This is a genomic window from Pirellulales bacterium (assembly GCA_036499395.1).
Taxonomy (GTDB): domain Bacteria; phylum Planctomycetota; class Planctomycetia; order Pirellulales; family JACPPG01; genus JACPPG01.
Window position 1 is genome coordinate 1 of record DASYDW010000024.1, and the last position, 57671, is coordinate 57671.

Below are 57671 nucleotides of genomic sequence, written 5' to 3' on the forward strand. Positions count from 1 at the left end.
CCAGTGCGACGACATCCAGCTTGATCGGATGCGACGCGTCAAACCATTTGCCGACGATCCCTTCGCCGTGCAGCCCTTCGATGACGTTCTGGACGCGATAGCGCAGCGATTCGCCCACGCCACCGCCAGCGAGAAACAGGACCAGCCTTAGGCTGCTTCCCGACAGTTGGCTGAGCGGGCTTTCCATGACAGAAAGGATTTCACGATTCGCAACTTCGCTGGCAGTTCCCTGACGAAACTTTCGCCAACCACGCAGCGCCGTGTCGCGATATTTCTTGAATCGCTCGCGTCGTTCCGAGCCATGTGGCAAAAGCCAATCGCGCAGCCGGCGGATGCTCGCTCGTAATTCGAACGATCGTGGCGCCGGTGGTGGAGGCACGCGCCGCGACGAGAAATCGTGGGAGGATCGTTCGTTGTTTGTCGTCGGTTGCACTGCATCCCCCTCACAAATCGTCGCACCGCGTTCCGGCATCGGTCTGCGGCAACACTCGTTGCGTCGAGTGATTGCCACCGACTGGCTCGTCGCGGACTTCGACGGTCTGCCCACTAGTAACCGCCTGATTACCGCATGTTTGGGCGTTCGATCTTTGCCGCCAACTCGACGATCGTCGCCAGATTCATGGCGCGATTCAGGTGCTAGCAGTGCCTCTCGGCCAGCCAAACGCCGCAAGTTTGTAGCCCATCCTCGTTGACGAGGTCAACACGGGATTCGCACCGTGGTGCTAGCATCCTGAACGTCGGCAAGCCTTGGTGGCGATCGCTGCACGCTACATTGGCGCTACCGGTAATTGAACGCGTACCGACGGTTGCCAATTTTTATGTGAAGCATTACGTTTGGCTGACAGTTGCCGGTGGTCAGTTCGGGATGCCACGGCGGGTCGAGCGAATATTGCCCCAAGCGCCGAGCTTCCCGAATCATGAATCCCGCGTCACACGCCAAACGGAAGCAACCGCAATCTCCTCAACAACCCATGGCCGTTAACGTGCCGCATGAGGCTGCTCTCACGGGCACGCCACAGTTGGGCGTTACACAGTTCGACGCCCCCGCCGAGGTCGAAGCGACACGCGGATCGCAGACGCATTTGGAGTTCCTCCGCCACCTGCATGTCACGCTTATGCCCCGGCTGTACCTCGAGATTGGCATCCGGCACGGCAACAGCCTGGTGCTGGCGACAGGCAAAGCCGTGGGCGTGGATCCGGCACCCGAAATTGGCACGACCCTTGGACCACAGTTCACCGTTATCCAGGAAACAAGCGATCAATTCTTTGCCGGCCGCGCCGATGAGTTGCTGCAACAACCGATCGATCTGGCGTTTATCGACGGCCTGCACTTGTTCGAGTTTGCGCTGCGCGACTTTATCAATATCGAACGGCGCTCTCACGCCGCGACCGTCGTGGTGTTCGACGATGTGTTTCCCGCCCACCCCCGACAAGCACAGCGAGATCGTGCGACGCGCGTCTGGACCGGCGATATCTGGAAGATTGCCGGTTGTTTGCGGCAGTTCCGACCGGATCTGGTGCTGATTCCGCTCGATACCTGGCCCACCGGTATGTTGCTGGTGCTGGGCTTGGATCAGCACCGGAGCGAATTAACAGAGCACTACGACTCGATCGTCGACGAATTCGTCGCAAAGGCCGACGGTACCGTGCCGGCTGACGTGATTGACCGACAGGGGGCCTGGAATCCGGATGACCACCGCATCGCTGAGTTACTCACTCAGGTGCGCAACAATCGGCAAGCTGTTGAGCCTGCAAAGGCGATGCAAAGCGTGCTGCCGTCGTGGCGGTGAAGTTGCTGACGTAAAGACGGTCAGAAAGGTAATCGATGTCGCGCTACCGTTTGTCCGTGATCGTCGTCGCCTACAACATGGCGCGCGAGCTTCCTCGGACGATTCGTTCGTTATCGCCCCAGATGCAGCGGCGACTTTCCGCTGACGATTATGAAATACTGGTCGTCGACAACGGTTCTTCCCCGCCGTTCGACGAACGCACTTGCACGGGGTGGGGAGCAAATATCCGCACGCTGACGATCAGGAAACCGCGGATGTCGCCAGCCTCGGCCATCAACGAAGCCATTGCCCAGGCCCGGGGCGAGTTGATCGGCGTTATGATCGATGGCGCGCGGATGGCCACGCCAGGCCTGTTGGCCAACGCGCTTTCGGCGGCGAATCTGTGCGTACGCCCTGTGATTGCGTCGTTCGGTTTTCATCTCGGGCCCGAAGTGCAGATGCAAAGCGTTGCCAAAGGATACAACCAAAGCATTGAGGACGATCTGCTCGAGAGCGCTCACTGGTATGAGGACGGTTACCGACTATTCGATATCGGCGTATTCGCCGGGTCATCAGCGGCGGGCTGGTTTCAGCCGGTTTCGGAATCAAACGCGCTCTTTTTGCACGCGCCGTTATGGCGCGAGCTCCGAGGCTTCGACGAAGGGTTCGCCTCGGCCGGAGGCGGACTAGTGAATCTCGACACTTATGTCCGCGCTTGCGAGCTGCCTGCCAGCCAACTCATTGTCTTGCTGGGAGAAGGAACTTTTCACCAGGTGCATGGTGGCGTCGCCACGAACGCACGCGAGTCTCCCTGGCAAGTTTTTCATGACGAGTATGTGCGGTTGCGCGGCAAGAACTTCGCGCATCCTACGGCGCCGGCCTGGTATTTTGGCCAAATGCCGCCGCAAGCCCTGAAATCGGTCGAAACGTCGGCGCAAATCGCTGCCAACCGGCGTTAGCATCCCACGGCCGAGCTAGGCGCACGCTTTGGCACGATGCCCGTCGGCTTCGAGGTCCTCGTGCTCGTCCGGCAACCGAGACGTGAAACGCACGCGGTTCGTTTCGAAAACGCCGCGCACGAATTGATAGCCGGCGCGAAATCCGGGAATATGCCCAAGCCATCGCCGCAAAACGTTGCCGGGCAGCCCGGCCTCGACGCGCAACAGGCGTTCCTCGATGGCCGTGCTGTACTCAATTGAGCGCGTCAGGCGATCTTCTAACGCGGCAATACGTGCGATCTGATCAACCGCAACGCGATCGATTTCCTGCATGCGCCGCATGTGCATCTGCTGGGCGGCACTCAAATTGGATAGGACCTCGCGCAGGCTTCGCTCGCGAGCTCGCACCAAATCGGGGGAAGCATTCGCCTGCCCCGGGAGCGCATTGCACGCTGCATCCACGTTCGAGGCCGCCGCAGTGTTTAACGAGGCGCGCGAGCGACCGAGTAGTTCCTCGTACAGGGCCAGGGCTTCACCAGCGGCAGGATCATCGCCTTCACGACTGTGACGCAGATAGGGATTCACCGCGTCCGTCGCGTCATCGCCAAATGGCAACTGCAAATGGGCGCACAAGCGTCGCAGGTGCGCTGTCAGAACTAGCGCAGGCTCGTCGTACGGAAACCAGAAGACCTCACGCTCTTGCGAGATGTGCTGGAGCAGATGCCGATTGTACACCGTCCATAGCCGGAGTCCGGCGGCGATATCCAGTCCGTCGCGCACCGCGAGGCTCTGAGCCACCGCAAAGGGATGCCGAATCGTGGCCAGCAGCGCATACGCGGGCAAGTGCTGCGTCCAAGCCGGAAAGGTGATCGTCGTACGCGGATCCTTCCAGCCGTAAATCGGCCGCGTCGCGAATTGCGCCAGCGTGCGCTTGATCTGCTGATCGCACTCAGTGTTCCAGGTCAACTGGTCCGGAACGTTGCTCCAGCTTCCGCCGCTGTGCGCCAGAATTTGATCGTTGATGGCAACTACGTCGCGCGCTTCCCAGTGACCCGTCAAATTACTGGGCATCGGCTCGGTACAGAAATTCTCTCCCAGGTAAACGCCCAAACGGTGCAGGATGCGCGTAGCACAAGACGTACCACTGCGATGCATCCCCAACACAACGACACACTGATTCATCGACGCCGACTCCTGGCCGAGGCCTGTTCGATATCTGGCAAAAACGAACGGACCTGCTCAGACAGCCATGCGCGAGTGAATGCGAACGAATTCGGAACGAAAAACCGACGAACTGCGACGCCCCGTGCCGGAGAGAAATCGGGCCGCGAGGCACGATGTCCGGTCGTCGTCGAGGCGCGCCATGCGGATCGCGGCAAAATGCCGGTGCCGTCCGACGAGATGGCGCTCGCCAAGGTTCGATGTTCGCGTGAATACGTCACAGTAGCGCTCGGGCAAGGACGAGCTCCCATGAGCCCATCGTGGTACCGTGCCCCGGTCCGTCTCGGCCGCTTGCGCGAATGCGCTCACGTTCCCCGAACTGCCTTCTGACGTTCGCGCAAAGATAGCTCGACTTTGGATTTGGAAAAAGACCAGTAGCCGCGATCAAGACTATGCCATTCGGCATAGCGGGCCTATCGGAGTAGCGGTCACGGGATGATCGCGTGAAACCACGCGCGCTCACGCGGCTTGCGTCAGCGCTGCCTGGGTCGCTTGCTCGGTATAGGCGGCGATCACCTGCGCCGTTGGTCCTGCCAAGCGAATCGTGCCATGGTCGAGCCACAAGACGCGATCGCACAACTGCGCCAAAGAGGACATGTCGTGGCTTACGATCACCACGGCCCGGGCGCTTGCTATCAATGCTTTCATCCGCGCGCGGGCCTTGGCCTGGAATTCCATGTCGCCTGCGCTGAGCACTTCGTCGACGATCAAGATATCGGGTTCGATCGACGTTGAAATCGAAAATGCCAATCGCACCAGCATGCCGGCCGAGTAATAGCGCACCGGCACATCGAGAAAACGACCCAGTTCGCTGAACTCGGCAATCGGCTGCATCTTGGCGCGGATCGACTTCGGCGTTTCTCCCAGCAAATAGCCGCGATACTTGATGTTGTCCCAGCCCGTCGCGTCCATCTCGAATCCCAGCGCGATATCGAACAACGAGCTGACATGCCCCTTCACGGTGCGCGTGCCGGCCGTGGGAGGATAAACGCCGGCCATCAGCTTCAACATGGTACTTTTGCCGGCGCCGTTATGGCCGATGATGCCGACACGTTCTCCTTCGGCAATCGAGAGGTTGATATTGTTCAGCGCCTTGACCAGGAACTGCGACGACGCCTGGCGGCGAAACATGCCGCGCAGAAGATACTCCTTGAAGCTGATTCGCCCGTGCTGCCGCACGACGAATTGCAGGCTGACGTCTTGCAGCGAAATCAAGGTCATAGAAGTTCGGGCTCGTTTGTCAGTGCTGACAAGGAAGTACGTCGGAACATGTTCTTGGGAAGCGGCACAAAGCGAACTTCCGCGATTACAGGTAAAAGATCATCTTCCGTTCGAATCGCAGCAACAGCAGGCATGCCACTCCGGCAGCCACGGCCGCCGTTAATAATGCCGCGGCATACGCCGACACGGGGGGCAACTCGGCGTGAATCAACGGGGCGCGAATCAGCTCTAAATAGGCTGAGATCGGGTTGAACACCAGCACCCAGTTCAGGCCACGCTCACGCAATACGTTGGCCGGATACATGATCGGCGTAACATAGAACACGACTTGCAGCAGCACTTGAATCAGATGTTGAATGTCTTGAAACAACACGTTCAACACGCCCATGCACACGGCCAACGACCAGGCAAGGATAAAAAACAGCGCCAGCGTCGGCACTAGGCTGATGAGTACCGGAATATTCCCGAATCCGTTCAAGCACCAGGAAAGCCCCAGCACGACGACCAGCCCTGCCAGTAGGTGAATGCTCGCCCCCAGCGTCGTGCGCAACGGGTAAATCGCGAGCGGGGCCGGATGCTGCCGGATATACGACTCACCTTGCAGAAACGACTGACAGCCCTGCGTCATGACCGACGTTAAAAAGTTCCACGCCGTTAGCCCCGCCAGCAGATAGGGGGCGAACGTGCGAATTTCGACATTGAAAAGTTTGGCGAACACCGTGCATAGGACGACTGTCATCGACAGCGGAAGCAACAGCGACCAACCAAGCCCCAGTATCGAGTGCCGATAACAGCGCCGCAGGTCGACGCGCACCAGCGCCAGCCAGAAGTGCCGCAATCGCCAGATTTCTGTCACGTATCCTGTCACGTAAGAGGGTCTCCACCCGCGACGATGAGGGGCAACGATTAACGATTGATGTGCGCGCTCGTGGCAGGCTGCCAGCGCCAACGACTTGCGGTAATTTTTGCGATCGAAGACGGAACTCGCCTGCGAGATGTGACGGGTCAGGCGGCTTGCGAACAGATTTCAGATGTGCGCGACACTGTGACGAACTCCGCGTACGGTGGCAGGCTCTCGGTCGACAGGTCCGCGAGGCGTGGTAGCCGTGCATCCTTATCCGAAAGTATTGGCAGCGACAACGGCCAGTCGATCGCCAGTTGCGGATCGTTCCAGATCACACCCACTTCACATTCCGGTCGATACAGATCGCTGCATTTGTAAGCCACGAGCGCCGTCGCCGACATGACACAAAAACCGTGAGCAAAGCCGGGAGGAACGTATATCTGCCGCCCGTTTTCCAGTGACAGGTCGTATGCGACCCAGCGCCCGAAGGTTGGCGAACCAACGCGTACGTCCGCGACGACGTCATAGATTTGGCCGGCCAGGGCGTAAACCAACTTTCCCTGGCTGGCCGGATATTGCAGGTGCATGCCGCGCAACACACCGCGCCGCGACCAGGACAAATTGTCCTGAACCATCGCGCCCGGCAGTCCCAGCTCTTGATATCGATCCTGATTCCAGGTTTCGAGAAAGAAGCCTCGCGTATCACGAAACGTGCGAGGTTCGATCAACAGCACTCCGGGAAGGTCGGTCGATTGGGTTTTCATGCGTGCTAGCAAAGCGGGGTGAAGCGGCGCCACGGTGAAAGCGAAAGCGCGGCGTCTTTCTGACAAAACCTGCCAGCAGCGTCCAGAGCAATTTTCGGCGCGCTGCTGTGCTGGCAACGATGCGCCAAACTTCGAAGTCATGGCCGCCCAACGATCTTGTAATGTTTCTGATTTCGCTGATATAAAGTTGCCCCGCATTTAACTTTGCCGGCTCAGTCATCGCGCGCAACGTCGCGCAATAGCCGGCAAGGCATTGACCCGGTTAGCGAACCATGGACGGCCGGCCGGCCCGGCAGGATCAACACCGATGGCGACGGTTCTTGTCACAGGCGGCGCAGGCTTCATCGGCAGTTGCTTCGTTCGACAATGGTTGAGCGAAGACTCCGATCACGTCGTCAATCTCGATAAACTCACGTACGCCGGCAATCTCGACTCGCTCGAATCCGTGGCCAGCCATGCGCGACACACCTTTGTCGAGGGGGACATTAACGATCGCGAGTTAGTGACGCGACTGCTCGAAGAGCATCGCCCGCGGGCGATCGTGAATTTCGCCGCCGAGTCACACGTCGATCGTTCGATCGACGGTCCGGCCGAATTCGTGCAGACGAACGTCGTGGGCACGTTTCAACTATTGGATGCGGCGCGAACCTATTGGAATGCCTTGCCGCCTCGCGAGCGCACGCGATTTCGCTTCTTGCAGGTCTCGACCGACGAAGTCTACGGTTCGCTAGGGCGCACCGGGCAATTCACCGAGTCGACGCCCTATTCGCCGAATTCCCCCTACTCGGCCAGCAAGGCGGCCTGCGATCATTTCGTCCGCGCCTATCATCACACGTATGGGCTGCCGACGTTAATCACGAACTGCTCGAACAACTACGGACCGTATCAGTTTCCCGAGAAGCTGATCCCGCTCATGATCCTCAACGCCATCGAAGGCAAGGCGCTGCCGGTCTACGGCGACGGCCAACAGATTCGCGATTGGCTGTTTGTCGAGGATCATTGCCGGGCCATTCGCTGCGTGCTGGCGAAAGCGCCCCCTGGCGAAACCTATAACATCGGCGGCGATTGCGAACGGGCAAACCTGACGATCGTCGACGAAATCTGCACGCTCATCGATCGCTTGCTTCCCAAGCTACCGCACACACCTTGCCGGTCACTGATCACGCATGTGGCCGATCGCCCCGGACATGATCGCCGCTATGCGATCGACGCCACCAAGATTCGTCGCGACCTGGGGTGGCGGCCACAACAAGATTTCGAATCCGGACTGGCCCTGACCGTCGATTGGTATCTGGCCAATCGCACCTGGGTCGAACGTGTCACGAGTGGATCCTATCGTCGTCAACGCCTCGGTCTTCTTCGCGCGAGCGCCTGAAAATGCACACATCACGCTGCCCCAAAGGCATCATCCTGGCTGGCGGTTCGGGAACCCGGCTCTATCCGGTGACGATGGCCGTCAGCAAGCAATTGCTGCCCGTCTACGACAAGCCGATGATCTATTACCCGCTGTCGGTGCTGATGCTGGCCGGCATTCGCGAGGTTCTGCTGATCTCGACGCCCGAGGACATCGGCAATTTCGAACGGCTGCTGGGGGACGGCAGCCGGCTGGGTATCGACATTCGATATGCCGTGCAGCCCAAGCCCGAGGGATTGGCGCAGGCTTTTATCATCGGCCGTGAATTCATCGGCGATGATAACGTGTCGCTGGTCCTGGGCGATAACATTTTCTACGGTCACGGTTTCCAAAGCATGCTGGCCCGCGCCACGGGGCGCGCACATGGTGCGACGGTATTTGCGTACCAGGTGCGCGATCCGGAACGCTACGGCGTCGTGGAACTGGATGCAACGGGCAAGGCACTATCTCTGGAAGAGAAGCCAGCCCGGCCGCGCTCGAATATGGCAGTGACCGGTTTGTATTTCTACGACAACCAGGTCGTCGACATCGCGGCGCAGCTTAAACCGTCGGCGCGGGGAGAATTGGAAATCACGGACGTTAACCGCGCCTACCTGGCCGATCGGTCGCTGCACGTCGAGTGTTTCGGCCGCGGATTCGCCTGGCTCGACACCGGCACGCATGAATCGTTAATCCAGGCCGCGAACTTCATCGAAACCGTCGAGCAGCGGCAAGGGCTGAAAATCGCTTGCCTCGAAGAAGTCGCCCACTACATGGGCTTCATCACCGCCGAAGAGCTACTGGCCTTGGCACATCCGCTGAAGAACAGCTATGGCGACTATCTGCGCCACATCGCGGCCGAGTCCGAGAAAATTCGCCGCCGCCCGCCACTGCGCGTCGCGGGATAAATACCCGCAACATCAGCGCGGGCCTGCTAACTCGGTTACTAAGACCGCGGCGGTTGACGATCACCCGAGAGGTAATAGTCAGCGCAAATCGGGCACAGCGCATCGAACACTTGTTCCCTGGGGTGTTCGATCCAGGCGGGGATCCAGTCCCAGCGGTCCTGATCGACCGCGTGGCGGAAACGCCGACAGTTAACGCAATTGCGCAACTGGTTGCGCTCGTCGCGGTACGCGGATTCTTCGCAGTCAGGCGATACGTTGCTCGGGTCATGCGGGCGTTCGACGTGCAACGAGTTAACGATCAACAGCTCGCCGTTGCGGCTAAGCGGCAAGACGCGCATGTGAAACTGCCGGAACATTTCAGGGCTCGAGCATTCGTACGCGTGCTCCCAAGGCCTTCCGGCGCGGCGGCACTCGGCAAAAACGATCATATAAAACGGTAGTAGCACGCGCCCGATTGCCGAACTGATCGACGCTCCCAATTCCCAGCGCATTGAGACATCGGGCTCGCCGCCGTTATCTTGAGAGAACAGAAACCAGGCCGGGTTCATGTAGGCCAGTGTGTTGTCCGGCCACAATCCCATGATCGAACCGGCGTGGTGCTCGAGTGCTGCCGGATTAAAGTCCTCCAGCAGCGAGCGAAATTCGGGCGCGCAGCACAACATGCAAAGTTCCTGGTGAAGCCTCTCGGGTCGCGATATCCCCGCCGCGACGACTCAATTATGCCGCTCTCACCACGAATCTGACCAGACGAGGTGCTGATCGTTAATCGACCGCTTGCACCCGATCGTGGAATCCAATCCAGAACAGCAGGCAGGTCACTCCGGCCATCAGGGCGGGCCAGATCCAGATCTTGGACCAATCGTGCGCCTGCGCGGCGCGCCATTGAGCCCGCGTAATCACCCCTTCAGAGTTTGGATCAAGCTGGGCGAAAGCGGCCCGCAGGGCGGTGCCGGAATAGGTCACATCCAGGTTCGGATCGTCGACATTCGGACGCTCGATCCATTGATCGGGAATCTCGGCAACCTGCAGTTTCCCGTCGCCGTTCGTATCGTTGACCGCGGCAAAGTCCGGCCCGTGCTTCGAGGCTTCTTGTTTCTCGTCGAATAGCAGTCCGCGGACCGTGCTCTTCAGGTCGAGATACTTCCAGGCCGAGTCCTGCGACTCGGTAGCAGCCCAATTCGGCAACGAGGCCGCGGCAATCACCTGGCCGTCGCGCGAGGTGGCCTCGATTTTCAATTCCGGATACTGGTTCACGATCCAGCCGCTGACGTTCGAGCCGACGAACATTCCCAGCCCCAGCGTGATAAACGCAATCAGGCTCTGAGCGCTGGCACGCATGTCGCGCGGCGCCTTCTTATCGACGTAAATCTGGCTGGCCACGAAGAAGAAGTCATAGCAGATCCCGTGCAGCACCAGGCCCACGAGCAAGAGTGAAAAGTCGAGCGTCGAGAAGCACAGGTAGCGCACCACCCAGGCCCCCATGCCCACCAGCAGCATGTACTTCACGCCCAAACGGACGATGAACCAAGGCATAGCGGCCATGAAGAAGACTTCAGAAATCTGGCCGAGCGTTTGCAGCGCCGTCGGGGCGGGCCGATCTGTCTCGACGAGGAAGGTGTTGGCAAAGCCGTAGTAGAAAGCCAGCGGGATGCAGATCAAAAACGAACAGATTGCAAAAACGGTGAACGAGGGCTCCTTGAACAGCTTGATGGCCCCAAGCCCCAGGGCGTCACCGCCGGATGCCCCGCGAGGGGGCGTGTGCGGCAGCGCCAGGCAGAATACCCCTAAGACGACCGAAGCGCCGCCAGCCATTTTGAAGAATGCGCTGCTCTCTTCTCCCATCAATATTCCGACGATCAAACCAGCCGCGATCCAACCAAGGGTGCCAAAGACACGAATCCGCGGAAACTCTTTTTCCGGGTCGCCGATATTGGCCATCGAAATCGAATTCGTGAGTGCCAGGGTCGGCATATAGCACAGTGCGTAACCGACCATGATCTGAAACAGCGGTTGCACCCGCGTTTGATAGCTCGCGCCCACCAACAGGGCGCCACCCACAATATGCAGCGTCGCCAGGATGCGTTCCGTGGCAAAGAAACGGTCAGCGATGTAGCCGACGAACAGCGGCGCGAAAATCGCACCAATAGCCGTGGTGGAATAGATCAGCCCGATACTGGGCCCGTCGAACTGCAACGTTTTGCCCATGTACCCGCCGGCCGACACGGCCCAACTGCCCCACACGAAATACTGCAGGAACATCATCACAGACAGGCGACTGCGGGCGGACAGCATCGGACAGGGCTCCGGGAATTAACGATTCCAGTCGAGGGATCAACCAGGGTTAAAAACGGCGCAGAACTGACGTGCAATGGTTCGCTTACTGGTTCAGCTGCGCCGGGCCAAGTCGGCATTCTAGGCACCGGCCAGCCGGGAAGAAAGGTTTGGACCGAAATGCCGACGACGCCCGGAATGGTGCCGGATCCTATAATGTTGCGATGAAGGTACCGAAAGTACTCGCCGGAACTCTGATTGGCCTGCTCAGCACGTTGCTTCTTCTGCCCGCTATTTCCAGCGATGAGACGACGTTCATTATGGTGTGGGCGCTAGCGCCGGTCGTGATCGGTGCGGTCGTTGGCTTGTTGATCGACTTGGGCGACAAGCCTCGACACTCGCCGGATCGAACGAAAAGCTCGTAGCCCCAAACGGCTTGGGCGTCTCGCTCGGCTCGATCAATCATCAATTCCGACGGCAACGATTATTCCGTCAGCCGCCCGGCACGCGCCGCAAACTCGCTATGCGCGTTTGCCAAGGTTTCCCAAATCGAATCATCTGAACAGGCGCCGCCAGTTTTCCTGGTTCCCAGTGCTGGCACGGCCGATCTCTGCTATGTGCGTTTTCTCTCGCACGTGAGAGAAAGCTGGATGCACGAATTCCATGGAGGGTGTGCGATGCAAGTTCGGACGACTCGTTTTGCCAACGTTGAAGTTCACGCCGAGGATCTCATCCGCTTTCCGGAAGGGATGCTCGGACTGGACGATTGTCGCTCCTGGGTTTTGCTGGCCGACGCACAGAACGAAGCGATCGGTTGGCTACAGAGCACGACGCGCGCAAGCGTAGCGCTAGCCGTGGTGAGTCCGCGGCGGTTCGTGCCTGACTATCAGCTGCGCGTGTTCCGTCGCGAACTGGCGACACTGGACCTCGCTCGGCCGGAAGACGCCCAAGTGCTGACAATCATGTCCAAGAACGAGCGCGGCATCACGCTTAACCTGAAAGCGCCGATCCTGATGAATCTGGAAAAGCGCGTCGGTCGACAAGTGATCGCCAACGGCGAAATGCCGCTGCAATACGAGTTGACCGCGACTGCATTGCGAAAGACCGCCTAAGGAATGCGGAGTTGTCCGCGCTGCCTGGCGTACTGCTCGACCCGGTCGAGCCGCGGTACTGTCACCGCGCACCAACACGCCGGATTCGCTGACGATCGATAAACGCACAACGGGCAACTGACGCGGCGACCGCCGGCCGCGGGATCCCTGGGATTCCGCCTGGCTAGCGGACCGTCGGTTAGGCGCAGGGAAACAAAATAAGGACCTTTGCCGGACGACGACGCGAGAGCGGGCTGCCACCCCCGATCCGCGATCGATCGAGTCGAAGGAAGGAGCCACTGGTGTTAGTGCTGTCGAGACAACGCGACGAAAGCATCATGATCGGTGATAACATCGTGATCACCGTCGTTGATATACGCGGCGATAAAGTGCGGCTTGGGATCAGCGCCCCGACGGAAATCCCCGTACACCGGCAAGAGGTGTACGAGGCGATCCAGCGCGAGAACCTCCGCGCCAGCCAACTGGATCCGAAAGACGCGCGCGGCGTCGGCAAGACGAACAAGTCTCCCGATACGCCAACTCGCTAGTCGCTCGCGCTTCTCGCGCGAACGAGCCATCGAGCGCGGCGCTCGCCCGTCCTGACGGGCTAGCGCCGCGCTTGACTTCTTTCGCCGCCATTTCTGGCGGCATGGCCGAAATCGCGGCCTTCGGTCCGTTTCCCTACGGTAACTGTCCATTTGTTTTGGCCTTGTGCGATTTGTGCACAGGCAATGGTCTGGAATTCGCCCGCACGGCGCGTATAACGTACCTGCACGAATGTAGCGCGCCGTCGTCCAATCAGCATCGACGGCTGACCGCACCGCTAACGAAGAGCCGCATCAAAGAAACTGCAGGAGCCTCGGCTATGCGCCCTCGAAGTTATGGAGTGATCGCGATTCTTGCTGTTACCGCCTGGAGCGGACAGACCCTCGCCCACGCCGAGACTAAACCACGCCCGATCAGCGTTCGCGACCTGTTTCAGTTCAAGCGCCTGTCGGATCCGCAGATCAGCCCGGACGGCAAGCAGGTGGCCTACGTCGTGGGCACCGTCGATCTGGATGCCAATTCCAGCGCGTCGACGATCTGGCTAGCCCCCATCGCCAGCGGCACGCCACGGCAACTAACGACCACGACCAAGAAAGATCGCCATCCGCGGTTCAGCCCCGATGGGCGCAGCATACTTTTTGAGTCGAATCGCTCGGGCGACAGCCAGTTATGGATCATCGACCTGGCTGGTGGCGAAGCACGGCAGTTGACCACAATTGCAACCGAAGCTTCGACCGGCATCTTTTCTCCCGATGGTAAACAGATCGCCTTTGTCTCGGCCGTATACCCGGAATTCTCGGACAAGCCCTACGTCGAGAGTAACGCGGCTAACAAGAAACGAGCCGAGGAAAACGCCAAGAATCCCGTGAAGGCACGCACCTTCACGCGGCTTTTCTATCGTCATTGGGATTCCTGGGTCGAGGACAAACGACAGCATCTGTTCATCATGCCGGCAGCGGGAGGCGAGCCGCGCGACGTCACGCCTGGCGATCGCGACGCGTATCCGACGTCGTCGACATTTTCCTTAGGGGACGACTGCACATTCAGCCCCGACAACAAGTTCCTGGTCTATACGGCGCCGCCACTGCGCGACGAAGCGTGGAGCACGAATTACGACATCTGGCGCGTGCCCGTCGGCGGCGGGACGCCTGAGAATTTAACCGAGGCCAATCCGGCAGCCGACAGTTACCCACGCTATTCGCCAGATGGCAAGCAATTGGCCTATCGCGCACAAAAGGTGCCGGGCTTCGAGGCCGACCAATGGGAAATCGTGATCAAGAATGGTACTGCTCCGCCGCGAATCATCACGGATAAGATCGACTCCTCGGTCGATCAATTCCTGTGGGGAGCCGACGGCGCGGGCCTGTTCTTCCAAGCCGACCAGCGCGGGATGAGCACAATCTCGCGCGTAGCGTTGGCGGACGGCAAGGTTACGCCGTTTCTGGGCGGCCAGTCGTACGCCTCGTTGAGCCGTTCGACGGATGGCAAGTCGCTGGCCTGTACGGCGGCCTCGATGCGGCAGCCACCGGAAATCTTGGCGGTCGATCCGCGCGGTGAAAAGAAAGACATCAGCCACGCCAATGGCGAGTTGCTCGCGCAACTTGATTTGCCCAAGGCGGAAAGTGTCGAAGTTCTAGGCGCCGGCGGCACCCCGATGCAGATGTGGATTCTGAAACCGCCCGGTTTCGATCCCAAGAAGAAATGGCCGTTGGTGTACCTGGTTCACGGCGGCCCTCAAGGCGCCTGGGAGGATACCTGGAGCTTTCGCTGGAATCCCGAAGTCTGGGCTGCGCAGGGGTATGTGATCGCGCTGCCGAATCCGCGTGGCAGCACCGGCTTTGGCCAGCAGTACACCAACGAGATCAGCGGCGACTGGGGAGGAAAATGCTTTGACGATTTGATGGCGGGCGTTGCCTACCTCGAGAAGCAGCCCTACATCGACACCGATCGCATGGCGTCGGCCGGAGCGTCGTTTGGCGGCTACATGATGAATTGGTTTGCCGGCCACACCGATAAGTTCAAGACGCTCATCACGCATTGCGGCGTTTTCAATTTCGACGCAATGTACTCCACCACCGACGAACTGTGGTTCGACGAGTTCGAGCATGGCGGCGCTCCGTGGAAGAACCGCGAGTCGTACGAGAAATTTTCGCCGCATCGATTTGCGCAGAATTTCAAGACGCCGATGCTCGTCATCCACAACGATCTCGACTTCCGCGTGCCGATCAGCGAAGGGCATCAATTATTCACGACGCTGCAGCGATTAGGCGTGCCATCCAAGATGATCAACTTCCCCGACGAAGGGCATTGGGTCCTAAAGCCAGCCAACAGCCTGTACTGGCACGAACAGATCTTCGCCTGGTTGAAACAATACGTGGCACCGGGGCCGCAGTAGCGGCGTTTGCTGTCTGGCGGCCGTCGCGATTGGTATACTTTCAAGCGTGGCGTATTCGGCGTGGCGGACGGTTTCCTGTTTCTTTCGGGCATTCAGGAGGTCCTACGATGGCGACAACTCTGGCAGCAAGCGCGGTTGATACTGCGCACGTGAGCAACCGCCGCAAGGTGCAATTCCGTTCGCACGACGAAGTGCTGGCCGACTGCGAGCGACTGGCCGCCGGCGGCTATCAGCAATTGGGAAATTGGTCGCTCGGCAAGATCGCCAGTCATCTGGCCGCAGCGATGGCTACTGCCTTGGATGGATTCCCCGGTCGCGTGTCATGGCCCATGCGCACCGTGGCGCGACTCGTCTTTAAGAACAAGGCCATCGCCGGTCCGATGCGGCCCGGCTTCAAGATGCCGCAGAAGTATGCCGTCGTTTTGATGCCGGACACGGCGAATGACGCCGCAGGGATCGATGCGCTGCGCACGGTCGTGCGCCGCTGGAAGAACGACCCGCAACGTCGCCCGCATGGCTTCTTCGGAAAACTAACGCCCGAGGAATGGGACAAGCTGATGCTGAACCATTCGGCCATGCACATGAGCTTTCTGCTGCCGAAATAGTCCATGCCGGCAGGTGAAGCGACTCGCAGCCTTCGCCTTCAATCGACGCGACGCAATCGCGAGAAGTAAGCGCTGCGCCGTGCAACGCCAGCGGCAAGCATCGTAAAAAGTGTTCCGATCAGCAGCGACACGATGGGCGGGACGATCGGATAACTGCCACCACCGGTGCGTGGTGGATCGTTCGCTGGCCTGGCGGGCGTCCCATCGACCGCAACCCGGTCGGGCACGTCGCGAATCACGGCCGAACGGGGGCCGATCGTCGTCCATTTGCCAATCCGAATGTTGGGCATGACCAGTGAGCCCACCTGAAAACAGGCCCCTTCGCCGACACACACCGTTCCGGCAAGGTCGACTCCCGGACCTAAGCACACGAAGTCTTGGATGACGCAATCGTGCGATACCGTGACGTTCGCCCCGATCAGCACGTGACTTCCAATAGTCACGCTCGGCTGAACGACGGCCCCCTCCAAGATCACGGTGCCGGGACCAAGGACACTCGAAGGATGGATGAAAGCCTGCGGATGGACGATCGTCGCCCACGAGATGTCGAGCAGTTCTACGGCACGCTTGCGCTCGAGTGGATCCGTTAGTCCCAATACGCCCGGAAGCCCGGCAGATTCTGCATCGCCGAGCGGCCCAACGATCGGCACGCCCAAGATAGAATTGCCGACGCGCGATTTCTGATCGTCATAAGCGGCACGGACCTGCAGGCCTGCTCGCGTGGCGGCGGCAATCACCGCTTTGGCATCCGCGCCGACACCGATCAGAACGATTTCGCGCATTGGCATCCTCGATCGGCCGCGCATGCAACCGCTGCAATCCCAACGTAATTTTAGTCCGTCGCCGCACGAAAGAAGGTGCGGCCGCCGAATTCCCGCAAAAACGGCGATCATGACGTGCTGCTCGAAGTCAGCAGTCTATCGAGCCCTGAAAATCGCGGCAACGCATATAGGTGCGACAAATCGACGCCTATCCCCCGCTATGTAGGGAGGCGATCACGGCACCGTCGGGCGGCATGCGACTGGAATGAAATGCATTCCCTCTCTTAATCACACCTCCCCATGCATCAGCAATGTCTTCCACCGGCTCCGAGTTACATGACGCGAGGCGCATTCATAACCGATCAGCATATCGGCACTTTGAGCAACTACAGTCGGTGCGATCTTTTCAATCGAACCTGGGACACATCAACGGTGCAACATGCGAATGGCGACCGATCGACCCTCGCTGGGACTTATTTTATGTAGTCTTCGGCGATCCGGCGCTCGAGTTGTTAACGCCAGCAGTCCGGAAAACTGATCTTGGTACTTTGCAAGTCGCCGCGCTGCACTCCTGCATGGAGCCGGCCACGCGTCGACGTCACTTTCACATGCCGGACTAGATCAAATCGGCGTAGGGGAAATGCTCGGGCGCGAGCGGATCAACTTCTTGCGCGACATCGTCTCCCGGAGGTCGCTTCGTGAGCTGGTGAGGTAGGGCCATCCTCGGTGCTGTTGGTGACAATCCGCAAATGGCATTCAGCGCGATCGATATCCGGTCTTCTATGGCATCTGTGAGCGGCAGCACGGAATGCCTGAGCCACGACGGGAACAGGATCAAAAGGCCCGTGTGTGGTGCGACCGTGATGGGCGTCGATGGTGCGTAGACGTCCTTGGAATCGTGGAAAACCAAGTTCCCTTCCCGCCCATTCAACTGCGGAACTTGCGGGTAGTACACCGCGCTCCAGTGAAATGGCAGATGGTTGTGGCCGGGATCCTTATCACGGTCACTACTGCGCAAGATATTGGCCCAGCCCGCCAGTTGCAGAACATGGTCCGCTCCCGCCGTCACGGCCGTGATGATCCCCACGAAGGCATTTCGCAGAGCAACAACGGCCGGATGGTCGATGGCTAGAAAGTTTCCCTGGGTCTGCTCGCTCTGAACGCGCGGCCCGATAATGTTGCAGCCCGTGTCATGCAAGGCATAGACAATCTTTACGAGTTGCCGATTGTTCACGTCGGAGAGCGTCGTCGTCACGATTCGCGTTGGGAACAACTCTCCTACTCGCAGTTCATTGGGCATCGAACGTCAGCCTCCGGAAGAGCGACCTTGTGGTGATTCTTTTCCAGAGCTTTGCACAGCGATGTTAGGAATCGATGAGCGATGCCACGAAACTCTCTGTCTGATAGATCAGCGGACTTTCGCTACATTAGGGCAATCGGACCACGATGACGCCTGAAAGCCACTGACTCGCAAGATGATGACTTCGACGACGTCCGCCAGAGAAAGTTACGGCGGATCATTTCCCCAAGCCGATCCGCCGCCCTTTGTCGTGGAAGAATTGCCAGGCAACATATCGCTGCTCGTCGTCGGTTCGGGACCGCCACTCGTGCTGTTCCCCGGTCTGTCGCGTGACTCAAGACCACTGACGACACAAATGGCAGCACGTCGTGCCCGGGCCTACCGAGGGTTGGCACGCATAACGGGACGAACAGTCTATCTCGTACATCGTCCTCGGGATTTGCCGCCCGGACTGACGATGCCTAATCTCGCGACGATGCATACCAATGCGTTGCGCAGTCGTTTTGCCGAGTCGGTTGATATCATGGGCGTATCGACAGGCGGAGCGATTGCCCTGCAGCTTGCCGTCGACCATCCAAAGGTTGTCCGCCGTCTCATCGTCGCCTGCGCCGCGAGCTCTCTTGGCGACTGGGGGCGCCAGCAGCTCGCTTTGTACGGCAGCTTGATCGAGCAGGGGAAAAGTGGTGCCCGGGTTCTCGCTCCGATATTAGCCCGATCACTGTTTCGCTGGCCGATGGTTTTGGCAATCTGGCTCGACGAATGGCTGGAGCGTAATCTCGATCCTGCTGATATGCTGGCCACGATTCATGCCGAGTGCGGCTTTGACGTGAATAACCGCCTTGCAGAGATCACAGCGCCGACGCTGGTTATCGGTGGTGAGAATGATGGCGCGTTCTCGCCCGACCAGTTTCGAGCAACGGCGCGAGGGATCCCCGGTGCCCAACTCGTACTCTACCCAAGGCGAGGACATATCAGCGCCATGTTCGATCCGCGTTTCGGCCACGACATCGCAAAGTTCTTGCAAGGCAATGCCAACTTCGTCTCACTCAGACTCGAGTAATCAAAACTAAACGACTATTTCGGGCGCTCCTTTTCGATCGGCCCAATTTCGGAGCTTCGCAGCTATGTCTCGATTGGCGTCACGTGCGGCCGCGGTTTTCCCTGCCGGCTCAAATGGTGAGTTCAACTTGCCGCCGGAGCTGGCGATTGTCATTCGCCGCGGCCAGGGCTGTGAGTTGTGGGACGATCAGGATCGGCACTTCTATGACTTTTCGTTGGGATGGGGTTCGGCGCTGGTGGGTCATGCCCGGCCTGAAGTGGTCGACGCGGTGCAGCAGCGCGCTCCGCTGGGAGCGAACTTTGCCTACGTGACCGAAGAGTCTTTGCTGTTGGCCGAAGAGCTGGTGCGGCTGAGTCCGGCCTGTGACTCTGTGCGGTTCTGTGCCTCGGGTACCGAGGCCACGATGTATTGCCAGCGGCTGGCCCGGGCCTTCACGAAGCGGCCGATGATCCTCAAATTCGAGGGAGCCTATCACGGCGCCAACGAAGTAGGCGTGACAAGCCTGTTTCCCACCGCGGCTTCCAACTTTCCGCATCCCGATCCCACCAGTGCGGGCATCGCGCCGCTGGTCGCCGACAGCGTACTGGTCGCGCCGTTCAACGACCTCGAGCAGACCGCGCGAATCGTTACCGCATCGGCCCATCGCTTGGCGGCAATCATCGTCGAGCCATTGCAGCGGTGCGTTCCGCCACGGCCAGGGTTTCTGGCGGGACTGCGACAACTGTGCAATCAACATCAAGCGTTATTGATCTTCGACGAGGTCGTTACCGGTTTTCGAATGGCCTATGGCGGCGCGCAGGAGTATTACGGCGTCGTGCCGGACCTGGTGGGTTATGGCAAGGCGCTGGGGGGCGGCTATCCGATTGGCGCCTTCGGCGGGCGGCGCGATGTTATGGACCTAGTGCGCGAAGATCGTCTTGGTCGCGACGACTATGTGTGGATGGCGTCGACACTCGGCGGCAATCCGATTTCCGCCACGGCCGCGCGGGCGGCCCTGTCTGTTCTACGGCAAGAGGGAGTCTATCCCCGCCTGCACGCGCTGGGGCGTTATCTCCGCGAACAGATTTTGGCCGTCCTCCAGCGTCACGACATCGAGGCCCAAACGATCGGCGACGGCCCCTTGGCACAAATGATCTTCTCGAACTGGCCGGTCACCGACTATCGCTCTTCGCAGCAGGGGGACCGGGCCCGAGGCCGCAAGGTCATGCTCGAGCTTTTCCGCCAAGGGATCTTTATCAACCCCATGGGCACCAAGCTCTACCTATCCCTCGCGCACAACGAACAGATTTGCGACATCTTCTGTAAACGACTGGACGCGGCACTGAAGGTTACTGCCTGATCCAGTAGACGGCAGGTGCGTATTTCCGTCCGAAGCGAGCCTTGCTGGGGGCCCGGCCGCCCGCCGTTCAACGGACCGAGGCGCTCGGCGCCGAAGATGGTTACAGCGAAGAGGTTTAGGAAATGAGGCTGTTGGGACTCGAACCCAAGACCTACGGATTAAAAGTCCGTTGCTCTACCGACTGAGCTACAGCCTCGAAAGATCGCAAATATCCGACTGGATTGACGTGGTTCGGGTTCGTGGCTCGAGAGCCCGAATACACGTTTGTACACCGGGCACCCTTCTTCGGGGAGTACCCGTCGCCACGGTCGGCAGCAAACAGTCTAAAGCAAAACGCCGCAGCGGCAAGCCGCGGCCGCGCGACCCATTTCTCCCGCACGCACGACGCCAACGGACTATCATAAAGCGGGGCCACGCAAAAGAATCTGAGTGATTCCGGCCCCGGAAAATCGCGCCGGCAATTCCAAACCACGGGCAAGCGTGATGGGGCAATGACGTCAAACCCGCACAAGCCGGGCAACCTTTTGCCGTTGCAACCGCTGGGCAACAGTTGTCCGCTGTATCTCTGCTATTCGGTCGGGGGCGAGTGCCTGCAATATCAGGCGCTGGTGCGCAATCTCGGGGTGGCGCAGCCCGTGTACGGTTTTCAACCGCGCGAGGCATCTAGCCAGCCCAAACGTTACGAGCACCTGCAAGAAATTGCCGCCGACTGTGTGGAGGATTTATGCCACCATCAGCCGGATGGGCCCTATTGCCTCGGCGGCTTTTCGTTCGGCGGCCTTGTCGCCTACGAGATGGCGCGGCTGTTGCGAGACCGAGGACAGGAGGTGGCGCTACTTGCGATCATCGACGTTGGGCCTGCCTGGCATCCACCGCAAACGCTCAGAGAATTGCTTCTTGCCACGCCGGCCGCGATTTGGAATTTTCCCCGTTGGCTGATCGGCATGTTGACCGACTGGCGCGGCTTCCCCTTGCGTCGCAAGGTTCGCCAACGGATACGGCGCATTCGGAAGCTACTCACCGCCCGGATGGTGTGGGACAGCCGTTCCGCGGTCCGCCCCGCGACCGAGGATTTTTTCGAAGTCGACAAGCTCAACGAACGCAGCCGTCGATTGATTCCCATACTCTTCGATGCTTACCTGCGCTATCAACCGGGAGTGTATGGCGGACGAGTGTCACTGTTTCGTGCCCGCACCTGGCCTTTAATCCAACTTCCGCGGCACGATTTGGGCTGGGGGCGTTATGCCTCGGGCCGAGTCGACGTCGAGGTGATACCCGGCGGGCATTCGAGCATCCTCACCGAGCCCTACGTCATGGCACTGGCGACAGCCCTGCGGCGGAAGCTTGAAATGATGTCGCGCCCAGCTCAGCCAACGCACGACTACATCACTTCAGATCGGGACGCGACTCATTAGCTAATCGCGCCGTTCCAGACGGCGGCAGAATGATGGTCGCCGACCAACGACGGCGCTACCGCTGGCAGCGGACCTTCAACTCGGAAAATCGCTCGGGCGCAGGTCGCGCCGGCGGAATACCCCAAAGCGAGCGTCCATAAACAGCCGCGAGGGCCGATAACCGTAAGCGCGCAGGTTCTCGGAGACGTCGAAAATCATTTCCAGGGAATACTCCTCGAGGAACGGCTCCAGCCGCTGGCCGAGTTCGTCGTATTCGGTGTTACGCAGCACGACCCAATCCGGATGGATCGCGAAGATCATTCCCAACTGGTCCAATTCGCGCTCACGCCGCAGTTCGACAACCTGCGGGGCAACCAGCCCCGGCCAATCGATCATCCGCATGCCGCTGAAGTAGCCGATATAACCCAGCGGTTCCAGGTAGACCGATTCGTCGGGCCGGCCGTGCTCACGTAACCACATGCCGATTTCAAAACGGTTTCCCATTTCGATTTCGGTTTGCCGAATGCGCGTATGAATGGCGTTCCAGCCGCACATCACGACCTGGCCGGCAATGAATGCCACGAGGACCGTCGCAGCGACCGGATGCAGCCGGCTGGCGGTTGGCCGTTCCGCGCGGCGCAGCGCCGCGTCCGACAATGTGACGATCCCCCGGCACAGCGCGACCATGCTCAGCAGTGCGGCGGGCGGAATGTACCAGGGCCAGACATAAATCATCATCATCGTGAAGTACAGCGTGACGAGCAAGAACGAGAACGAAGCAGCCCGCCCCAATCGATCTTTGACCGGAAACAGCCAATACATGACGCTGAAGAGTCCGGCGGAGCGCGAAAGCAAGTTCAGCAGCCACGCCGCGAATCGATCGTTGAACGACAGGCACTCGAACCAGCCGTAAATCGGCTGATACGTCAAGTCGATGATGTCGTTAAAGCGCAAGAAGAAATTCTCCAGCGCATAGATCGCAAACGTCGCCGGGCCAATTTCGACACGACTTTTCGCGATCACGGTATGGGGAACCGGCGTGCCGTAATACCACCACGCTCCGGCGAACCACGGCAGATAGACAACCGCGCAAACCAGGCCGCTTTTGCACAGCGACTTCAGCAGTTCGTACCGTGATTCGGATCGGTAGGTTAGGTCCGCGATCGCCAGCGCCCCGATGTAAATGCAGCCGTCCGGACGGCTCCACATCAGCCCTGCCCAGTACAGTCCGCGCGCCAGCCAAGGCTGAGGGTCATCCTGCAACAGCAGAGAAACGGCGCCGGCGAGAAACAGCAACATGAAGGCTGTTTCCATGCCGTTGGCCGTGAACGAAACCGCCTTGAGATCAAAGATATACAGCAGCGCAAATGCTCCGGCGCAGACCAGCGGATGCGCCGGGGTTTCGTGCCACAGCCGCCGGACGACCAACGCAACCCCGCCGGCGAACGCCGCGATACACATCAATCGGTAGAGCCAGATCGTAAATACGAACGACGACTGGCCAGTGACGAAGCTCGCGAGAGCCAACAGCAACACGTTAATCGGCGAGGTAAACCCGTGGATGCGCTCGCCCGGATGGAAAACGAGCCCCTCGCCGCGCAGGAAGTTCTCGCTGTGCCGCAGCGTGATGAACGAATCTTCCCAGATCGGGTCGGCATAAACCGAAAAGGCCAGCGGCACGATACACGCCGCCAAGGCTAAGGCAACGAGCCACTGACGCGGCACGGCGCGGACAGCAGCCGGACTATCTTCCGATACGGACCGCTCTCGGGCGGACGTTATACTACCATCATCGACGGCAAAGCGGTGCCCGCACCGGCCACATTCGATGGTTCGCCCATGCACCGGATCCTCGCCGGCGTGCGTAGGCTTCTTGCAATTCGGGCAGGTGACATTCATCCCGTCACGCTAACCGGCGGCCCGATTGTGTGCAATTGCCGTTCGAGTGACAGGATCGTATGGCCGTCTCATCGACCTCAGCGCGGCGCATCAATCCGGCAACGCGCATTCGCGGAAAAATTCATTCGCCTAAGAGAAAGTTCACGAGCGGTTCCGATTGATACAGCTCCTGGCCGCCATGCCCTAGCCCCTCGAGAACGACAATGGTTGCCGTGCCGCCGAGTTCACGGTACCGGCGGGCCAGTTCCGTCGAGTTGTCGCTCATGGGGACCAGTGTGTCTCGGTCGCCGTGGATGTGCAGAATCTTCACGCCCGCTTTGGAGAGCGGTGCCAGATTATCGATCGGGTTGAATTCTGCCGTTCGACTTTCCAGTTCTGCGAGTGTCAGATCGTACCCCAGTCCCTTGGCCGGAAAATTGATCGTATTCGCCAGGCCGGGCCAACTGCGAAAATCCGTGGCCGGACAGATTCCGACGATCCGTTCGACACACGTCGGATTGCGAAACGCCCAGCCGTAGGCGATCAATCCGCCGTGACTCTGCCCCATGATTCGCGCCCGCGGCGATAGGCCGTGTTCGGCAACTAGTTGCTTATAAAATTCTTGACAGACGTTGGCCGCGGCGGGACTCGCGCACGAGGGCCCGACATCTACCCCCGCGATATGAAACCCCGCGGCCAGCGCCCGCTCGGCATAATTGCGATGCTGCAAATTGCCAAACCCGTCGTTGATTCCCAGCCAGAATGGAAATTCCCACAGCCAACGCTTCTGCGCGTCAGTCTTTCCCGTGGGCTTGACCAGGTAGGCGATGCGATCGCCCACGCGAAGCTCAACCAATTCACCGCCGCGGTAGGTGCCCGCGATCTTGGTCGGAATCGTCATCACGGCGCGCTGCGCCTCGGTCAGCGGCGTGGTATTCGGTTCCTGGGCAGCGGCAAATGCGCAATAGCACAACCAGCAAGTCGAAACTGTCACCGCGGCAAGGACGCGTTGCATGCCGAATCGTCGTTCGAATTCCATTCCCTGCCGTTCCATCATCGGCCCAAGCGGTGCCACCGTCTTCGCCAGGCAGCAAAGCCTATGAGCCCGACTGCGGCCAGCAATAATGTGGAAGGTTCAGGAACATATTGGACGACGCCGTAAAACGGGATGCCAATCGGGTCGGTCTTTTGGACAGACCAGTCGTTCCAGGCTCCCGGGTTGTGATAGTTCGGATAATACATGGCGACCCAGAACTCCGTACCGAAGGCATTGTTCGGCTCACCAGGATCCCAATTCGTGTATGTGATCGGCGAGCCATCGACCCACACGTAGTTGGCCGCCGGATCGGTCGGATTGGTCTGCTGCGTCGGATCATAGAGGCCGATCCATAAGATGTGCTGAAATCCGCTATAAGCACCAAAAGTGCTGAGAACGAAATCCTGCGTTTCCTGGCTATCGATCGTGGCCAGATGCCCGCCGAGCGCGACCGCCTCGGCTTCGGAGTCAGCCCATGTGGCGTTGGAGAGCAACTGAAAGCGATGCCCTGATGCCGGATCGGTGATGATCGGACTGATGGGTAAAACGGCTGCCGACGCCACCGCCACTCGCCATACTGTTAAAAAAACAACGACGACGACTGCCCCTCTCATCGTTTCTTGTACTCCCTAGGTGCGCGGAACTCGTTAAACAAGGATCATTATAACTACACGTTCGATCGGTATCCTGTTCTGGACACCGACGGCAAAGGATACGTTCGTCGCGCAAATCGGTACCGAACAAGCCAACTTCCGAGAATTCCCGCCATGACTATGAGCGAAAGTGCCTCCGGCTCCGGCACACTCAACGCAGCGCTGCTGGATTGAAAGCCGCTGCCGGTTTGCAGGAATTGCGACGAAATCAGGGCTATGTCCTGACCGTTCACGATGCCGTCACGATTGGCGTCAACCGCTAAACCGGCCCCTGAATGCAGCCAGTTACTTGCAACCAGTGCGAGATCTTCCGCATTCACGATCCCGTCCATGTTCACGTCTCCGTCGGCATGAACACCCACTGCATGCGGCGCGAGCACCGACATTGCCGGCTGATCGGACTGATTCGCCGCGCCCAGATCCTTCGGCTCGAGCGTGAAACTGTAGTTTCCCCACCACGGCCCGGCGGCCCACCACGTCCAGCCGAGCCAAGCGCTGCTGTTGGCTTGCATGTAGTTCAACATATTGTTGATCGCCTGGTTGCCGATCTGGCCGGCGCCCATCGTCGAATTCGCCGCAGCGAACTCTCCCAGAAACCCGCGCAGATGATTAGCTTCGAGCCATTGTGTGAAATCGGTCAATCGCTCGACGCCGATATTCGGATCGTTATTGGCGATCGTTGACGATGTGCCCGAGCCGTCGCTGTCCAGATACTGATGGACCTCGATTGCGAAGTTATTGCCCGGATCCTTGATGTTCAACATCGCGGTAGCGTTGGGGGTGCCATACCAGTTCTGGTCCCAACTGCTGGCACCGGTCCAGGCGTTGCCGGGCACCAGTACCATGTTGCTCGCGCCGGTCGAGCGAATGGCCGCGATCGCGCTATTAGCGGCCGTGACCCACTGCTCGGTGGGCATCGAGTTGGGCTCGTTCATCAGGCCAAACGCGACGTGCGAATTGTTCTTGTAGTCGGCGGCCAGTCGCGACCACAGGTCGTCGAACTCCGAGTCGGGAACGGCGCTGCCGATCAGCCCCTGTGCCGAACCCTGCGAGTTGTTGGGATCCGGGTAGTATCGGCCGTAATTGTGCGGGTCGAGAATGACCGTCGCGCCATGACTCGTGGCGTACTGCACAACGCTGTTCAGCCGTGCGAACTCGGCGCTGTTAAACGGTGCATCGGGCGTCGGCTGCAAACGCTCCCAGCGAAACGGCAGCCGAATCGTGTTCATCCCCTCGCTCAGGAAATAATCGATTTCCTGATCCGTGGGATACGTGTAATCGGTGCCGACCGTGCCCGTATGGCCGGGCGTGGGCGTGGCGCCGAACTCGGCGCCGGACAGATTTACGCCCGTGTACAGAATCTGGGCCTTGCCGGTCGCGGCCACCGAGTGCCAAGCCGTGACCGCGGCCACGAACGTCAGTAAAAAGTGCTTAAAAACAAAGTACGACTTGCGAAATCCGCCATGTTCGATAGGTTGCATCTCACGTTGCCTAAATCTAGACCCTGGCGGCCATGATAATTGGCCGGTACAGCGAAGTCGCGATTTTTTTCGCGGCAAAATTACTGGCCGCAGACCAACGACTCCCCGCGAACAACTTCCCAAATATCTCGAAACTACCGGCGACTGTTTCGCTGACAGAAACTGCGAATTCGAAGGATTTTCATGAGTGCCTACGAGGACGGAAAGAGTTCTGGCAAACACTGGGCCAACCATGCCGGGAGCATTGACGGCGAGCTGCGCAATCTGCAAGCCTTACGCGAAGGAAAATCGGCCGCCGACTGGCAAGCCTGGTTTCTCAATCAAGAAGCCGAACGCCCGGCCTTCCAGCGGTTGGTCAAAATCTTGCTTCCTGAAACCTCGGGCACGCCGCGCGAGATCAGTGGTTTCTGGCAAACGGCGGTCACGTTCAAAGCGACATTGGCCCCCAGCCTGTTGCGCGACGGCGCATTCGTACAGGGCTTCGCCGACGGCGCCTTGCAAGTCTGGGAAAGGGCAGGCGCGGCCGGCGAGCGCGGGTCAGAATCCCCCGACGAAGATTGGCTCGACGAGCACGGCGGGCCGACCACCGACAACGATACCTGAAGCGCAGCCACCTGTTTCACAGGCATGAGAACGGCAGGTGCCGGCAGGTGCCTAATTAACGCTATACCGTGAAATTCGCATCACTTGCTGCACGGCCAGGCGCCTACTTTGTTGGTGGGGGCCGGAATCTCTTCAACCATTCCTCGATATCGTCGGCCAGGTCGTTGTGATTCTGCTCGCGTGCCAGGCGGATCGCCGATTCGGCCGCTTTGATGGCGTCGTCGCGGCGCCCCACCTTGGAATAGGCATCGACCAGGTTAACGAACGTTCCCGGATCGGGATCCAGTTGCGTGCCTTGCTCCAGATGGGGAATGGCCTCCTCGAATTGCCCGGCCGCGGCCAATAGCGCCCCAAGGTTGCAGTGCGCCGCGCCGAACGCAGGTTTAAGACGCAGCGTTTCCTCGTACTGCTCCAGCGCTTCGGCGTATAGCCGATCCTCCTGCAGCATCAACCCGAGGTTATAGCGCGTTTGAGGATAGTCGGGCCGAATCTTCATCGCCTCGCGATAATACTTGATCGCCTCGTCCGGTTGCCCCATGTCCTGGTAAGCATGAGCCCAGTTGTAATACAGCTTGTGCGAATCGGGAATGATCTTGTAGTTCAAGATCAGCCCGTCGCGATACAACTCCGAGGCGTGCGCGAAATGCGGAATGGCATCTTGCGGACGGTTCGCCTTGGCAAGCGTTACGCCCAAGTTGATCAACATAAAAAAGTCGTCGGGCTGCCGAGCCACGTTGTCCTCGAGCAGCAGAATCTCATCGGCATACATCGTCAGACGTGCGCTGCCGACCAGCATGAACACCACGGCCAAGACCGCGCAGCCGGCCAGCGTCATGACCAGCGGCCGGCGCGTTTCAACAACCGCGCCATCATTCGCCGCGTTGCGTCCCGTCAAACGGCGCGCTAGCGCATATCCGCCGGCTACGAACAAAGGCACGATCGCGGCCAGGGGAACGTACATCCGCCGTTCGGCCACGATCTCGCCGACCAGCGGTACGACGAGCGTCGGCGACAAGGCGGCCCACACCGTGGCGGCAACAAATCCGGCACTCGTGCGACGCCAAACCAGGTACAAGGTCCCCAGCCCCAACAGCGCCACCGGCAGCACCCACGGCCAGGCAATTTGCAGCGTTTCCTTGTACGGAATCTCGTAGTGCAACAACAGCGGCCAGGGCCAGAACGTCAATTTCAAATACAGCAGCAAGACCTCGGCCTGCGTGTACCACCAGATGTAGGCCGGCAGCCCCAGATGAAAACCGGCGCTCGGCGTGCGCGGCCCGTTGTGGTTGATCAATACCAGTGGCAACCACTCGAGCGCTAACCCGATGTATAACGGCCACGACCGTCGCAGCGATTGCCAGAACGATCCGGCAATAAATGTCCGCTCGTACAATAACGCCACGGCCGGCAGCGAAGCCATCATCTCCTTGCTCAGCGCTCCGAACTGGCAAAAGATTGCCGCCAACACCAGCCAGCCAGCGCGAGCCAGCTTGCTTTGGCCCGTCCAATAACGCAACGACGCGTACATCGTCACCAGGTAGCACAGCCCCATTTGCGACTCAGTGCGCTGCGTGATGTAGGCAATGCTCTCGGTATTGAGCGGATGCAACGCCCAGATCAGGGCCGACAGGAACCCCAGTATCCCGGCCACGCCGTCAAAGCGTCCTCGGAAAAAATCGAGCCGCAGCGTCCGCCGTACCAGTGCCCACAGAATGAGCGCCGCTACGAAATGGATCGCAATGTTCGTCACTCGATAGCCGGCCGGATCCAATCCGCTCAAATGACGATTGATGGCCAGCGTGAAATTCACGAGCGGCCGCGCCGCGACCGGCGTTTCTGGCGAGGGACGCAAAGGGCTCGCTTCGCCCGAGAAATTCCAGATCGGCCACAACTGCCGGATCGATGGATTCTCGTCCAACGTCGTGTAATCGTCGTAGATCAAAGGCGAGTGGACCACGCGCCCATAAACTGCCCAGATCGACGCGGCCAAAACCAACGCGCCGATTAGGCCGGCGAGCGCGCTCCCGAGCGCAGACTTCCAATCGAGATCCGACTGCGGCGCTCGTGCGCTCGGCTGATTAATCGTTGGTTCCGCGGTCGTCATCTCGTCGAGCGTCAATCAGGAGTTATGAATTCGTAGCGAGGCGCTTCCCGATGACCGCACGACGGCCGGGACAACCCTCATAAGCGTTGAAAGTGTACAAGTTTAGGCCAGAAATCCGCCGCGAGGTGAAGTCGCCCCGCACAGTAACCAGATCCGCGGTTACTTCTCCTTATACAGGCGCAACAGGCGGGATTCGATCGATTTTCGCGATCATACGAGCGCCTTCAACCCCGGTCTACGACAGCACTATTTCCCTGTCTTACCTCGGCTGCCGACGGATTACCGACCAGGGCGTGACTCGGCCCATACCAAGGCTATGATAAGGTAGTCCGGAACAGGAGCCGACAGCGTCCGCGGCTCGAGCACGTCTCTTCGGGGGCGGCAGCGCTTCTGTACCTGCGCGGGGGGAGTTCGCGAAGGGATTCCACCTCGAAGCGCGACGCATCTTTCGATCTTCAATCTTACGTAGCGCGTAACACCAGGCGGCGACGGCGCGGCCGTGGCAGCGGGAGAGCGGCACCACATGCGAGTCGCGGTGATCGGAGCCGGCCCGGCGGGCATAACGGCCGCCATGCGCCTGGCTCAAGGAGGCGCCCAGGTTGCGGTCTATGAGGCCGGCGACCTCATCGGCGGACTGGCGCGCTCCTTCGACTTGTGGGGGCAACGCGTCGACCTGGGGCCGCATCGTTTCTTCAGCATGGACGCGCGCGTCAATCGGCTATGGCTCGACGTCGTCGGCCGCGACTACCGCATGGTCGACCGGCTGACCCGCATCCATTATCGCGGCCGGTTTTTCCATTATCCTCTGCGCCCGGTCAACGCCTTGACAAACATGGGCGTCGTTAACGCCGGGCAATGCTTAATCAGCTACCTCCGCGAGCGTATCGCCCCCACCTGCGACCCCGAGCGCGACCGCTCGTTCGAGTCCTGGGTCGTCAACCGGTTCGGGCGGCGCTTGTTCAACATGTTCTTCAAGTCCTACAGCGAAAAGCTGTGGGGCATTTCGTGCCAGCAGTTGGACGCCGATTTCGCCGCGCAGCGGATCAAGAAGTTTTCGCTCGGCGAGGCCATCAAGAGCGCTCTCTTGCCACGTAAGCAGAGCGCGCATCACACGCTCGTCGACCGTTTCGCGTATCCCACGGCCGGAACCGGCTCGGTCTACGAACGGATGGCCGAACGCGTCCGTTCGCTGGGGGGCGAGATTCATCTGGGCTCGCCCGTGCGGCGCGTCGTGCATGAGGATCGTCACGTGCGCGGTGTGGAGCAGGTCGACGGTCGGCTCGATACATGCGATCACGTGATTTCGACCATGCCGCTGACGCTGCTGGTGCGCGGCTTGGGCGATATTCCCGACGATGTCCGCACTTCGATCGAAAGCCTGAAGTTTCGCAACACGGTGCTTGTCTATCTGCACGTCGACGCGGTAGACCTGTTCCCGGATCAGTGGGTCTACATCCATTCCGACAATTTGAAGATGGGGCGGTTAACCAATTTTCGCAATTGGGTCCCCGAACTCTACGGCGAGCACAATACGACGATTCTGGCCGCCGAGTACTGGTGCTACGAGCAGGATGCGTTGTGGACCCAGCCGGACGAGAAGATCATCGCCGATGCCGAAGCCGAGCTGCGCACCACCGGCTTGATGGCCGATGCGAAAGTGTTGGCTGGGCACGTGGTGCGCATTCCGCGCTGCTATCCCGTCTACGCCCGCGGCTATCGCGAGCATGTCGAGCGCGTCGTCTCGTACTTGCAGACCTTTTCCGGCATCACGCCCATCGGCCGGTACGGATCGTTCAAGTACAACAGCCAGGATCACAGCATCCTGATGGGCGTACTGGCTGCCGAAAATCTGCTCGAAAATCGTCGTCACGACCTGTGGGCCGTGAACACCGACTACGCAAGTTATCAGGAAGACGCGCTCATCACCGAAACCGGTCTGGTCGCGGAAGCGGATCACGCGTGATCTTCACGGCCTTGATAGGGCCAATCCGGTTGCCGTGAGCAACCACCCATCGGTAGCTCATTTGTCCTGCCACCCGTTCCCGCGCGGCCTCGACTTGCCAGGCGCCGGCGGTCGACTTATGATCCTCTTGCAACTTTTTTTGGGCCGTGGCCGCGCTCATTGCGCAGCTTTTGGACCAGGAAAGGTGGCGCCCCGCCTTCGGCTTGTCCCCCCCTCTGACCACGACGCAGCGAGAACTTGATGTCCGCTACCTCCTCTTCGCCTGGGCGTCTGACCACGGTTCAATGGCTGATCTGCGTCATCGCCTCGATCGGCTTTGCCTTCGACATTTATGAACTGTTGATGCTGCCGTTGATCTTGCGGCCGGCTCTGCAGGAGATGGGTATCACGCCCGGAAGTGAAGCTTTCGCCCATTGGCGAGGCATGTTGTTCTTTGTGCCCGCTTTCGTCGGGGGTGTATTCGGCTTGTTGGGGGGCTACCTCACGGATCGATTGGGCCGGCGTGCCGTGCTGACGTGGAGCATTCTGCTGTACGCCTTCTCAGCATTTGCCGCCGGCTTTGCCACGTCGATGCCGATGCTGCTTTTCTTCCGCTGCACGACCTTCGTCGGTGTGTGCGTGGAATTCGTGGCGGCCGTCGCCTGGCTGGCCGAGCTTTTTCCTGAACCTAAGCAACGCGAACGAGTGCTGGGCTACACGCAGTTCTTTTCGTCGATCGGCGGGTTGCTCGTCGCCGGGGCCAACTCGTTGGCCATCGAGTATTCAGGAAACCTGCCCGCCATCGCCATGCCTGAGTTTCTGACCTCGCTCCTGGGCAGTATCGACCCCAAGCATCAGCACGAGGCATGGCGCTATACGTTGATGTCCGGCTTGATCCCGGCGATACCACTGATCGTGATCCGGCCATTCTTGCCCGAAAGCCCGATTTGGGCACAAAAGCGTGCCGCCGGCACGCTGAAGCGCCCCAACATCGCCGAACTTTTCTCGCCGGCGCTGCGGCATACGACGATCGTCACCACGCTGATGTTCGCCTGCAGCTATGGGGCCGCCTTCGGCGCCATCCAACAGATTCCACAGATCGTGCCTGGCCTGCCTGACGTTCAACAGAAAACCGAAGGAAAGAAAAAACCCGAGCAGGCAAAGATCGAGCAAGCCACGGCTGCCGATGTTACCAAGGTGCAAGAGGTCGGCGGCCTCGTCGGGCGATTTGTACTGGCCGTACTGGCTGTGCGCATCGTCAGTCGCCGAACGCTGATCCGCTTGTTCCAGGTGCCCGGGCTGATCGTCATGCCGCTGGTGTTTGCTGTAGCCGGCGTGCAGAGCTTGCAACTGCTCTACGTCGGCATTTTCGTTGCTGGATTCCTTACCGTGGCGCAGTTCAGCTTTTGGGGTAATTACTTGCCGCGCGTCTATCCGGTGCATTTGCGCGGCACAGGCGAAAGCTTCGCCGCCAACATCGGCGGCCGCATGATCGGCACTTCGTTCGCCTGGATCACTAGCACGCTCGCCACAACTTCGCTCATCCCCGGAAGTTCGGACCCGACGAAAATGGCGTACACGGCCGCCGCCGTTGGCTTTAGCGTCTACGCAGTCGGCTTGATCGCATCCTTTTGGCTGCCCGAGCCTCCGGCGGAAGACATGGCCGACTGAGCTGGCTGGCCGACTGGGCCGGCCGGCCGATCGGCGATCGCACTATCCCCGCACGCGAATATCGATCCGCGTCGAAAAGACCTCACCTGGCGCCAGTACGCGCAGGCCAGTCTCCGCGTCATGCTCGGCCAACTCGTAGGCGTCCGGCACGCAGGTATACGGCTCGATGCAAATTGCCTGACGATGCGGCGGATTGTAAACGACACATTCGCGACACTGCTCGTCGAAGGTCATCTCCAGCGTGCGGTGATTGTGCGGATCGGCAATGGTCGTCACGGCGCGGCCGGCCGTGAAGGTCAGATCCGTAAAAACGTCGTCCAACCGAGTTTCGGCGAATTGCAGCCCTTGCGCCAGCCCGTGCGGGCCGGTGGCGGGCAACTTCCGCCCGGTGGGCAGCATTTTCGACAGCTCCCAATATTGCGCCGCGGGCACGGTCACGACGCAGTCGTCGGCCGCTCCCTTGGCCCCCAGCGGCACGCGGAAATAAGGATGCGTGCCGAATCCAAATGGCAAGGGAGCATCGCCCGTGTTCTCGATCCTCACCTCGCTGGTCAGCGCGTGGCCGACTAATTCGTAAACGACCGCGATCCGAAAATCGGCCGGCCAATGCGCGAGTATTTCCGGACCATCGGTCGAGGCCTGAAACTCTCCGACGGCCATCGTGCCAGTCTGCTCGACGAGCCGCCACGGCCGATCGATCACGAAGCCGTGAATCGTATTGCCGATGCCGTCGCCGGCTTCGAGTGGGAACGAGCGCCCTTCGAACGTGAAGCTGGTACCGCGCAAACGCCCGGGAAAGGGAAACAAGATCGGGATGCCACTGTGCGATCCCTTGCCGCCTCCGGCTACGAAGTCGGCGGCGGTCCATAGAACCTCGTTCGCCTCGCCCCCCACCACAGGTTGATAGCTGAAGCAGTTGAAGCCGCGCTGCGGGGCGATTTTTGCCGTGGCGCCCGTGGTGGCGTCGTGCAGCGTGATGATGTCAGACATGAGGGCATCCTTGTTGTCAGTCACTCAGTATGTATGTGCGTCAAAATCGAATCGTGTTCAGGCCCGGGTGGCAGGTTGCGGCGTAAATACGGGCCGGCGGCGCCGACATCGCCGAGAACTTGTCATTTCTCGCCCGCTGCCGCGTGCCAACCATCGCCACGACAACAAGCACTAATAGTGCCATCGCGCTAATCAAATTGCGCCGTTCGGTCTCGCCGAAGGCGACACTCGCCAACCGGTGCATCAGCACGATCGCGCCGACTAGCGAGACGCCAAACAACAGCGTGCCCAGGCTATCGCCCCCCAGCAGATTGTCTCGCGCACGGTCAGGCAGCTCGAGCAAGACGTAAAGCCCCACGAACAATTGCGACACCGTGGGCACGAGCGCCAGCCGGCCTCCCCAGGTGGCCATCCGCTCGACATCCGGGGCCGTCTGATGCCGGCGCGACAGGCGCAGTGCGAAACCTATGATGCCCACCCCCACCACGGCAAACGAGGCGAGCATGTGATGAACGAACTGCGAAAACACTTCGGCATCGAGCATGGCGTGGCGAAAAACGAGCGCCTCGTCCGCCGGGGCCGGCCGGGTGGAATAGACGCCGATCACCGTGAAGAGCAGCGGAAAATGATAGAGCAGGTTCGTCGCGGCGAATATTCCCATGACGCGACGCGCTCGCATGCGTCCGCGCGTCGCGGGTGTTTGTGCAGGCCACCATTTCAGATACAGCGCAACGCACAGGTAGTAGACCCCCAGTTCCGGCGCCGCCCACCAGAAACGCCCGGCCGGCAGCCGGCTGGCCGTCCCATAAAAGGGCTCCCACGCCGTGAGCCAAACCAACAGCAGCGTCACGCCCCCCAAAGCCAACGCCGCCGTTAGCCAGATGAGCGATTGTCGCAAGAGATAGCGCCCCAGTTCGCCGGCCAGCGGGTCCGACCTGCGGGCTTCGCGCGCGTCCAGCCAGACGCAGACCAATGGGGCGGCCCCGGCCAGGTTCGCGGCCAGCAGGTGGAATGCCAGCACCAGGACCAGCAGAATTTGCAGCAACGTCACGCCTCCGGCCGTGAATATGAGCCGCCTGTACGTCTGCAAACACGAGCGATGGCCAGCAAAACAGAATCGCGCGTTCACAGCGACCCGACATTCTAGGCCCCGCCCCCCGCAGGCACCAGCCGCGCGATCCAGGCATCGCGTTCTCGATCTAAACACCACGCCCGCACGACGGCCACCGCATTGACACCCTCGCGGCGCTCGCACTACGATTCGTGTGAGCCACACGTTCGGGCGATTAGCTCAGTTGGTTAGAGCGCCACGCTTACACCGTGGATGTCGGGGGTTCGAGTCCCTCATCGCCCACTTTGCCCCTCGGTCGCCATGCGCACCGGGTGGAACGCCCTGGAATTCTCGGGCGTTTTGCGGTTCGCCGGAATCGCCGTCGCGGCCCGTTCCACTGCTTTCCAACGTGTGCGCATGCGCTTTGCGCAGCGCACCGGCCCCAAGGGCCAGGTCGTAATCACGCTTTGTGACCTGGCCGTAATGCTCTCGGAATACGCGTTCACTATGCCCAAGCCACGCGTTGACGACGTGGTCGGGGTTTCCTTGAGCACGCAGCTCCGTGGCTCGCGTAGATCGCAGTGACTTCGCCGGCTGCTTCCACTCTTCGACTCCGGAACGCGCCAGAACCTTGAAGAATTGCGTCCAGCAGTTCGTTGTTGACGTCGTACAGCGAGTAATGATCCTGTCGGTCGGTGCCGGGTTGCGATCGCGGCGCAACAAATCCAATTCGTTGAGCAGTTCCTTAAAGAGCGGCGGCCTGCGCTCGCCTTTGCCAGCGCCATGGATCTCGCGCTTGGGATCGCGAATGACAACGATTCGATCAGACCAAAGCACGTCCTCCCATTTAAGGCTGAATATCTCCGAGGGACCGCGAAGCCCTAGGTAGCGAAACAAACAAAAGAACACTCGCCACTCACGATCGCGCAGAGCTTCGAGGATCTTGCCTGTCAGATGCTCGTCGATCGTAGCTTTTTTGCTAGGATCGCCGTCGACCTTTTTCGGAATGTCCCGGCCAAGAAACGGATTGTCGATTACGACGGCCGCCTCTTGCGCCTTCTTCCAGAACTGCCGTCCGTAACCGCAAAGGCGGTTCACATATGGTTCGGCATATCCCTTGCGCCCGGAACCACGCCGCTGTTCTGCATCGCGAAGAAGGTAACGACGTAGCTCAAGCACGTCTTCTTTACAAACGTCGGCCATCCGCTTTCGCGCGCCGAAATATGACGCCAAAATTGCAGCCGCGTCGCGATATTTGCGGACGCTTTTGGTCGGCGCCTTACGCACAAGCCTTACCAAAAACCTTCCGAGCGTCGATGGCTCGCGTGGATTGACGAGGCCAACAACTGCGAGCTTCGCGTGAAGATCGTCGGGCAATCCTCGGAGACGCATCTCGTATTTTGCATCGAGGCCACCTCCCCGGGCGGAAACTTCAATTGCCGTCACAAGATCGCAAAACGCGCGTGCGGAGCTTTTGGTGATATTTCGCTTGCCGAGGCTGATAGTACGACGGTTAGCGCCAGACGCACCGCCTCGAAGCGTTACGACCCAGCTACCGTTGCGTCGAGTAGATATCGCGGCCATCGGCGTTCGCCTCCTTCCTGCCGTCTTCAATCAACGCGAGGATGTCTGAACGTTTGTAGCGAACACAGGCGCCGACGTAGTGCCGTGCGAGCTTGCCGCGTCTGAAGAGGTTGTAAACGTGCCGATCGCTGCAATTGAGAAGCTTCGCGGCTTCGGTCTGCGTCAGCAGTTCGGGAAGCGGAGACGTGGGAAGACCTACCATTGGTCCGATCCTCCATTGCGGGGGACGGAATGGTCGATAGAATTGCGCATGAAATTTCTCCAAGCGCGAGCCGGCACTTTCGCGGGTGCTCCGGCTCGTTCGCTTTTTATGATGTTGGCAGGCGGAGTTAGGATGCGACGCGGGAGGTCGATCGCTTCTCGCGTCGGGCGCGAACCTGCTTACGATCAGCTTCAACGCGATCAGACACGAGCTTGAGAAAGCGTTTGACCGCTTTCTCGCTAGTGCTGATCCGCGTGCCAACGCGCTCGACCTCGAGGCGAATGCCGCGAAGGCCATATTCCTGCCAATTCCAAAGCGTGGTTGCTGTGGGCTCGTTAGGTACGACTTGCGCTGCCTGCGACAGCGTGATGCGAACCTCGCCCTTAGGGAGGGGCATGACGGAAACTCCTGACAGAGATAGTTGGTGCGCGGCCCACATCCTTGTGAGCGCGGGCGTTCGTTTTTCTTCGAGCCGGGTGTCCGATATTTCCCGGCGCGTCGCCATTCCTCGCGACGCAGAGGCGCCAACTTTTTTGCAGAGGGGGACGTTGTTTCTCCTCGTCCCCACCAGGAGCTGTCTCTTTCAGCACCCTCACAATTACCAAGAGTAATAAGAATTTTCAAGTCCCTTTGCATGCATGGAAAAAAGACGGCGTGCCGCGCGTTTTCACCGGGGCCGGTTCCGTCATAAGCAACGCGGCACGCCGCTCGTCGCAGAACTCTCAACCTGATTTGCGGAACGCATCGATGACGCGCATCTTGTCGACCGCTTTTTTCACTACGCCTTGGCCGCGAACGTAATGCGCAACTGTCGTACGAATTGAATTATGCCCTAGCGCCATCTGCGCAGCGCCAGGATTGATTTCGAAAAGGTTCGTCGCGAACGTTCGTCGCAACCCGTGAAGTCCGAAGGCCCGTTCCTGGGGGATGCCAGCCGCGTGCCGAAGCCTTTCGAATCGAGTGTGGAAGTACGAAAGATGATGCGGCCAGGGAAAAAGATTTTCGCGGTGTGTTCGTATTCTCTCGAGGTGCGCCGTAACGACCTCGGGCAACTCAATCGCGAGCTTCTTTTTCCTTTTCATTTTTGACGGGAAAAGCAGACCACGGCTCGAATCCCAGTCGGCCATTTTTTGTCCGAGAAGCGAACCTCTTCGTAACCCCGTATATAGAGCCGTCACAATGAGGGCTTGCCACCAGGCCGACGACTCGATGCCAGGGACGCGGGGGCCGTAGAACGAGACCGCAGCATGATAGACAGCGACGATGTCCGCCTCGTCGACAACTTGTGGATCCGGCTCAGGAAGGCTCGGAGGCCTGATAAAGGGCGCTGGACCCGCAAGAATGCCTGCCGCGTCCCGATTGCGAAAGGTTGGAGGCTCCGCTTTGCCGAGGATGCTGTTAACTGTCTTTACATGCTTGGCCACCGTCGTTGGCGAGAATTTCCCTCGCTGAAGCGCAGTTAAGAACTTCGCAAGAGTGGTCGCTTCGATGGACCTGAGGGGTGGATCGCCGGTGATCACGATCCAGTAATCGATTGACTTGCGGTATCCCTCGACGGTTTTAGGATCGACGCTGTGAAGCCGAACCGGGAGGTACCAGTCGCGATAGAAACTGCTTAGCGTAGGCTCAGCGCTCGATCGAGCCAAAGTCCGTCCGGTCTGCCTCGCCCAGTTCGTTGCCACCTCGCCGCGCCGGAGGTGCCCTTCGAGATCTTCGAACATTCGTTGCGTACCGGCGATCGACAGCACGATTTCGGCGATGGCCATGTTCGCCTTAGATCGCAATGCCTCATATAGATCCCGATGCGTCGACATCCAGTCGTTGACGGCCGCACAGCTATAGCCAAGCTCGTCGGCTATGGCTGCGGTGGTTTTGCCGTCGGCACTCAGCACGGCGACGCGGCAGAGCAGCTTCCGCACGCGCTCGGTAGGACCACTCGATCGGACGATTTGCCTTCCCGGTGGCATCACGTGGATGGTTTCGCCGGCCTTGCGAACAAGATACCTCGCCCGAAGGCCTTCCTCCTCTCGTACCGCTCGATGTTCAGCGCCTGCGCGCCTAGCCGTCAGGCCACAAATCCAGCATGCCGAATCGTGGTAGCACCCCTTCGGTTTTCGATGCCATTCCCAAGGTTCCGGGCGACTTTTCTCAGGCGCCATGCTGCAACCTCCCGCGAAGAGATTCGCGCAAGCAGAAGTCCCGGCCCGTACACTCGCCGTGAGGCGGTGATCAGACCGCCTTGCGGGCCTTGAGCGACCGAAATCGCCTTGGCTGACGCGCAAGCGTAACGGGCCGGGACTCTTGATTCTGATCATGAGTTTCACGCTGATCATGTTGGCGGTTGATCGACCGCCGAGGACTTTCACGGCCCGTATCGTACATCGCGGGGGGCGATGCTTGCAACTCGGAGGGACTTCCGGAATTGCCTCAAACGCCGCGACGACGTCAGAATCGGCCCATGATCCCGCAATCGAAGGTCGAGGAAGTGCGAGCCCTGCTGCGGGCGAGAAACCTTTCGAGGCGCCGCATCGCGATCATCACCGGCGTGGGCCGCTCGACGATTTCGGCAATCGCCAGCGGCAAGAGGCCGGATTTTGTCGTGGCGGAGCGCGTCCAGATTTGCGACTTCGGCCCGGTAGTGTGGTGCACGGGCTGTGGCCATAACGTCGAGCTCGTCGACGGCGAGTGCCTATTGTGCGTGCGCCAAGGAAATCCCAGGCGTTACCTGCCGAGCCGCAACGGTCGGCCGAGACGCGCCGAAAGCGGCACGCGGCATCGGATATTTCCCCGGAAATGACTCGCCTCAAAACTGGGGCGTGCCGGGGATCTTGTCTACAGCGTTGACGATTCTCTCGCCCTGCAATTGCCAACGCTCTACCCCGTTCGCGATGCGGTTTAGGATGCCGCCACCGGATCCGAGGGCCTGCGCAGCGACGGCGCCGTTAAAAGTACCGCTGACGCTTCGCTCCAACGATCCTCCAAAATCGGGAATCGAGAGCGCGCCTAACGCTTGCCGTGCTTTTTCTTTGCGCCCCGCGGCTGCTTCGGCCAACAACCTCTCTCGCTCGGCATCGGCGTCGGCGATTCGTTTCTTGACGTCCTCGCGATTGATCCCAACGGACGCCTGCGCCGCAACGGCCGCGGCCGCCGCGATCGCGGCGGAAACAATGCTCCTAAGGTTCGGCATTTGAATGGGCGGAGCTTCCGTTTTCTGCGCGGGCGGTTCCGGCGCCGGCGCGCTGCCATCGACTGGCACGCCGTCGATCTTGGTGACGCGCGTCGGAGAGTATTGTCGTTTCGGGCCAGGCGGCGGCGCCTTATACGGCTGATCGCGGAAGATGCCGCTCATGATCTTGCCGCCGATCCATGCGGCACCCCGAAGCGGGCTGACCGGACCGCCGACGATATTTCCGCCGCGGCTGTTTTTGCGATCGTCATTGATGAGGCCGAAGAACTGCCCAGCACTCTTCAACTGACCGACGGCGCGTCGGATCCTCGCGTCGATTTCGCCAATCACATAGAACACGTTCCAAAGAGCCTTTCCGATGACCTTGCTGGCGTCTTCGAACGCTCCTTGCATGGCAGCCGCGGCCGCAGTCATCGTAGACTTGATTTCATCCGCGACTGCCGCGAACATGCCGCGCAGGCCCTCCCACGCCACGGCGAACTTCTCGGCCACGCGCTCAAAGGCCTCTGAGAAAGACTGCTGCGATTGTTGCCAAAGGTCGTCGAGTACTGCCGTTCCTCGCAGCCATTCGCCCTTGAGGGTCGCCCAGAGAATCTGGGCCCCAAGCTTTAAATCACCAGCGGAAAGTGCATCGGAAATGCCGCTGAAGGTTTCAACCGCGGTATCTTTCAAACGCCCGAACGCCTCGGTCAAAGCACTGATCGCGGTCGCTCCCACGCCGCGCGTATAGATCAGATAGCCGGCGAGTCCCGCGATCGCCGCGGCCGCCAGGCCGACGGGCGACAGAAGTGCCGTGACGGCTCCTACCATCACCGTGAAGCCGGCCGCGGCGATACCAAGCACGGTGCCGACACCGGCGAGCCCCGTACCGGCAACGGTTAACGCAGCTCCCACGGCTGCGACCGTCTTCCCCACGCGGAAAGCGCTAGCGATCAGCTCCTTATTGCCCCGGACCCATTCGGCAACATTCTTCGTTATGTCGAGCGTGCGGTTCGCCATCTCGACCAAGATCGGCGCCACGGTGGCACCAATGGTATTGGTGATGCCGCGCAGCACGGCTCGCAGATCGACGAGAGCGATGCGATACGCTTCGGCCGCTGCCGCGTCTTCATCGCGCAATACCGCGCCGAGCTCGCGTGCGCGCACCATCAGCTTTTGCATCTCCTCGGCGCCGCCGACTTTCTCGATAACCTTGGCCCAGGCCTCGGCGTCTGTCCCCAACGCCTGCATCGAAGTGCCCGCCCGCTCGGCGGCGTAGGCCAGCGCTGACATGCTCTCGATCGAGACGTCGAGCTTCTTGGCCATCGTGGCCGTTTCGGTCGTGAAGTCCTTGAAGAGCTTCGCGGCCGCGGTGAGGGGAGCGGTAATCAGGGCACCGAGGGCCCCCACCTTCGCTCCCACCGTGGCGATTGCGGCTCCGAGGCTCTTGAGCGTGTTGCCGGCGCTTCTCGCAGCGGCCGTGAAGCCCGCATCCTTGGCCTGCAGCTCGTAATAGGCGGTTCCGGCTTTGATTTGCCGCTGCTGGCCACCACCAGGTTTGTTGAAGCGGCGTGCGCCCATGGCTTTCGGCTTTCACGTATGAGTGCAAAAAAGCAGATCCGCCGGCGGGGCCGATTTGAAAATCTCAAAAGACAAATCGGAGCCCGCCGGCGGGGGCAAATGTTGGTAGCGACGACGGCCTAAGAGTTGTCGTCGGGATTGGCGAAAGTGCCGGCTCGCTGATCTTGAGCCGAGAGGCCGAAGTCGAAATAGCAACGCCAACTTAATCCGAGCGTGTCAAAATTCGTGTTGGCGTTCTCGATCGTCGGCGACGACTGCCCGTTCAAGAAAGTCACCTCGAATGGGGCAATGTCCGAAGGCGAGCCGAATAAGTACCAGGCGTCGTCATTCGCATTTACGCCGGGGGTGGCTTCGTCGAGCCAAGGGCTGGTCTCAGGCGAAAGCAGGCCCTCCCACGGATTGCCGGTGCCGTACACATCCGTTTGGGCACTGTCATTGGGAACACGGACCTCAGTCGAGCGCGTCAACTGGCGCGCGAGTGCCATATTCGTTGGAGCGACGAGCAAGGTCGCCGGCGTAATCATCACCGGCTGCTGGTTGGTATCGAGTTGGATCGTCATCAGACGCCACGCCGCCTGCAACGAATCGATATTAAGCGCCGCGTTGTTGCCCTTGAGATAATTCCTGTTGGCGAGCGAAAAGTAGTTGCTCGGATTGCTCAGCAGCAACACGAAGAATTCACGCTCGACCGCCAATGCGCATTGGCGTCCCAGAATCCGCGGAATACTGCCCAACGCCCCTAGGTCGTCGTTGATGATGTCCTGCCGCGTTGCGGTAAGAATGGCGCCCTCGGTTTTTAGTTGCGTGCTGTACGCCTGCTCGTCCATCGAGACGTTGTCCAGCTCGCCGCCAGGTCCAATCACCTTGACGACGCCCTTGCCCGTCAAGCGATAGCGAACCGACTGTTTGAAATCCTTGTTGGAGCCGGCGAACGCGATCTTCTGCCAGACCGTTGTCACGGCCTGGTAGGCTTGCAGCAGCACCTTGTTTTGCGCGTTGCCGAGAATGCCGGGCAACGAATACGTCGAGAAGCCGCCGACTGATGCCTGAAGAAGGCCGTTCGCTTGAAAAGAGGCTTGGATGAACTCCTCCTCAGCGCGATCCGGCACCCTTTTCCCCGCGGCCCTAATGACTGCTCGCATTACGGTGTGCATCGAGGCGCCGCGTCCCTCACGGCTCATCGCCATATTCATGACGCGATCGCTGTAAAAGCGACCGAGAAACTTCTCTTTGACGCCCATGCCCAGCGAAAGCGACGCCTCGAGGACCTCGGGGCTATCTGCTCCGACGTTCGTTGGCGCCGGAATATGCGCAGCCGGCGCTAAAGAGCGGCTTCCGCGTATCAGAGGCAGCATTTCCTTTTCAAACTCATCAATCGATAGTTCGCCAGCGATCGCAGAGGCGCGCAACTCTCGCACTTTGGCGTGGTTTTCATTCCAGCCCCCGTCGCGCTCACAAATCGAATCGATGCGCGCCAAGCGCTCGCGCTCCAACTGCCGCACAGCCTCAGCGCCTTGAAAACGTTCGTCGTTGTGTTTCGCCACGTTCGTTGCCCCTGTTGCTTGGATTTGGTCGACACCGGCGCCTGGATCGCCGCCGATAGGTGTGAAAGAGATCTCTTTGAGGACGCCGCCGCGGACCACGGTGAGGCCCTCGTCGCCGGCGACCAGAGTGCGGCCGTTAATCGCGATCGATTCGCCCGGGCGCAGAAATTCCAAAGGCCCGTAGGTTGCGCCCACTGAGCACGACAGCGGGACGCGCGCCTTGTAAAGCCGGATGACTTGCGCGCCGGCTTCCTCTTCGCGCAGAACCTCGCCGGCTAGGCCAATGTTTTTGCCGTTGTTCGTTGGTTGACCGAATCCCGCCACGCTGCGCAGCAGGTTCTGATGATCTGCCAGTAACGGGACCACGGCCGAGCAATCGAAGTCATCGAGATCAATGACCACGTCGCCCCAACCCGCCGGCCGCATGATGCCGCCGGAATAGGCGATGAGACGGCAGGCCGCGTTGCCCGGATCGTCGCCGGCGGCGCTCTTCAGCAGCCGTACGGAGCCACCCGAGAAGCGCATGAACTCCGCCGCGGCCTCGATCGACGCCGGCCGCGGTCTGCGACGGCGCGCGGGTCGACGCGTCGGCGCCTTGCGCGTACGCTTTGCCATGAATGCCCCAAATATTTCCGCGGAAATAAATCCGCCGAGGCGCCTACGCCTGGTAGAAGGCGGCGCCGAGTTTCTTTTTGATGGCGAGCATGATGCCCAGCCGCATTTGCGGGTCGTATTGGCCCACCAGGTTGACGAGCAGTTCCTCGTACGTGACCTCATCGAGGCCGGAGAAGAGGTTCTCGCCGGCGAGTTCGGCGAGCTGCTGCTGCCGCTCCCAATGCGAGAACTTCGCGGCATGCCGTGACATGGGCTGCCAGCGCCGGAAGAATTCCAAATGGTTCCGGATGGCCGCGACGGCACTGGCATCCCATCGCCGGCCTTCACTCGTCGCTTGGGGACGCGCCCATTTGTGCTTTGCGGCGTAGTCGCAATCGGCCAAGTCGAAGGCATAACCAAGGCCGTCCGCTAGCAGGAACACCAGGCCAACGTCACTGACGGGCCAGCGTTCGGGCTTAGGATGGCCCTCGAATGCGCACATCTGCTCAATCGAGTGGCGAGCTTCATGCTCGTTCGTCGACATCAGCGCGGCGCTCGGGGCCGCGCCCAGTTCTCTCGGAAGTGCTGCTCTCATGCGTACGATCGTCCCGCGCGGCGCGGCCGATTCCGAGTTGGCCAAGCGCATTAGTGCGCACGATTTCCTCGGACGTAGTAAACGCGGCGCCGCACGAACGACAGATGCGCGCGCGCATCACGTAAATGCTCGGGGACGTCGTGCGCGCAACACGCGAGCGACTGCAACCACATTCAGGACAAGGGATTGCCACGTGTGCGCGCCCTCGAAAGAAAGTGTGTTGCGTTGCCCTTTTGGTTGCTGCGCAGGCGCGCGATTCTCTCGGGCAGGTAGGACCCAAATCGCCGGGGTGGGTCACATTTGATACAGCGGGGCGCGCCGGGAAAGAACTCAATCCCGCGGTTGAGCACGTATCCGGCTTCGAGTGCCGGCCACCAAAAGGCCAGACCTCCGCATCGATCGCACGGAGACGGCCACTCTGCCCAGTCGAAGGAATCATTCATCGTAGAATTCCTCCCTCTCGGAACGGCCAGGGCAAACCTCGCCTGACGAACTCTGCCTTCGAAATTCCGATAAATGCCCGCCGTGGAATCGTCCTGGGACGCCGAATGGCCGTGGAGACCCACTTCTCGACGAGGCTTACGCCGAGGCCTTCGTGCCCAGCGCATGCGTGCTCGACGACGTGATCGACCACAGCCGGGGCAAGGAGCGGGTCAGGAATATGGCCGATGATGTGGGCACGCAGCGTCTCGCGTTGCCTGGCCGCCGGCACGCCCGCCGCCAGGTCGTCGAAGGATTGGCCGAGAACGTCGCCAATCGCGAGAGGCGAGCTCGCACGCTCCTTAGGACCAGGGGAGGACGAGGAAGAGGAGCTAGATATATATCTAGCTCTAGGACTAGGACGCATGTCGCGTGCCGACTCTTTCGTAGGACTTCGCGGCTCTGCACTCGGCGACGTTGAAAGCTGTTTCTCGTTAACGACTTGAGTGGTCGACTCTTTCTTTTCGACTCTCGCAAGCGGTACCGGAACCGAACAATTCGGGTCGCGCTGCCCATGAACCGCTTCCGACGCCGCAACCGGTCCCGCTTCCGATCTCGCAACCGGCGCCGCATCCGAACAATTCGATTCCTCGTTGCCGTCGTCGAGAGGCAACGCTTCTTGCGTGTCGTCGCTAAAGGTGTGAAGGCCGTTCTCGGTCGCGATCGGGTCTAACAACTCGAGCATCCACTGTTGCCGACAGGCGCCGGGGCGCCTGCCACGCTGGGGAGGCCGCTCAATTACCCGTAATAAGCGAGCCTGGCGCAAGGCATCGAAAGCGCGTATAGCCGCCGCTCGAGAGATGCCGAGCTCGTTGGCTATGGCCGTGGGGCTGCTCGCAATGCGCGTCGGAAGCGATTTTGCGTTCGTCCTCTGGGCGTCATCCTTCAGAAGCCGCCAGAGGCGCGGCGCTGTTTGCCGAGCAAGGCGGCGAATTGCAAGCCGCTCTGCCAAGCTCCATTCGTACGTCGACGGCGAGTGTTTTAAGCGCTCCGCGCCTCCCCGTTCGAGCTTCCTTGCCGGCTGCATTTAGGAGCCCTCCGGGGCCAGGAGGGCAAACAGGACGGTGCGGTCCTTCGTCGAAAGAACATTCCAGCGGTCACGGAGAAGGCGCTCTGCGCGGAAAAGTTCGCTGTCTGTATGCGCTTTGCGCAGCGCTTCTGCATCGCCAACGTCGAGAACAAGCGTTTCACCCGAGGAAATCGCGAAACGCGACGAATGGTTCGAGTCCCTCATCGCCCATTGGAAATCCGCGGTGCCCCACCGTTCATCCCCCGCTCTTCGGCCCCATTCTGGAATGCGCCGTGATGGCCGCTTTTTCAGCCGCTCACAAAATGTAGCGGGTCGACGTCATCACGACCTCGAGCGCGATGCTAAGCACGGCGAACCAGGCCCATAGCCCTAGCTCGGTCGCGGGGCGCTCCGATTTGCGGAATACCTGGTAGAGCAATAGCGCGCCGAACTGGTAACGCGGCTCGACCAGCGAGATCGGGGCCAGGCTCAGGAACCAGAATACGTACACCATCCAGGCCGACGGCCGGCTGAATCCACGCGCCACAATCGCAAGTGACGTCGCCACCAGGATCAGGGCCAGCACTACCCGTCGAGAATAGCTCCCCAGCAACTGTCCCAGCAGTTGATTGCGCAATTGCCAATCGACGGTGTTCCAAGGATGGGTCGGGCTGTAGGCAAACGCGACCGCGGCTGACACAGCAACGATCGCCAGCAGAATCGTCGGATGCCGACGTCCCCAGCGCATCACTTTGACACAATGCATTAGAAAAATGGGCCAGAACATAATTCCCACCAGGACGACCGAGCACAGCAAATTCCCGGCCGAAATGGTGAACGGATGATTCGCGGGGTCGTCGAGCCCGACCCGTTCCTGGAACAAGACAAACAAGGCGAACAGGCCAATACCAACAAGCCATAACCAGCAGCGGCGCAAATGGCCAATCACCAGATCGCTTGTGACTTGCGTCCCGTGGATTTCGAAATACGAGAATCCGCATAAGAAGAAGATAAACACCACGTTTGTTTGTCGCACAAAAAGCGACAACAACATAAATACTCCGGACACGACGTACCGCCGACGCAAAGACGCCCAAAGGGCGCACATGTTGACCAGCAGGGAGAACACGTCGGTGTACATCAGGCAGTTGAAGGGAAACACGACGGGCAACAGATACGTCTGAGCCGCGCGTATCATCGCATTCTGCGATGTCGTCAACTCTCGAAGCACCGCGTAGACCATCAGCACATAAGCAATCGAACAGATAAAGCAATAGAATCGCAGCGTGGCAGGCGACGTGTCGTTGCCCAGATACGCAAGCGCCGCGAGCACGGCCTGAAAACCCGGCAACATCGCCGCGGCCGGGTAGGCCATGCCGGGCCAACGAAACAGTTGCAGCGTTCCACGGCAGAACAATTCGACTTGCCCGAGCACTTGCGATTCATCGAGGATCAACTGATCCTGCAACTGCCAGGCGCGATACATTCCCCAGATCGCAATGATGCTGGTGGAAGCGACGAGCGTAGAAGCGACGAGAGTTGTCGCCCTGGGTCTAGTGGTGACGGCCGCGACTGCTGACGGATTTTCAGACAATAACGAATTTGGATCAACTCGGCCTTGCCCTGCCGACATGATGCCCTCGCTAGTCACGCCGCGCTCGTACATTTCACACTTTGCACGAAGGGCGGCGGCCAACTCTTAGTTCCGCTTATGATGATGCCATATATGCATAGGTCTCGCTAATGTATTTAATGAAAAAGTAATGATCGACGGGCCAACGGCCGCTGACGTTCATCGCAAGCCCCCCGAACAATGGATCCTCGCGCGAAAAGCGGACATCACATTGCCTGCGCAGGCTCTGGTGGGCATTGATGCGATTCGATTCCGATGTGCGCCTGGCAGCTTTTAGCCGGGCAGTCGATCCTGTGCCGCATGGCCCAACGAGGCGGACTGGTCCCTACGGTCGTACGCAGGAATTCTGTCCGCAGCATCGAACCGCGATGCCGCGCATTTCGTCAGCGACGCGCAGGGATGATCAGACGCACGGCCAACCCGCCGCGCGCGGTGAATAGGAAGCACGCTCGCGACAGCAGCCAGCTATTCCGCCGCGCAAAGATGCCGCGCACGCACCAAAAGCGACTCAGAAGCTACCTGTCGTTCGAAGACTTCGTAGACGTGCCCGCGAAAGCGATATCCGGCCAGTTCCAACTGCTCGATATCGCTCCAGGGAATCGTGCGCAGCGCGTTCACCGTGTATTCACACTTGCACCAGAAGTGCGTACCGACGCACGCACCATCGGTGTAGCGATAGACACAAGCCGCCTCGGTCAGTACGCCATCCTCGACGAAGCCCGCCAGGCGTTCGCCATCGCGCGGGCCGCCCAGGAATTCGAACTCGATTCGCATGCGTACATGCCTCGCACGATCGTCAGCCGTTCAGCTTGACCGTGACGGTTTTCAGCTCGGTGTAATGTTCGAGCGCGGCTTCACCGTTTTCACGTCCCTGGCCCGATTGTTTGAATCCGCCGAACGGCGTCGTCGTATCCACAACGTGGTAGCAGTTCACCCACACAGTGCCTGCCTTCACGCGCTTGGCGTATAGATGGGCCTTGTCGATATCCTTGGTCCAGATCGCCGCGGCCAAACCGTAATTCGTACGGTTCGCCCGTTCGGTGACTTCCTTGAAACTCTTGAACGGCAGGACGCTGACCACTGGTCCGAAGATTTCGTCGCGTGCGATCGCCATTTCGTCCGAGACGCCATCAAAGATCGTCGGCTCGACGAAGAAGCCTTGCTCTCCGCGGCGCTGTCCGCCGGTGACAAGCTTGGCTCCCTGCTTCTTGCCCAGGTCGACATAGCCGAGGATCTTGTCCATCTGCTCCTGCGAGACCTGTGGGCCTTGCTCAGTGGCCGCATCCAGTGGATCGCCGACCTTGCGTTGCTTCGCCTTGGCGGCCAGCCGCTCGACGAATTCGCTGTGAATCTTCTCCTCGACGAACAGTCGGCTGCCAGCCGTGCAGCATTGACCGCCATGGAAATAGATGGCGTGGAACGCGCCGGCCACGGCTTCGTCCAGGTCGGCGTCGGCAAAGATGACGTTGGGGCTCTTGCCCCCCAGTTCGAACGTGACACGCTTCAGCGTATCAGCGGCGGCCTTTTGGATAATCTTGGCCGTATCGACATGGCCGGTGAAGGCAATCTTGTCTACGTCGGGGTGCGTGACCAACGCCGCGCCGGCGGTATCGCCGAAACCATTGATCAGGTTGATGACGCCCGCCGGGAAGCCGGCCTCGATCGCCAGCTCACCAATGCGTAGCGCGGTAAGCGGAGTCTGCTCGGCCGGTTTCATCACGATCGTGTTGCCGCAAGCCAACGCCGGCCCCCATTTCCACGACAACATCAGCAGCGGGAAATTCCACGGAATGATTTGTCCGACGACGCCGACCGGCTGTCGCAAGGTGTAAGACAGGAAGCTACCGCGAACCGGCACGGTGCGTCCTTCAAGCTTGTCGGCCCAACCGCCGTAATAACGCAGCGTGTTAGCGACGCCGACCATGTCCCCCTTAGAGTCATTGATCGTCTTGCCCGAGTTCAGAGCTTCGAGCGACGCCAACTCACTGGCATTTTCTTCGACCAGATCCGCGAGCCTTAGCAGCAGGCGACCACGATCGGCAGCGTCCATCGTGCTCCAGGGACCATCCTCCAAGGCACGTCGAGCTGCCTTCACAGCGCGATCAATATCCTTGGCCGTGCCGGCCGCCACTTCGGCAATGGCTTCACCGGTGGCTGGGTTCAATGTCTCGAACGAGCCCCCATCGGCCGGTGCGACCCACTGATTATCGATCAGCAACTTGGTCTGCAATTTGGTGGGCGTCTTCTTCGCGGGGGCGGTGGCCGTCGACATGGTCGAGCTCCTCGGAGGGTGACGAAAGGCTGCGTGCCGAGAGGGGGGAGGGCGTATTCTCCGCCAACTCTGGAACCGCTATATCTGAACGGATATAACGGTGGCTCGTCAAGTAGCCGCACCCCGGCACAGGGCAACTATTTATCCTCGCCGCGTCGGCAAGTAATATCTCCCCTAGCGTCGCACCATCCAGCGCTGACCAACCGTCGCGCATCTGACAACTTTGACACATCTCCCTGCGAAGGAAGACTCCATGAAGTTCGAGAAGATTCTGGCAACGGCGGCAGTCGCCGCCCTTGCCCTGACGATCGGGGTTGCTCGCTTGCCGGCCGCCGAGCTCGACACGCGCCCGCTGCCCATCAAGGTCGACGTAGCCTTTCCGCAGATAAAATGGCCCGGCTGGACCAGCAGCGAAGATTCCGGCGTGATCGATCCGCTGCGCCCGATCCTGCTGACGCATGCCGGAGACGGTACGAACCGCGTCTTCATTCCCACGCAGCAGGGCGTGATCTACGTTTTGCCGAACGATCAGCAAGGGACGAAGGCCGAGGTCTTCCTCGATCTGCACGACAAGGTCAGCTACAACGACAAGACGAACGAAGAAGGATTTCTCGGCCTCGCGTTTCATCCCAAGTTTCGTGAGAACGGCCAGTTCTTCGCTTACTACACGAATAAGAGCAAGCCACATCAAAACGTCGTGGCTCGCTTTCGCGTAAGCAAGGACAATCCGAACAAGGCCGATCCCGCGTCGGAAGAATCGCTGCTCGTTTTCGACAAGCCTTTCTGGAACCACGACGGCGGCACGCTGGCGTTCGGCCCCGACGGATTGCTCTACATCGCAGTGGGTGACGGTGGCCTGGGGGGCGACCCCTTCGGCAATGGACAGAAGAAATCGACGCTGCTGGGCAAGATCCTCCGCATCGACGTCGATCACAAAGACGGCGACCTGCCGTACGCGATTCCCAAGGATAATCCGTTCGTCGCTGACAAAGAGGCGCGCGGCGAGATTTACGCCTTCGGCCTGCGTAATGTCTGGCGGCTGGCCTTCGATCCCAAGACCAAGGTCCTCTGGGCGGCCGACGTCGGCCAGGACACGTGGGAAGAGATCGACCTGATCGAAAAAGGGGGCAACTACGGCTGGAACATTCGCGAGGCCCTGCACCCGTTCGTGAAGAAGGGGGGCAAGCCGCCCGAGGATACCTCGAAGCCCGCAGGCTTGATCGACCCCATTTTTGAATACCATCACGACATCGGCAAATCGATTACCGGCGGCTTCGTCTATCGCGGCCACAACGTGCCGGAGCTCGACGGAGCCTACCTGTACGCCGATTATGTTTCTGGCAAGCTATGGGCGCTGTGGTACGACGCTGACAAAAAGGTGGTCACCGCCAACCGCGAGATCCCGCTCCCCAAGAGCATTCCGGTAATGTCCTTCGGCGAGGACGAAAAGGGAGAAGTCTACTTCATGACGTACTCACCCGAGGGGCAAGGCGTCTATCGTTTCACACGCGCCGACTGAGCCCGCGCGGCGCTGGATTTACAAACGCTTCAACACACGCTCGGCCGTGGCCCGCAGTGCCCGGTCGAGCGTGTGAAATTGGCGAATCGCTTCTTTTCCGTAGGGCGTGACGGTGGCCCCGCCGCCGGCGGTGCCACCGGTGATTGCTTCGACGACCAAGGTCTCGGAAGCCGCGTTGACGCTTTGCACCAATCGCCATGCCTTGCGGTACGACATGCCCAGGCTGGCAGCCGCCTTGCGAATGCTGTGCTGCTGCTCGATGGCTTCGAGCAATTCCACGCGACCTCGTCCCAGTACGACGTGGCCGTCGTTTTCGAGCCACACACGCAGGCCACAGGTCCATTGCGATCGTTTGGACATCGATGCGGTTCCTGGTCTCACGGGGCGCGGGGAGTAATCCGGCCCGTATCTTAGCCGGACCGCACTTAAACTGAATGCCGGATCTAGCTGTCTCGGAATTCTGGCCGAACGTCTATCGCGGCGATTAGAATTGCAGTCTCGCCGCATGACACGATTTATACACCGCTCACGCCAGCCGGATAAAACACTATCATGCTCCGACACGTTCCTGTCACGCTGTGCCTGCTCGTCTCCCTTCTCCCTTGCAGATCGGGAGTCGCCGCCAGCGCCGAGCCCGCCAAGCTCACTATCGTCGACGAGCAAGGGCAAGCGCATGAACTATCGGCGCTTGATCTGGCAAAGTTGCCGCGCCGCACGGTCAGCTTGCCGGACGAACCCGGCACGACCATCGAATACCGAGGCGTGCAGTTGGCGGACGTCCTGACACACTGCGGAGTGGTACTGGGCAAAGAGGTGCGCGGTCCGCGCGTGGCCAGCTACGTGTTGGTCGAGGCCACGGACGGATATCGCGTGCTGTTGGCCATTGCCGAAATCGATCCCGCCACGACGGACAAGGTCGTCCTGCTGGCGGATCAAAAAGACAATATCGCGCTGCCCGACCGCGAGGGGCCCTTCCGCCTCGTCATTCCCGACGACAAGCGTCCTGTGCGTTGGATTCGCATGATTAAGCGGATTAGCGTGCGTAAGGTGCCCGCAGACTGAATTTTCGAGTCAACCCACACTTGAACCATCCTGTCCTTACGGCGAAATGAAATGCTCGTTCGGCATCGCAGGCCCCGATCCCGAGGATTCGTTGCCTGTGGCCGGCGCAGGCGTTTCTTGCGGCGCATAGGTCTGCTCATTCACTGACGCCTGCGCGACGTCGCTTTGCACGGTCGCCGGCTGCGCTGATTCACCCGGCGCGTTCGAAGGCTGACCCGCTTGATAATCCGCGGGCAAGCCTCGATAGCCGCGAACCTGCGTTCCGTAACCGAAGAGAGGTTGAGAGAGCATGTTCCGCTTGTACGCCGTCCAGCCACCGTGGTGCCATACATCCCACGTGTTGTTCGGCATCCAATACCAATGCCGGCCTTGGAAATAAACATATCGCCAGTCGGCAGCGAGCTTGCCGGTGGCAGGTCCGTCGGCGGCGATGGCAGTTGACTGTCCGCTGGTATCCGCCTTGGCGCTGGGGCTGGGATGCACGTTCGGATCGGTGGTATTCGACGGGAGCGGCACACGATTGGCGCGGCGATAACCGCCGCCGCCGAAGGGCCGGCGCACTTCCTGCCGTAAAGCCGGATTCGTTTCAATCTCGCGCGACATTCCTGGCGCCCCCGGGGGCAGGGTCGACCCACCGATGCCGCCGATGGGCCCAATCGTTGTGTTGGGAGGATTACCCGTTCCACCGCGGTTGGCCCCCAGCGGATCTTGAAACCCGGATGGGTTAATCTGCGCGAACGACTCGGTCGTCAGACAAAAAGTTGCGACGAGCCCCAGGAACAGCATCGAGCGAAACATAGCATCATCCTCCGGACGTTGGTCGATCTCCCTTTTTTCGAAACTGCATAAGTCGTGCCGGTGAATCCTTCGAACCGCGTCGAGACCAGTCGATGTATTTCATCGCAATGGATACTGGAGTCGACGTGCCCACAAGATATTCTATGGCGTTTCGGCCCACGCTTTGCTTAACACACGCCTCATCAGTCTTCGCCGCTCCAGCCCGCGGCGAAACCACTATGGCCGTCGAGGTATGCAAGCACCTCGACGGCCTTCTTCATTTCCGGATCGTCTTCTTCGCGGCCAACCTGGTTGTTGCCCGACCAAACCCCGCTCGATTCGTCGCGGGACGTCCGGCTGTCCGGGCCCCGCAGAAACAGATTCCTGCAGCTATTTCCTAGGCCGGGCCGAGCGTTCTGGACCCCTCAACTCACCAGGGGAATCCTATGCGCATTCGCCCCTGGGTCGAGACCCTTGTCAGAGAGCTTTGTCAAATGTTTTGCAATCCAAAAATCCGGCCGCCGCGTATTCTCTGCGACTGCGAAACGATCACCTGTGATTGGAAGAACGCTAATTTCCGCACCTTCTCGTGCCCGCAAGCCTGCTTTCTGCAGCTTGGCCGCATCCCGTTAATCGAGACCGCCGTGCCTAGTTCCCGCTGCGCGTTGCGATCGGTTGCTCGATCTCGCGCGCGACAATGCCAAGTCATGGCACTCTGCTGCTTAGCCTCGATTGGTACTTAGCCACGACCAGTTAATGACTGGTTTTTTCGGGACGTCCATAACTCGACTGGAGAGATGCTGCGCGCCGAGGGTGCCCTCGGAACCATCGATTTTCCTTCTCAATCTAGGCGCAATGCCTAGGATTCTCGCCCCTACTGGAATCAGTCCCCATGAAGCTATTACCTATTCGTTCGATTCGACTAGCCACCTGCGGCCTGATCCTGCTTGCCACGGCACCACTGACGGCCGCCACGGTATGGAACGAAACATCCGACGGAGACATTTCGAATAATCGCCTGACGCCCACCGCCGTAACCTTGGGTGTCGGCGGTAACGACGTGATCGGATCGGTCGTGGGCAGTCCTAGCGACATCGATTACCTGACGATCAACGTTCCCGCCGGCGACAAGCTGTCACAAATCGTTCTCGAATCGTTCACGTCGACCGATCAGAAGGGCTTTATCGGCATTCTGCACGGCAGCACGTTTACCGAGCCCGCCGTTGGCACGAACGTCGCGAACTTGCTCGGCTACACGCACTTCGGCCCGGGCGCCGGCAATGTCGGCCTGGACATTCTTCCCTCGATGGGAACGGGCCCCGGAGCGCAAGGTTTCACCGCGCCGCTTGCGACCGGTAATTACACGCTGTGGATTCAACAGCTCGGCGCACTAACCAGCTACGACTTCAACTTCGTCGTCAGCCCTGTCCCCGAGCCCTCCACCTGGGCATTGGCGGGCACAGCAGCAGGTCTCTATGCACTCGTCTTTCGCCGCCGTCAGGCCCGGACATAGCCATCAATCCGTGGAAAGCTAAACATCATCGCCGCCCATCGTCAGCGGCATCAGCCGCGACGCGTCGGACCCAACCGTATCAGTTCGGGAAAAGTTTGGATCGGGGCGGATCCCGCGGCAAACACCTTTGGGAGAGCCAAGAGTATGAAGTCCTTCCTCGACACGTTCCGATCCCGTATGTGGAGTGCGCTTTGTGCGGTCAGTCTGATGGTCGTTTCCCTCGGGTCCGCGAAAGCGGCCGTGATGGGAACCGCCACGATTTCGACCACCCAGACCAGTGCTCCGTACACGTATGCGCTCACGTTGCAAAATACCGGCACGCTGCCGATCGATACGTTCTGGTTTGCCTGGCTCGACAACCCCGATAAGAGCTTCATGTCCGTCGCGCCAACGAACGTACAATCGCCGTCGAACTGGTTCGGCTTGACCTCGCATCTGGGTGCGACTGACGGATTCGGCATCGAATACTACGCCTTTGGCGGCGGGCTAGCGCCGGGCGGCACGCTGACCGGATTTGATTTCGTGAGCACCGAAAGCCCCGCCCAACTGTTGGGCAATGTGTCGGTACCGGGCGTCGGCAACCTGCCGGTAGCGACGACATTTTTGTATAGCGGTGGTGCCTTCAGCGCCAACGTGGCCCAGATCACGACGACCGTCGTGCCAGAGCCCGCGACCGTGGTCCTGGGCCTGGTGGGGAGCCTGGCGCTTCTCTATTCGTGGCGACGCTCGAAACAAGCGTGCTAGAGACACAGCGAGCCTGCTGCGTCGCGCTGTCTCGCCGCTTCGCCGCCCCGCCAGTTTCGTGCCCTCGCTGCACGCTGGCGTGGGCTTTTTTTATTTCGCGGACAGTACGCCCCAAAGCACGCTCGGCACGACAGCCGCACGTTTACCTTCAAAAGCCCGCTTGGCATTCTTTGCCGGCATCGGGGCGCTACCGCGTTCGGTTGACGCCCACCGTCCCCGCGAACAGGCTATATTTGCCTGCCGCGGACGCGACGCTCTTCTGGAAGCCGCGAGCCGCGCGAGGCCGATCACCTGGATGGGCGCCCATGCCGCGCGGTCAAGAATCCGAACCTGAAAATCCCGATAACCCGTCCCAGGGCGACTCCGTCAAATCGATCGACGGCCTGCGCTCACCGGCGCGCGTCGTATGGATGAGCATCCTTGTGGCACTGGCCGCCACGACGCTAGTCACCGCGAGATTCTCGCCCCGCTTCGTCTTATGGCAAGGGCTCTCGATCGCTGGTGATCTGCCGGAACCGGCCGCCGAATTCGACCGCGCGATCCCCTCGCTCGCGCAACTCGATAATCCCTGGTCCCCCGTCACGAATCCCTTTCATATCGTGATCGGATGGCGGCTTCTCTTTCCGGTCATTGGGCATTACCTGCATCTGTCGCACGGCGCCTACCTGGTGCTGCCGCAGATTGGCTGCCTGCTGGTACTGGCACTGGTCGCTGGGTTGACCTACCGCCGCTTGGGGCATTGGTGGCCGACATTCGTCGTGACGGCCCTCTTCACGGCGCTCCCCTGGTTTTTTGTCTCTTGCAGTTGGCTGACGCATTTCGATTCCTGGCTGATGATCGGCCTGATCGTCTCGGCGTTCGTTCGCTCGCGCACGGCGCTCGCCCTCGCCTGCCTGCTGGTTCCCTGGATCGACGAGCGCTTCGTTCTATGTCTACCTGCCACGCTGGCCGTCCGCGCGATCGCGCTGGGCCAGGTTCAGCGGAGCGCTTGGCGCGAAATCCTGGGCGACTTGCTCGTTGTTGCCTTGGCCAGTGCGCCGTATCCGGCAATTCGCGCCGTGAGCTGGCTGTACGGAGATGCCAACTCGACAACCTATGTCCGCAATCATTGGGCCGAGTTGCCGACCGTCCCTTGGTATCGATTCTTGGACGGCATGTGGAGCGGCTATCGCGTGGCGTGGCTGGTCGTTGTGGCCGGCTTGCTGCTGGCGGCACGTCTAATTCCGCGAAAGTTCGCGATCCTGCTGGTCGTACTCGAACTCATCACGGCCGTGGGCGGGCTGTTCATTGCGTGGGACATGTCGCGCTCGATGATGATGATCGCCCCGATGTTCGTGCTGTCGATGTGGTTGTGGGAGGAGTGGCGGCGATCCACGATCACATATTCGACTGACACCGCCGATGCCGAGCCGGTCGTAGCCGAGGAACAAATCGCACCACGACCGGCCGCGCCCAGGCATGCAAACTGGCTGGGGTTATTCTTGCCGGCGGTGCTGGTGGCGAATCTGATCGTGCCCGCCTATCACATGCTGTGGTCGACCTACTGGCCCGTGCAGACGTTTTACACCGAATTCGGCAAATGGCGCGATCCGCCTAACGTGTTCCGTGCGGTCGAGTATCTCCACGAGGCCCGTCGCTTAAAGGAACAAGGACGAACCCGTGACGCCGTGGCAATGTACGACGAAGCGCTGCGCGCCGAAGGCAATTACCCGCTGGCCTACGTCGAGAGAGCCATGCTGCGTGCCGAGCTCGGCGATCTCGGCGGAGCCGAAAGCGATGCCAGCGAGGCTGTGCGGCGGACGCCAAATTACCCGTTTGCATTTCTGTTGCGTGGCACACTGCGCGCCATGAACGGCGAGAGATCGGCGGCCGCCGATGACCTGCGTGAAGCACTCCGCGTCGCGCCTCCGAACTGGGAGTTCCGCGACGAAACAGCCCGCCGCCTGGCCGAGCTGACGCAATAGCCGGCCAGCTCACTCCTTTGTGCGATACTTCCCTTTCGGCACGGCGCGAAACAACGCATCGCATTCCTGTTCCAGTACACCGCCCAGAATCTTGGTTTGGCGAAACGGCGTGCGACGGATCACTTCGTCCGCGCGGATGTCGATCTGCCACCAATCGAGCTTTTGCAACGTCGTGATCGAGGTGCCATAAACGACGTAACCGA

49 protein-coding genes and 2 tRNA genes (1 of these 51 running past the window's edge) are annotated in these 57671 nt (G+C 60.2%); 22 read left to right on the top strand and 29 right to left on the bottom strand.

Going from position 1 to position 57671, the window contains the following annotated elements:
* The coding region (locus tag VGN12_05100; GenBank protein HEY4308810.1) for a hypothetical protein at positions 1-433 on the bottom strand (433 nt) is incomplete at its 3' end.
* A 484-nt stretch (positions 434-917) separates the two neighbouring features.
* Between VGN12_05100 and VGN12_05105 the strand changes: the two genes are divergently transcribed.
* Together VGN12_05105 and VGN12_05110 are read left to right on the top strand one after the other, a co-directional pair.
* Positions 918-1790 carry a class I SAM-dependent methyltransferase gene (locus VGN12_05105; protein HEY4308811.1) on the top strand — a complete coding sequence of 291 codons (873 nt, stop codon included), beginning with the start codon at positions 918-920 and terminating at the stop codon, positions 1788-1790.
* Between the two features lie 35 nt (positions 1791-1825).
* Positions 1826-2728, top strand: coding sequence for a glycosyltransferase family A protein (locus tag VGN12_05110; GenBank protein ID HEY4308812.1), 903 nt, complete (start codon positions 1826-1828; stop codon positions 2726-2728).
* 15 nt (positions 2729-2743) lie between these two features.
* On the opposite strand, the gene VGN12_05115 is transcribed toward VGN12_05110, so the two are convergent.
* The 4 genes from VGN12_05115 to rfbC all read right to left on the bottom strand — a co-directional run bounded on the left by VGN12_05115 (position 2744) and on the right by rfbC (position 6757).
* Positions 2744-3889 carry a hypothetical protein gene (locus VGN12_05115; GenBank protein HEY4308813.1) on the bottom strand — a complete coding sequence of 382 codons (1146 nt, stop codon included), beginning with the start codon at positions 3887-3889 and terminating at the stop codon, positions 2744-2746.
* A gap of 498 nt (positions 3890-4387) precedes the next feature.
* On the bottom strand, positions 4388-5149 hold the full coding sequence (locus VGN12_05120) for an ABC transporter ATP-binding protein (protein HEY4308814.1): 762 nt from the start codon (positions 5147-5149) through the stop codon (positions 4388-4390).
* Between the two features lie 85 nt (positions 5150-5234).
* Positions 5235-6017, bottom strand: coding sequence for an ABC transporter permease (locus VGN12_05125; GenBank protein HEY4308815.1), 783 nt, complete (start codon positions 6015-6017; stop codon positions 5235-5237).
* Between the two features lie 137 nt (positions 6018-6154).
* Positions 6155-6757 carry a dTDP-4-dehydrorhamnose 3,5-epimerase gene (gene rfbC / locus VGN12_05130; GenBank protein ID HEY4308816.1) on the bottom strand — a complete coding sequence of 201 codons (603 nt, stop codon included), beginning with the start codon at positions 6755-6757 and terminating at the stop codon, positions 6155-6157.
* Between the two features lie 307 nt (positions 6758-7064).
* Between rfbC and rfbB the strand changes: the two genes are divergently transcribed.
* Together rfbB and rfbA are read left to right on the top strand one after the other, a co-directional pair.
* The gene (rfbB, locus tag VGN12_05135; GenBank protein ID HEY4308817.1) at positions 7065-8132 is read left to right on the top strand and encodes a dTDP-glucose 4,6-dehydratase; all 1068 of its coding nucleotides are present in this window, start codon (positions 7065-7067) and stop codon (positions 8130-8132) included.
* Positions 8133-8134: 2 nt separating this feature from the next.
* Positions 8135-9058 carry a glucose-1-phosphate thymidylyltransferase RfbA gene (gene rfbA / locus VGN12_05140; protein ID HEY4308818.1) on the top strand — a complete coding sequence of 308 codons (924 nt, stop codon included), beginning with the start codon at positions 8135-8137 and terminating at the stop codon, positions 9056-9058.
* Positions 9059-9096: 38 nt separating this feature from the next.
* On the opposite strand, the gene VGN12_05145 is transcribed toward rfbA, so the two are convergent.
* Both VGN12_05145 and VGN12_05150 read right to left on the bottom strand, forming a co-directional pair.
* The gene (locus VGN12_05145; protein ID HEY4308819.1) at positions 9097-9720 is read right to left on the bottom strand and encodes a hypothetical protein; all 624 of its coding nucleotides are present in this window, start codon (positions 9718-9720) and stop codon (positions 9097-9099) included.
* 100 nt (positions 9721-9820) lie between these two features.
* A complete protein-coding gene (locus VGN12_05150; protein HEY4308820.1) occupies positions 9821-11350 on the bottom strand; it encodes a nucleoside permease in 1530 nt (509 codons plus the stop codon).
* Between the two features lie 203 nt (positions 11351-11553).
* Here VGN12_05150 and VGN12_05155 point away from each other — a divergent pair, with 203 nt between their 5' ends.
* From VGN12_05155 to VGN12_05175, 5 genes are all read left to right on the top strand, one after another.
* The gene (locus VGN12_05155; protein HEY4308821.1) at positions 11554-11754 is read left to right on the top strand and encodes a hypothetical protein; all 201 of its coding nucleotides are present in this window, start codon (positions 11554-11556) and stop codon (positions 11752-11754) included.
* Positions 11755-12006: 252 nt separating this feature from the next.
* A complete protein-coding gene (gene fliW / locus VGN12_05160; GenBank protein ID HEY4308822.1) occupies positions 12007-12441 on the top strand; it encodes a flagellar assembly protein FliW in 435 nt (144 codons plus the stop codon).
* 281 nt (positions 12442-12722) lie between these two features.
* Positions 12723-12968, top strand: coding sequence for a carbon storage regulator CsrA (gene csrA, locus VGN12_05165; GenBank protein ID HEY4308823.1), 246 nt, complete (start codon positions 12723-12725; stop codon positions 12966-12968).
* A 317-nt stretch (positions 12969-13285) separates the two neighbouring features.
* A complete protein-coding gene (locus VGN12_05170; protein HEY4308824.1) occupies positions 13286-15361 on the top strand; it encodes a S9 family peptidase in 2076 nt (691 codons plus the stop codon).
* 107 nt (positions 15362-15468) lie between these two features.
* Complete coding sequence (locus tag VGN12_05175; GenBank protein ID HEY4308825.1) at positions 15469-15966, top strand: DUF1569 domain-containing protein; 498 nt, start codon at positions 15469-15471, stop codon at positions 15964-15966.
* Positions 15967-16004: 38 nt separating this feature from the next.
* Here the strand turns inward: VGN12_05175 and VGN12_05180 are convergent, their stop codons facing one another.
* Positions 16005-16748, bottom strand: coding sequence for a hypothetical protein (locus VGN12_05180; GenBank protein HEY4308826.1), 744 nt, complete (start codon positions 16746-16748; stop codon positions 16005-16007).
* Positions 16749-17343: 595 nt separating this feature from the next.
* A complete protein-coding gene (locus tag VGN12_05185; GenBank protein HEY4308827.1) occupies positions 17344-18027 on the bottom strand; it encodes a putative 2OG-Fe(II) oxygenase in 684 nt (227 codons plus the stop codon).
* A 175-nt stretch (positions 18028-18202) separates the two neighbouring features.
* Here VGN12_05185 and VGN12_05190 point away from each other — a divergent pair, with 175 nt between their 5' ends.
* Both VGN12_05190 and VGN12_05195 read left to right on the top strand, forming a co-directional pair.
* Positions 18203-19087: an alpha/beta fold hydrolase gene (locus VGN12_05190; protein ID HEY4308828.1), complete on the top strand. Its 885-nt coding sequence runs from the start codon at positions 18203-18205 to the stop codon at positions 19085-19087.
* 64 nt (positions 19088-19151) lie between these two features.
* Entirely contained in the window at positions 19152-20426 is a 1275-nt protein-coding gene (locus tag VGN12_05195; GenBank protein ID HEY4308829.1) for an aminotransferase class III-fold pyridoxal phosphate-dependent enzyme, read from the top strand.
* 123 nt (positions 20427-20549) lie between these two features.
* Here VGN12_05195 and VGN12_05200 read toward each other — a convergent pair.
* Positions 20550-20622 (bottom strand) — tRNA-Lys (locus tag VGN12_05200).
* Positions 20623-20917: 295 nt separating this feature from the next.
* Here VGN12_05200 and VGN12_05205 point away from each other — a divergent pair.
* Complete coding sequence (locus tag VGN12_05205) at positions 20918-21841, top strand: thioesterase domain-containing protein (protein ID HEY4308830.1); 924 nt, start codon at positions 20918-20920, stop codon at positions 21839-21841.
* 75 nt (positions 21842-21916) lie between these two features.
* Here VGN12_05205 and VGN12_05210 read toward each other — a convergent pair whose 3' ends face one another.
* The 4 genes from VGN12_05210 to VGN12_05225 form a co-directional block, all read right to left on the bottom strand.
* A complete protein-coding gene (locus VGN12_05210; protein HEY4308831.1) occupies positions 21917-23500 on the bottom strand; it encodes a hypothetical protein in 1584 nt (527 codons plus the stop codon).
* A gap of 340 nt (positions 23501-23840) precedes the next feature.
* Positions 23841-24737: a prolyl oligopeptidase family serine peptidase gene (locus VGN12_05215; protein HEY4308832.1), complete on the bottom strand. Its 897-nt coding sequence runs from the start codon at positions 24735-24737 to the stop codon at positions 23841-23843.
* A gap of 14 nt (positions 24738-24751) precedes the next feature.
* Positions 24752-25348: a lectin-like protein gene (locus tag VGN12_05220; GenBank protein ID HEY4308833.1), complete on the bottom strand. Its 597-nt coding sequence runs from the start codon at positions 25346-25348 to the stop codon at positions 24752-24754.
* Positions 25349-25401: 53 nt separating this feature from the next.
* Complete coding sequence (locus VGN12_05225) at positions 25402-26868, bottom strand: cellulase family glycosylhydrolase (protein ID HEY4308834.1); 1467 nt, start codon at positions 26866-26868, stop codon at positions 25402-25404.
* 183 nt (positions 26869-27051) lie between these two features.
* On the opposite strand from VGN12_05225, the gene VGN12_05230 reads away from it, so the two are divergent.
* Positions 27052-27471: a hypothetical protein gene (locus tag VGN12_05230; protein ID HEY4308835.1), complete on the top strand. Its 420-nt coding sequence runs from the start codon at positions 27052-27054 to the stop codon at positions 27469-27471.
* Positions 27472-27574: 103 nt separating this feature from the next.
* Here VGN12_05230 and VGN12_05235 read toward each other — a convergent pair whose 3' ends face one another.
* Positions 27575-29575, bottom strand: coding sequence for a tetratricopeptide repeat protein (locus VGN12_05235; protein HEY4308836.1), 2001 nt, complete (start codon positions 29573-29575; stop codon positions 27575-27577).
* A 523-nt stretch (positions 29576-30098) separates the two neighbouring features.
* Here VGN12_05235 and VGN12_05240 point away from each other — a divergent pair.
* Together VGN12_05240 and VGN12_05245 are read left to right on the top strand one after the other, a co-directional pair.
* Entirely contained in the window at positions 30099-31538 is a 1440-nt protein-coding gene (locus VGN12_05240; protein HEY4308837.1) for an FAD-dependent oxidoreductase, read from the top strand.
* 240 nt (positions 31539-31778) lie between these two features.
* Positions 31779-33188 carry an MFS transporter gene (locus VGN12_05245; GenBank protein HEY4308838.1) on the top strand — a complete coding sequence of 470 codons (1410 nt, stop codon included), beginning with the start codon at positions 31779-31781 and terminating at the stop codon, positions 33186-33188.
* A gap of 42 nt (positions 33189-33230) precedes the next feature.
* Here VGN12_05245 and VGN12_05250 read toward each other — a convergent pair whose 3' ends face one another.
* Entirely contained in the window at positions 33231-34178 is a 948-nt protein-coding gene (locus tag VGN12_05250) for an aldose 1-epimerase (protein HEY4308839.1), read from the bottom strand.
* A 40-nt stretch (positions 34179-34218) separates the two neighbouring features.
* Positions 34219-35229, bottom strand: coding sequence for a hypothetical protein (locus VGN12_05255; protein ID HEY4308840.1), 1011 nt, complete (start codon positions 35227-35229; stop codon positions 34219-34221).
* Between the two features lie 229 nt (positions 35230-35458).
* On the opposite strand from VGN12_05255, the gene VGN12_05260 reads away from it, so the two are divergent.
* A tRNA-Val gene (locus VGN12_05260) sits at positions 35459-35532 on the top strand.
* 651 nt (positions 35533-36183) lie between these two features.
* The gene (locus VGN12_05265; protein HEY4308841.1) at positions 36184-36399 is read left to right on the top strand and encodes a hypothetical protein; all 216 of its coding nucleotides are present in this window, start codon (positions 36184-36186) and stop codon (positions 36397-36399) included.
* Positions 36400-36781: 382 nt separating this feature from the next.
* Here VGN12_05265 and VGN12_05270 read toward each other — a convergent pair whose 3' ends face one another.
* The 9 genes from VGN12_05270 to VGN12_05310 all read right to left on the bottom strand — a co-directional run bounded on the left by VGN12_05270 (position 36782) and on the right by VGN12_05310 (position 49889).
* Entirely contained in the window at positions 36782-37015 is a 234-nt protein-coding gene (locus VGN12_05270) for a helix-turn-helix domain-containing protein (GenBank protein ID HEY4308842.1), read from the bottom strand.
* Between the two features lie 127 nt (positions 37016-37142).
* Positions 37143-37412: a DUF1580 domain-containing protein gene (locus VGN12_05275; protein HEY4308843.1), complete on the bottom strand. Its 270-nt coding sequence runs from the start codon at positions 37410-37412 to the stop codon at positions 37143-37145.
* A 325-nt stretch (positions 37413-37737) separates the two neighbouring features.
* A complete protein-coding gene (locus VGN12_05280) occupies positions 37738-38535 on the bottom strand; it encodes a tyrosine-type recombinase/integrase (GenBank protein ID HEY4308844.1) in 798 nt (265 codons plus the stop codon).
* 1283 nt (positions 38536-39818) lie between these two features.
* Positions 39819-41762 carry a hypothetical protein gene (locus VGN12_05285; protein ID HEY4308845.1) on the bottom strand — a complete coding sequence of 648 codons (1944 nt, stop codon included), beginning with the start codon at positions 41760-41762 and terminating at the stop codon, positions 39819-39821.
* A gap of 119 nt (positions 41763-41881) precedes the next feature.
* The gene (locus tag VGN12_05290) at positions 41882-43921 is read right to left on the bottom strand and encodes a hypothetical protein (protein ID HEY4308846.1); all 2040 of its coding nucleotides are present in this window, start codon (positions 43919-43921) and stop codon (positions 41882-41884) included.
* A gap of 43 nt (positions 43922-43964) precedes the next feature.
* Entirely contained in the window at positions 43965-44495 is a 531-nt protein-coding gene (locus VGN12_05295; protein ID HEY4308847.1) for a hypothetical protein, read from the bottom strand.
* A 1805-nt stretch (positions 44496-46300) separates the two neighbouring features.
* On the bottom strand, positions 46301-47470 hold the full coding sequence (locus VGN12_05300; GenBank protein ID HEY4308848.1) for a hypothetical protein: 1170 nt from the start codon (positions 47468-47470) through the stop codon (positions 46301-46303).
* Between the two features lie 612 nt (positions 47471-48082).
* Positions 48083-48391, bottom strand: coding sequence for a hypothetical protein (locus tag VGN12_05305; protein ID HEY4308849.1), 309 nt, complete (start codon positions 48389-48391; stop codon positions 48083-48085).
* Between the two features lie 22 nt (positions 48392-48413).
* Positions 48414-49889, bottom strand: a complete 1476-nt coding sequence (locus tag VGN12_05310; GenBank protein HEY4308850.1) for an aldehyde dehydrogenase family protein — start codon at positions 49887-49889, stop codon at positions 48414-48416.
* Between the two features lie 253 nt (positions 49890-50142).
* On the opposite strand from VGN12_05310, the gene VGN12_05315 reads away from it, so the two are divergent.
* Positions 50143-51408 carry a PQQ-dependent sugar dehydrogenase gene (locus tag VGN12_05315; GenBank protein ID HEY4308851.1) on the top strand — a complete coding sequence of 422 codons (1266 nt, stop codon included), beginning with the start codon at positions 50143-50145 and terminating at the stop codon, positions 51406-51408.
* An 18-nt stretch (positions 51409-51426) separates the two neighbouring features.
* Here the strand turns inward: VGN12_05315 and VGN12_05320 are convergent, their stop codons facing one another.
* Positions 51427-51768: a hypothetical protein gene (locus VGN12_05320; GenBank protein ID HEY4308852.1), complete on the bottom strand. Its 342-nt coding sequence runs from the start codon at positions 51766-51768 to the stop codon at positions 51427-51429.
* Between the two features lie 192 nt (positions 51769-51960).
* Here VGN12_05320 and VGN12_05325 point away from each other — a divergent pair, with 192 nt between their 5' ends.
* The gene (locus VGN12_05325) at positions 51961-52470 is read left to right on the top strand and encodes a molybdopterin-dependent oxidoreductase (protein HEY4308853.1); all 510 of its coding nucleotides are present in this window, start codon (positions 51961-51963) and stop codon (positions 52468-52470) included.
* Positions 52471-52506: 36 nt separating this feature from the next.
* Here the strand turns inward: VGN12_05325 and VGN12_05330 are convergent, their stop codons facing one another.
* On the bottom strand, positions 52507-53268 hold the full coding sequence (locus tag VGN12_05330; protein ID HEY4308854.1) for a hypothetical protein: 762 nt from the start codon (positions 53266-53268) through the stop codon (positions 52507-52509).
* Between the two features lie 871 nt (positions 53269-54139).
* On the opposite strand from VGN12_05330, the gene VGN12_05335 reads away from it, so the two are divergent.
* The 3 genes from VGN12_05335 to VGN12_05345 all read left to right on the top strand — a co-directional run bounded on the left by VGN12_05335 (position 54140) and on the right by VGN12_05345 (position 57468).
* Complete coding sequence (locus tag VGN12_05335; protein ID HEY4308855.1) at positions 54140-54760, top strand: PEP-CTERM sorting domain-containing protein; 621 nt, start codon at positions 54140-54142, stop codon at positions 54758-54760.
* Positions 54761-54904: 144 nt separating this feature from the next.
* Positions 54905-55504 (top strand): hypothetical protein, encoded by a 600-nt coding sequence (locus tag VGN12_05340; protein ID HEY4308856.1) that lies wholly within the window; start codon positions 54905-54907, stop codon positions 55502-55504.
* 305 nt (positions 55505-55809) lie between these two features.
* A complete protein-coding gene (locus VGN12_05345; GenBank protein ID HEY4308857.1) occupies positions 55810-57468 on the top strand; it encodes a tetratricopeptide repeat protein in 1659 nt (552 codons plus the stop codon).
* 9 nt (positions 57469-57477) lie between these two features.
* On the opposite strand, the gene VGN12_05350 is transcribed toward VGN12_05345, so the two are convergent.
* On the bottom strand, positions 57478-57671 hold the 3' portion of the coding sequence (locus VGN12_05350; protein HEY4308858.1) for a nucleoside deaminase. 436 nt of this gene lie beyond the right edge of the window; only the last 194 of its 630 coding nucleotides appear in the window; its start codon lies beyond the right edge, outside the window; its stop codon occupies positions 57478-57480.

Excerpts from the sequence above, each read along its gene's own strand:
- VGN12_05105 (HEY4308811.1), top strand. The coding sequence starts at position 918 with ATGAATCCCGCGTCACACGCCAAACGGAAGCAACCGCAATCTCCTCAA.
- VGN12_05110 (HEY4308812.1), top strand. The coding sequence starts at position 1,826 with ATGTCGCGCTACCGTTTGTCCGTGATCGTCGTCGCCTACAACATGGCG.
- VGN12_05115 (HEY4308813.1), bottom strand. The coding sequence starts at position 3,889 with ATGAATCAGTGTGTCGTTGTGTTGGGGATGCATCGCAGTGGTACGTCT.
- VGN12_05120 (HEY4308814.1), bottom strand. The coding sequence starts at position 5,149 with ATGACCTTGATTTCGCTGCAAGACGTCAGCCTGCAATTCGTCGTGCGG.
- rfbC (HEY4308816.1), bottom strand. The coding sequence starts at position 6,757 with ATGAAAACCCAATCGACCGACCTTCCCGGAGTGCTGTTGATCGAACCT.
- rfbB (HEY4308817.1), top strand. The coding sequence starts at position 7,065 with ATGGCGACGGTTCTTGTCACAGGCGGCGCAGGCTTCATCGGCAGTTGC.
- rfbA (HEY4308818.1), top strand. The coding sequence starts at position 8,135 with ATGCACACATCACGCTGCCCCAAAGGCATCATCCTGGCTGGCGGTTCG.
- VGN12_05145 (HEY4308819.1), bottom strand. The coding sequence starts at position 9,720 with ATGTTGTGCTGCGCGCCCGAATTTCGCTCGCTGCTGGAGGACTTTAAT.
- VGN12_05150 (HEY4308820.1), bottom strand. The coding sequence starts at position 11,350 with ATGCTGTCCGCCCGCAGTCGCCTGTCTGTGATGATGTTCCTGCAGTAT.
- VGN12_05155 (HEY4308821.1), top strand. The coding sequence starts at position 11,554 with ATGAAGGTACCGAAAGTACTCGCCGGAACTCTGATTGGCCTGCTCAGC.
- fliW (HEY4308822.1), top strand. The coding sequence starts at position 12,007 with ATGCAAGTTCGGACGACTCGTTTTGCCAACGTTGAAGTTCACGCCGAG.
- VGN12_05170 (HEY4308824.1), top strand. The coding sequence starts at position 13,286 with ATGCGCCCTCGAAGTTATGGAGTGATCGCGATTCTTGCTGTTACCGCC.
- VGN12_05175 (HEY4308825.1), top strand. The coding sequence starts at position 15,469 with ATGGCGACAACTCTGGCAGCAAGCGCGGTTGATACTGCGCACGTGAGC.
- VGN12_05180 (HEY4308826.1), bottom strand. The coding sequence starts at position 16,748 with ATGCGCGAAATCGTTCTGATCGGTGTCGGCGCGGATGCCAAAGCGGTG.
- VGN12_05185 (HEY4308827.1), bottom strand. The coding sequence starts at position 18,027 with ATGCCCAATGAACTGCGAGTAGGAGAGTTGTTCCCAACGCGAATCGTG.
- VGN12_05190 (HEY4308828.1), top strand. The coding sequence starts at position 18,203 with ATGATGACTTCGACGACGTCCGCCAGAGAAAGTTACGGCGGATCATTT.
- VGN12_05195 (HEY4308829.1), top strand. The coding sequence starts at position 19,152 with ATGTCTCGATTGGCGTCACGTGCGGCCGCGGTTTTCCCTGCCGGCTCA.
- VGN12_05205 (HEY4308830.1), top strand. The coding sequence starts at position 20,918 with ATGACGTCAAACCCGCACAAGCCGGGCAACCTTTTGCCGTTGCAACCG.
- VGN12_05215 (HEY4308832.1), bottom strand. The coding sequence starts at position 24,737 with ATGGAATTCGAACGACGATTCGGCATGCAACGCGTCCTTGCCGCGGTG.
- VGN12_05220 (HEY4308833.1), bottom strand. The coding sequence starts at position 25,348 with ATGAGAGGGGCAGTCGTCGTCGTTGTTTTTTTAACAGTATGGCGAGTG.
- VGN12_05225 (HEY4308834.1), bottom strand. The coding sequence starts at position 26,868 with ATGCAACCTATCGAACATGGCGGATTTCGCAAGTCGTACTTTGTTTTT.
- VGN12_05230 (HEY4308835.1), top strand. The coding sequence starts at position 27,052 with ATGAGTGCCTACGAGGACGGAAAGAGTTCTGGCAAACACTGGGCCAAC.
- VGN12_05235 (HEY4308836.1), bottom strand. The coding sequence starts at position 29,575 with ATGACGACCGCGGAACCAACGATTAATCAGCCGAGCGCACGAGCGCCG.
- VGN12_05240 (HEY4308837.1), top strand. The coding sequence starts at position 30,099 with ATGCGAGTCGCGGTGATCGGAGCCGGCCCGGCGGGCATAACGGCCGCC.
- VGN12_05245 (HEY4308838.1), top strand. The coding sequence starts at position 31,779 with ATGTCCGCTACCTCCTCTTCGCCTGGGCGTCTGACCACGGTTCAATGG.
- VGN12_05250 (HEY4308839.1), bottom strand. The coding sequence starts at position 34,178 with ATGTCTGACATCATCACGCTGCACGACGCCACCACGGGCGCCACGGCA.
- VGN12_05265 (HEY4308841.1), top strand. The coding sequence starts at position 36,184 with ATGCTCGTCGATCGTAGCTTTTTTGCTAGGATCGCCGTCGACCTTTTT.
- VGN12_05270 (HEY4308842.1), bottom strand. The coding sequence starts at position 37,015 with ATGGTAGGTCTTCCCACGTCTCCGCTTCCCGAACTGCTGACGCAGACC.
- VGN12_05275 (HEY4308843.1), bottom strand. The coding sequence starts at position 37,412 with ATGCCCCTCCCTAAGGGCGAGGTTCGCATCACGCTGTCGCAGGCAGCG.
- VGN12_05285 (HEY4308845.1), bottom strand. The coding sequence starts at position 41,762 with ATGGGCGCACGCCGCTTCAACAAACCTGGTGGTGGCCAGCAGCGGCAA.
- VGN12_05290 (HEY4308846.1), bottom strand. The coding sequence starts at position 43,921 with ATGGCAAAGCGTACGCGCAAGGCGCCGACGCGTCGACCCGCGCGCCGT.
- VGN12_05295 (HEY4308847.1), bottom strand. The coding sequence starts at position 44,495 with ATGAGAGCAGCACTTCCGAGAGAACTGGGCGCGGCCCCGAGCGCCGCG.
- VGN12_05300 (HEY4308848.1), bottom strand. The coding sequence starts at position 47,470 with ATGTATCGCGCCTGGCAGTTGCAGGATCAGTTGATCCTCGATGAATCG.
- VGN12_05305 (HEY4308849.1), bottom strand. The coding sequence starts at position 48,391 with ATGCGAATCGAGTTCGAATTCCTGGGCGGCCCGCGCGATGGCGAACGC.
- VGN12_05310 (HEY4308850.1), bottom strand. The coding sequence starts at position 49,889 with ATGTCGACGGCCACCGCCCCCGCGAAGAAGACGCCCACCAAATTGCAG.
- VGN12_05315 (HEY4308851.1), top strand. The coding sequence starts at position 50,143 with ATGAAGTTCGAGAAGATTCTGGCAACGGCGGCAGTCGCCGCCCTTGCC.
- VGN12_05320 (HEY4308852.1), bottom strand. The coding sequence starts at position 51,768 with ATGTCCAAACGATCGCAATGGACCTGTGGCCTGCGTGTGTGGCTCGAA.
- VGN12_05325 (HEY4308853.1), top strand. The coding sequence starts at position 51,961 with ATGCTCCGACACGTTCCTGTCACGCTGTGCCTGCTCGTCTCCCTTCTC.
- VGN12_05330 (HEY4308854.1), bottom strand. The coding sequence starts at position 53,268 with ATGTTTCGCTCGATGCTGTTCCTGGGGCTCGTCGCAACTTTTTGTCTG.
- VGN12_05335 (HEY4308855.1), top strand. The coding sequence starts at position 54,140 with ATGAAGCTATTACCTATTCGTTCGATTCGACTAGCCACCTGCGGCCTG.
- VGN12_05340 (HEY4308856.1), top strand. The coding sequence starts at position 54,905 with ATGAAGTCCTTCCTCGACACGTTCCGATCCCGTATGTGGAGTGCGCTT.
- VGN12_05345 (HEY4308857.1), top strand. The coding sequence starts at position 55,810 with ATGCCGCGCGGTCAAGAATCCGAACCTGAAAATCCCGATAACCCGTCC.